Below are 57,671 nucleotides of genomic sequence, written 5' to 3'. Positions count from 1 at the left end.
CGCGGCGGGGTCGGCGGAATCGACGCGCTTCGTGGGGATGCCTTGGGCCGCGAGCTTGTCGAGCGCGGGCTGGTCGCGGTCGAACGCGGTGACTTCGTAGTCGCCGGTTTCGCGCAGCAAATGGGCAATGGTGTGTCCGATCAGACCGGCACCGACGATCGCGACTTTCATGGGCTTCTCCTTGTGTTTTGTGTCGTATGGCGAACCTGCGCGACACAGTGTAGAGACGGCCCGGTACGGATCATAGGCGCAAAATGCTGCGCTTCGACCATGGCTTTCGCCGTTTAGACGAAGTTTCTCGCCGGTCTGACGAAAACGTATAAAAACCGTGTCAACGGCGGCCTGCCGTGGCGCGCTTCAGCCCATGTTGTCAGCCGACGTTGTCAGCCTGCTGTCAGCACACCGCCAGCCCACCGTCAGCCCGTGACGGTGCCGCGATCGATCTTGCGCGCGAGCACGATGGACGTCGTGGTGCGCTCCACGCCCGCGAGCCCGCCGATCTGGTCCAGCAGGTCGTTGAGCCGTTCCGGCGAGTCGGCACGCAGCCAGGCTACGTAGTCGTATTCGCCGCTCACGGCGCACAGCAGTTGCACCTCCGGCATCCTGCCGAGGCGCTTCTGCACGTCCGGCCCGTGCTTGGGCGCGATGATGAGGCCCACCCAGGCCTGGATGCTGGCATCGAGCACGTCCTGCCCGAGCCGCGCGCTGTAACCCGCAATCACCTGCGAGCGTTCGAGCCGCGCGATGCGCGCAATGACCGTCGTGCGCGCCACGCCGAGCTGGCGCGCGAGATTCGCCACGCTTTCGCGGGCGTTCTGCTGGAGCAGCGCAACGAGGTTGCGGTCGAGTTCGTCGAGCTGGTCGAGGCGCGGAGGTCTCATCGGAGGGCGAACGGAGTCGGTTGAAAGACGCGATTATCGCCCGCGCGCGACGTGCCGGCGAACCACCTCGCGTGCGCCTCACGGACGCGCTATCTGCGCATTTTTGCCGATCGTTTCGTTTGTAAGGAGTTGTGGCGGGTCACACGGAGCGCCGTGATATCGTGATACTAATAGCGCCCAAGGCGCAGCGGCCTTTCCACGCGGGTCTTCGCAGTGGATCGCTTTCAGCAATGCGCCCTGCCTCGCTACGCAACATTCCAAGGAGCAACAATGAAAAAAACCCTCGTGGTTTTCGCCGCCGTTCTCTCGATGACGAGCGCCTTCGCGCAGAGCACCGCACCGGCCTCGGCGCCGGCCGCCGCCAGCGCGCCCATGCGTGAACAGCACGTCGAGCAGCGCATCACGTATCTGCATTCGGCGCTCAAGATCACGCCGCAGCAGGAAAGCCAATGGAACGCCTTTGCCGACGTCATGCGCAGCAACGGTCAGACCATGGCGCAGCTCTATGAGCAGCGCAAGGCGGATACGAACCGCACCGCGCTCGACGACATGAAGCAGTACGCGCAGATCACGCAGGCGCACGCGGAGGGCATGAAGAAGCTCGTCGATGCTTTCGAGCCGCTTTACAACAGCTTCTCGCCGGATCAGAAGAAGCTTGCGGACCAGACCTTCCACGAGCGGCAGGCATCGCGCCGTCACCGTTCGGGCAAGGCGCCGCAATCGCCGCAATCGCCGCAATCGCCGCAGCCGTCCAAGGCGCAGTGAGCACGATGATCGCACTCGAACATCTCGACCTTCGCGCGGACCCGGCCGCACAGCGCGTCGTCAAGGACGAAACCGTCACGGTCGAATTCGCCACGCAGGAAGGCGAGCTGATGAGCCTTGAAGGCCCGAACCGCTATGTGCGCGGCGACGCGCTCATCACGAGTTCAGGCGGCGAGCGCTGGGTAGTCTCGCGTGAACGCTTCGACGCGAAGTATCTGCCGGCCGCCCCGGCACTGCCGCATGGCGAGCCGGGGTCGTATCGCAATCGTCCGGTCGTGGTGCTCGCCAGACAGATGGACGAAGCGTTCTCGATTGCGCGTTCGGCCGCGGGCGGCGACGTGCTGCACGGCACGGCCGGCGACTGGGTCATGCAGTACGCGCCCGGCGACTATGGCGTGGTGAAGGCGGAACGTTTCGCGAAGGTCTATCGCCGCGCGGATTGAGCGCCCGGCCGCTTTTCGCAGGCGCCTCGCGTACTGCTCGCACGACTCCCTTCGGCCCTGCCCCTTTCTTTCAGCACGCTTGTGCAGACGCGCGACGGCTTCGTTCAGGCGAAGTCGTCGCCGGGTGCCACGGTTACCTCGCGCGGCACCGCCTCGCCCTTCGCATACTGTTCTTCGAGCAAACCCAGCTCGGCTTCCACATAGGCTCTCAGCACCGCGTAGCTGCGTCCGCGCAGCCGCGCCGGCAAAGCCCGGTAGCGCGCCAGTGCCGCAGGCGTGATCGCGATCGTCAGCGCGATGCGCCGGGCCGTGGCGCCGAACCGCATTGCGACCCAGTGCACCGTGAGTTGCGGCGTGCCGTCGTCGGCGGGGTGCTCGACAAAGCGCGTCTGCTCCGGAAAGAGATCGGTGATGACGCGCGCAAGCTCCTCGAACTCCGGGCTCGTGCATTCGTACTGGTAGCCTTCCATCTTCTGCCCATCAAGTTGTCGTATCGGACGGCGACAGAGATCGTGCCGTCCTTCGTAGGGCTTCATGCCCTTTCGTGCCGCTTGGTGCCACGTCCAGGCGAGCCGTCAAGCCGTCTGTCCAGGCCGCGTGACGCGCGTCTTTCGTGCATCGCTCACCCGCTTCGCCAGCACGCCTGCAACCGCCACGCCCGCCAGCGCGTAGCCGCCGTCCACCACGGCAAGCGGCAGCACGTGGGCCTGAAACAGCGCAGCGGGCACGTCGATCAATGCATGGACTGCGATGGCCAGCGGCAGGATGCCACGCCAGCCGGCCCGCACGCCTTGCCACATCAACACGGAAAGCCCGATCTGAAAAGCGAGTGCCGCCAGCCGCTCCAGCGCGAAAATGCCCGCCGTGGCCGGCGAGAGACTGGCAAGAATCAGATGGATGCGCATCATCGCCGGTTCGGACACGTTGGGCAGATAGCCGTCGAGCTGGCCGCGATTCTCGAGCACCGCGAACACGATCCATTGCACCTGCACGAGCACGCCGATCATCCACGCTTCGGCGCCCCCGTGGCCGATGCCGTAAGCGAAGCCCATGCCGTCGCCCTCCCCAGCGGGCCGGCCGCGGCCGAAGCGGTTCAGCAGCATGCGCATCGCGATGAACCGGCCCACCTCCTCGCAGATGCCGGCTGCGAGCGCGCCGTACACGACGAACGCCGCAGGCTGCATGAGCCAGGCCGACGTGATCGGGTTCTGCCTCAGCAGGTAGTCGTTGAGCGCGCGCTCGATCACCATGGCAAAGAGCGCGAAGACGGCAATGCCGGCGATGGCGGGCCGCCGGTCGAAACCGAGCGGCGAGCGCAGGCGCCGGTACAGCAGAACGGGAACAGCGGCGACGGCAAGCGTCGCGAGCGAGAGACAGGTAAGCGTGAAAGGCGATACGGTCATGAGGGTCCTTGAGACTGCCGGCACGCCATGCAGAAAGTGTCCCGCCTGCGCGCCGCAGACCGAATGATCGCAGATTATCGATTCAGGCCAGGCGGCTGCCCGCGACGATACGCGGCCTCGTGGATGTCACCACGCCGCGTCGGCTCAACCGCCGGTCGAGGCGCGCACGATCAGTTCGCCCGGCAACACGCATTCGCGCGCGACGTCGGCGAGGCCCTCGATGCGCTGATGCAGGAATTCCACGGCGCGATAGCCGATGGCGCGCGTGGGTTGGCGGATCGTCGTGATGCCGGCCAGTTCGGCCCAATCGGGATCGTCGAATGCGATCAGCCCGACGCGCCGCTGCCATTGCGGACCGTAGCGCGCATTCAGATGCAGCGCGATGCGCAGCGCCACCGGGGCATTGCCCGCGAAGAGCGCAATGCGTGGCCGTGCATCGTGCTGCCGTTCGTCCGCGCCTTTACCGATGCGCTCGTCCAGCGCCGCGAGCGCAGCGCTCGCCGCTTCGTCGTTCTGCAGATCGAGCACCACCGTGTCGGCACGAACCTGCGGCGTCGCCCGCATGGCGTCCTCAAACGCCGTCACGCGACGCCGCCGCGAACTCACGTGCTCGTACGGCTGCACGACGAACACGATCTCCTCGTAGCCGCGCTCCAGCAGATGCGCCGTGCCAAGTCGCACGGCGGCTTCGTTGTCGAGCCCGACCATGTCGGCGTCGAGCCCTTCCACGGTACGGTCCACCAGCACCGACGGAATCCCGCCGCTGCCCACGGGCTTCAACATCGCCTCGCGCACGCCGAGTGCATTGACGATCACGCCTTCCACGCGATACGTCGTGAGCAGTTGCAGGTAGCGGCCCTCCATCTCCACCTCGTTGGCCGCGTGGCAGATGAGCGGCATGTAGCCGAGCGCCTGGCACGCCGCCTCCACGCCTTGCAGCACTTCGACGGAGTACGGATTCGAGAGGTCCGCGAGCAGCATGCCGATCAGCCGGTTGCGGCCGCGCTTCAAGCCGCGCGCCATCTGGTTCGGCCGGTAGTCCAGACGTTCGATGGCCGCCTCGATGCGCGCGCGCAGCTCCGCCGAGAGCACGTTGAACTCACCGTTCAGGTAGCGCGAAATGCTGGTCTTGCCGGTGCCGGCTTCGCGCGCGACGTCGCTGATCGTCGCGCGGCGGGGCGACATCGGCGTTGCCGACGCCGCCGAGGGTTGGGCAGGCGTGCGGCTCATCGTGCCAGCACTTCGCGGTTGACGACGTTGACGGCCAGCGTGCCGGCCAGCGCCGCGACGAGATTTTCCGCCGCACAGCGCGCCATCGCGTGACGCGTCTCGTGCGTGGCCGACCCGATGTGCGGCAGCGCGACCACGTTGGGCAGGGCGAGCAGCGGCGACGTGGCCGGCAGCGGCTCTTCTTCGAACACGTCGAGCCCCGCGCCGTGAATCGTGCCAGCGCGCAGGGCGTCGATCAGCGCCGCTTCGTCGACCGTCGCGCCGCGCGATGCGTTGATGAAGATGGCACTGCGCTTCATCTGCCGGAATTCGGCCGCGCCGATCAGATGCCGGGTCTCGGGCGTGAGCGGCACCTGCAGGCAGACGAAGTCCGACGCGGCAAGCAGTTCCGCCAGTTCCACGCGCCGCGCGCCGTAATCGCGCTCCGCCTGCCCGTTCGCGCTGCGGTTCGTGTAGAGCACGCGCATGTTGAAGCCGAGCGCCGCGCGGCGCGCCACGGCGCCGCCAATGCGCCCCAGCCCGACGATGCCGAGCGTCTTGCCCTGCACGTCCGTGCCGTAGTGGGTGGGCCCGATGCTGCCCGTCCAGTGCCCCGCCTTGACCCACTGCGCCAGCTCCACGACGCGCCGCGCGGTGGCGAGAATCAGCGAGAACACGGTGTCCGCCGTCGATTCGGTCAGCACGTCAGGCGTATGCGCGAGCACGATGCCGCGCCGCGTGAGGTCCGGCACGTCGAAGTTGTCGTAGCCGACGGAGATCGTCGAAAGCGCCTTGAGCCGCTGTGCGCCGTCCAGCATGGCGGGCGTGATCTTCACGCTCGCGCCGATGGCACCATCCGCCTCCCGCAGCGCGGCGACGAGCGCATCGTGCCGGGCGGCGTCCACTTCGATCACGTCGGCGTGCTCGCGTAAAAAGGCGAGCACGTCAGCGGGCAACGGCTTGTAGGCGACGATCCTGTTCTTCATCCGGTCATTTTCCTTGCATGGGCGTGGCAAGCCTGCGCCCGTCGATTTCCTCGTGCGACTGTGGCTGCGGCGGCTGCGGCTTCACCGCGAGCGTGAACAGCACCGCGGCCACCAGCGCCGCACTCATGAACGCATAGGATGCCGCAGGCGAGCCCGTCGCGCCATTCAGATAGCCCACGACATACGAGCCCACGAACGAGCCGAGCGCACCCATGCTGTTGATAAGCGCCATCGCGCCGCCGGCCACGTTCTTCGGCAGCAGTTCGGGGACGATCGCGAAGAACGGCCCGTAAGGCGCGTACATGGCGGCGCCCGCGATCACGAGCAGCGCATACGAGAACCAGAAGTGCGTGCCCGTGCCGGTGCCGATCACGTACGAAGCCGCAAACGCGGCAGCCCCGATCAGCAGGAACGGCCAGACGAACACCTTGCGGCGATTGAGCCGGTCCGAGGCCCACGACGCCGCGAGCATCGCGATCGTCGCGGCAAGGTACGGCAGCGCGGAGAGCCAGCCCGTCTCCACCATGCCGAGCGTCGAGCCGCCTTTCAGGATGGACGGCAGCCACAGCACGAAGCCATAGACGCCGATGCTCCAGCAGAAATACTGCGCGCAGAGCTTGATCACCGCGGGCGAGCGGAACGCCTCGCCGTAGTTGCGCACCGGGCGGATGGCGGCCTGTTCGGCACGCAGCGCGGCGTCGAGCGCCTGCTTGTCTTCGGTGGAGAGCCACGCCACCTGCTCGGGCCGGTCGCGCACCATGAACCACCAGGCCACGGCCCACACGACGGCGGGCAGCCCCTCGGCGATGAACATGTGGCGCCAGCCGAACGAGTGCACGAGGTAGCCCGAGACGATCGACATCCACAGCACCGTGACCGGGTTGCCGAGAATCAGAAACGTGTTGGCACGCGAGCGCTCGCGCTTCGTGAACCAGTTGCTGATGAAGATGAGCATGGCCGGCATCACGGCCGCCTCCACCACGCCGAGCGCGAAGCGGATCGCAATGAGCGCCGGGATGTTGCGCACGATGCCCGTGAGCGCCGCGCACCCGCCCCACAGCACGAGGCTCACGAACACGAGCTTGCGCACGCTGCGGTGCTCGGCGTAGATGGCCCCCGGAATCTGGAAGAAGAAGTAGCCGAGAAAGAACAGCGCGCCGATCAGCGACGAGAGGCCCTTGCTCACGCCGAGATCCTGATTGATGCCCGCCGCGGCAGCGAAGCCGTAATTCGCGCGGTCGAAATAGGCAAGGCTGTACGTGATGAACACGATCGGCATGATCGCCCACCAGCGGCGTGGCGCGAGAGTGGCGAGTGTGGACGAACCCATGAGTGTCTCCTTCATGCAGTGAATGAAAGCATCGTTCAACGGATGCGGACGCGCGGGCACGCGACGTGCCCCCGAAGTGCGCCCTGCGTCAGTGCGCCGTTGCCGACATCTTGTTGTGGTTGTCCAATGAAGCGGTGGCGTCGGTCTGGTTGGCGCCGGCCCCTTCAGCGCCTTCAGCCGCTTCGAGCGCATCGAGTTGCGCGCGCGTGGGCAGCCCTTCCGAGTCGCCGATCACCTGGATCGCGAGCGCGCCGATGCGGTTGCCGCGTGCCACCGCCTGCGGCAGCGGGCGGCCTTCCAGCAGCGCGCTCACCACGCCCACGGCAAAGCCGTCGCCGGCGCCCACGGTGTCCACGACGTTGTCGACGCGTTGCGCCGCGATCGTGCCCTCGCTGTCTGCCGTGCGGTAGTAGGCGCCCTGCGGACCGAGTTTCACGATCACGGCGCGCGCACCGGCGTCCAGATAGAAGCGCGCGATGTCTTCGGGCCGGTCGTAGCCGGTCAGCACCTTTCCCTCGCCGATGCCGGGCAGCACCCAGTCGGCGTACGCGGCAAGCGCGTTCAACGTCTCGATCATCGCCTCGCGCGACGGCCACAGCGTGGGGCGCAGGTTCGGGTCGAACGAGAGGGTCCTGCCCGCGGCGCGCATTTCGCGTACCAGGCGGAACGCGAGGTCGCGCGAGCTTGCCGAGAGTGCGGGCGCGACGCCCGTCAGGTGCAGATGACGCGCGCCGAGCACGTAGTCGGCGTCGTAGTCGTCGGGCGAAAGATGGCTCGCGGCCGAACCCTTGCGGAAGTATTCGACCACCGGGTCGGTGCCGTCGTCGGTCTTCGATTTCAACTGGAAGCCGGTTGGGTAGCGTTCGTCCGTGAGCACGCGGCGCTGGTCGATGCGCTCCTTTTCCAGCGTGTCGCGCACGTAGTCGCCGAAGGAGTCGCGCCCCACGCGGCTCATCCAGCCCACCTTGAAGCCGAGCCGCGAAAGACCGATCGCGACGTTCAGGTCCGCGCCCGCCACGCGTTTCGTGAAATGGCCGACGCGCGCGAGCGCACCGGCCTCGGCGGCAACGAACATGGCCATCGCTTCGCCATAGGTAACGACATCGAGTGGGGTGTCTGTCATGGGTTTGCTGTCCTGCTTCACGTCCTGCTTCATGCCGTGCTTCGCGTCGCGCTGCACGCCCTGCTCAAGCGGCGGCGAGCCATTCGACGTAGCGCACGGCGTCTTCGGCCACGCGCCCGGCGTGGAACGGAAACTCGATGCCGCGAGGCGCGTGCCTCGGCAGCAACGGCAGGACAGCCGCGAGCACGGGGTCGTCCGCGGCGGGCGCCACGGCGAAACGCCGCGCGCCCTCGCCCGCTACCGCCTTGCAATGGATGTACTCCACATGGGGCGCGAGTTTCTGCGCCGCGGCCGCGGGCGCCACGCCCGTCCACTGCCAGTTGCCGATATCGAAGGTCATGCCGGCGAGGCGCCCGTGCCCTTGCGCTTCGAGCGCCTCGAAGAACGCGACGAACTGGGCCGCCATGCCGCCTTCCTTCAACTGCCCGTTTTCGACGACCAGCCGCGTATCCCGACCACGCAGACACGCTGCGATGCTTGCCGCGTGCGTCTCGCCGGCGAAGGCGCCGAGTTGGAGCTTCACGAAACGCGCACCGAGCGCCGCGGCTTCGTCGAGCGCGCGGCTCAGTGCGGTGGCGTCGAGCGTGCCGGCGGGTGCGCTGTCGGTCGTGCTGTCTGTCGCGCCGTTGGCCACGTCGTGAGCCGCGCCGTTGGCCCTGTAAAGCGCAGCAGGCGTCGACCAGACCGGCCACATGCCCGCTTCCCGAATAGCCGCGCCGAGTTCACGCAGCGCGGCGGGCTGCACGCCGGCCTCGCCCACAATCAGTTCGCGGCGCACCTCGAAGCCCGACGCCCCGGCCGCAGCGGCCGTCGCAATCCACGCCCCGTGGCCGTCGCGCCGTACGGCGTCGGCGCCGAACGCGCTTGCCACGATTACCACTTCGGTCATGGGACAGCCCTCCTTTCTTTCGCTATTTCCGGCTTCCCGCAGCGTCCCAGCATGACAGCGGCAGGATCGTTTGATGAATCTTGGAACCGGTTCCAAACTGGTTCCGATAGTGCGCCGGGCATAGTGACAAGGCCATAGTGGAAATCCCTGGCGCGTTAGTCCAGCGTCTGCGCTCAGCCCAATCCGCGGCAAGCCGTGATCAGCCGGCCACCTCGCCGGCAAGACACAGTTCCAGAAATCGCCGCGCGACCCGCGAAGCCGCCGCGGCGTGCGGCACGAGAATCGAAAAGCGCCGCGTGAGCGGATCCGGCGCGAGCGACAACTGGGCGAGCGCACCGTCCTCGTGCCGCATCGACATCGCCGAGACGAAACCGACGCCCATGCCGGCGCGCACGGCCTCCTTCACGCCCTCCACGCCGGCCACTTCCAGCGCCACGCGCATAGGCACGCCGGCTCGCGCGAACGCGCGCTCCACCGTCTGCCGCACGCCGGAGCCCGCCTCGCGCAGCACCAGCGGACATGCCCCCAGCGCAGCGAGCGTGATTCGGGCATCGCCCGCGGCAGTGGACGACTGCCCGTCGCCCGAGACCAGTGCGTGCCCGCGCGGCGCGATGGCCACCACCTCGTCCTGGTTCCACTCGTGGGCGGTGGTGTCCACGGGCAAATCCATGCCGACCGGTCCTTCGATCAGCGCGATATCCAGCGTGCCGAGCAGCGCGACTACATCGCCGGTATTACCGCTCATGGTTTCGAGCGAGACCTCCGGATAGCGCCGGTGGAAATCCGCGAGCAGGTACGGCAGCAGATAACTCGCGGGCGTCGTGCTCGCGCCAATGCGCAGCGTGCCGCGTTCGAGTCCGCGCAGCGCGTCGCGGAAGGCCTGCGCCTCGCGCCAGGTGTCGCGCAGACGCACCGCATGGGCCGCCAGTTGCTGCCCTGCCGGCGTGAGGCGCACGCCGCGGCCGTCGCGCTGGTACAGCGGCTCGCCGATCTCCTCCTGCAAGAGCTTCAACTGGCCCGAAACGGCCGGCTGCGAGAGGTGCAGGGCGTCGGCGGCCCGGCTCACGTTGAGGTGCTCGGCTACGGTGGCGAAGGTTATAAGCTGATCTGGCGTCATCGTCATTCGACTATCGGATTTCCCGATATCGTACGTCACAAATGACGATTTCTCATATCGATATATCCAATTTAGGATTAGGCCGTTCGCTGCCCTGCGCCCCTTTTTCACCGGGGACCCGTCAGCTTTGCGTCATCCACCAAGGCCGATCATCATGTCCACCGCCTCTACCCCTGCGCTCGCGTCCGGCTCGTCGACGCGCGGTCAACTCAACGGCATCCTGTTCGTCGCGCTCTTCGCGGCGGCCGTGACGAGCCTCGCTTCGCTGCCGGCTATTGCAGGGCTCGGCATGAGCCCGCTCATCGTCGGGATCGTCGCGGGCGCCGTGTACGGCAATGCGCTGCGCGACGGCATGCCCGAAAGCTGGAACGCCGGCATCAACTTCTCCGCGCGCAAGCTGCTGCGCATTGCCGTCGCGTTCTTCGGGCTGCGCGTGAGCCTGCAGGAAATCGCCCAGGTGGGACTGCCGGGGCTCACGGTCTCGGTACTCGTCGTGGTCAGCACGCTCGCCATCGGCACCTGGGTCGGCATGAAGCTGATGAAGCTGGACCGCGACACGGCGATCCTCACGGCGGCCGGCAGCGCCATCTGCGGCGCGGCTGCGGTGCTCGCGTTCGAATCGACGCTGCAATCGAGGCCGCACAAGAGCGCGATGGCCGTGGGCAGCGTGGTGCTGTTCGGCACGCTTTCGATGTTCCTCTACCCCGTGCTCTACCACGCCGGCTGGCTGCCGCTCGACACCGAAGGCGTGGGGCTCTTCTTCGGCGGTACGATTCACGAGGTGGCCCAGGTGGTGGGCGCCGCGAGCAACGTGAGCCCGGAAGCCACGCATATCGCCACCATCGTCAAGATGACGCGCGTGATGCTGCTCGTACCGGTGCTCCTGTTGCTCGGCGTGTGGCTCAACCGCGCGGCACGCGGCACGGTGAGCGGCGCGGCACACGAAGCCGCCGACGCCGCTCGTTCGCATCAGCACGGGCATGAGCACACGCATGGACACACATCGGGCCATGCCGCCCACCCCAAGGCGCGCAAGATCGCCGTGCCGTGGTTCGCGCTCGGTTTCCTCGCATTCGTCGTGGTGAACTCGATGCACGTGCTGCCGGCCGCGGCCACGCAGACGCTCGATACGCTCGACACCTTCGCCCTCACCATGGCCATGACGGCGCTCGGCATCGAAACCCGCGTGTCGCAGATCCGCGAGGCCGGTCCGCGTGCGCTGACGGCGGGGCTCATTGTCTACGCCTGGCTCATATTCGGCGGCTTCGCGATTACGTGGGGCGTGCTGCGCATCTTCCACTGACGCCCTCGTTGAATGGAACGACCGCCCCCGCGCTCCTCGTCGGTCTTGCCTCTGAGCGCCCCGCCGTGTGCGGGGCGTTCGTCGTCAGGGGGTTCGTCGTCAGAGGGTTCGTCGTTTTTCGCGCGCGGCACGCCGCATCTGGAGATGTTCGCCGACACGTTCGGCGCATCCGGCACCTTCAGCACGCCGGGCGACGCCGCGCGATACTGTCGGCTCGCATCCCTTCCTGTGCGGCAACACCGGAGAACGATCGATGGCCTACGAACTGTATTACTGGGACGGCCTGCAAGGCCGTGGCGAATTCGTGCGGCTTGCGCTCGAAGAAGCGCGCGCCGACTATGTGGAGATTGCGCGGGGCCCCGAGGACGAAGGGCTCGGCACGAGCGCCATGATGGCGGTGCTCGGCAGCCGCTCGGAGCCGCATCCGCCTTTCGCGCCGCCCTTTCTGAAAGACGGCGACCTGATCGTTCCGCAAACCGCGAATATCCTGCTGTACCTCGGCCCGAAGCTCGGCCTCCTGCCGCGCGACGAGGGGCTGCGCTACGTGGCGAACGGCCTGCAGCTCACCATCGCCGACATGGTGACGGAGGCCCACGACACGCATCACCCGCTCGCGAGCAGCCTCTATTACGAAGACCAGAAGGAAGCCGCGAAGACGCGCGCCTCGGACTTCATCGACCATCGCATCCCGAAGTTCATGCGCTACTTCGAACGCGTGCTGCGGCAGAACCCCGAGGGCGACCAGCACCTCGTGGGCAGCGCGCTCACTTACGTGGACCTCTCGATGTTTCAGTTGATCGACGGCCTGCGCTACGCGTTCCCGAAGGCAACGAAGCGCTTCGACGAGCAGTACCCTCGGCTTGCCGCGCTCTATCAGGCCGTCATGACGCGCCCGAACATCGCGGCCTACCTCGCCTCGGATCGCCGTCTGCCGCACAACGAGCAGTGCATCTTCCGGCACTACCCGGAGCTCGACAAAGCTTCGCGCTGAAGGGCGCGCTGCGGATTGCACCGAGCCGCGCAAGGCATCGCATTGCGCGACGGCGATGCTATTCTTGCGCTCGGCTCGTTGCGCCGGGTTCGTTGTGCCCGGTTCGTTGCGCCGGATTCATCGCGCCCGGCTCATTGCGCGAGACTCGTCGCCCAGAACTCATTGCGCCAGATTCCATGGCCCCTGAAACGCCCGCCCGCGCGGCCCTCCTCCAACCTTTCCCAACCGACCGCCGCCCGTGCTGTCCTTCCTGCTGAAACTGCGCACCCGCGCTCAAACCCTGTTCCGCCTCTCGGACGCGCACACCATGCTCGTCTGGTCCGTGATCGTCGGCATGGCGGGCGCGTTCGCGACCATCGCCTTTCGCGAGGCGATCGCGCTGCTGCAATGGGTGTTCTCGGGTACCGAAGGCAGCTTCGTCGCGATCGCGCGCGGATTGCCGCCCGCCATGCGCATCGTGCTGCCGGCCCTGGGCGGTCTTGTGGCGGGCCTGTTGCTCCTCGTGGCGCGCCGCGGTTCGGAGCGCGGCAACCATATCGACTACATGGAAGCGGTGGCCATCGGCGATGGCGTCGTGCCGGTCTGGAAAAGCCTGTGGCGCAGCGCGTCGTCGCTCTTCACGATTGCGAGCGGCGGCTCGATCGGCCGCGAGGGCCCCATGGTGCAGCTCGCCGCGCTCGCCGGATCGCTGATCGGACGCTGGGTCCACTTCGACCCGCCGCGTTTGCGCCTGCTCGTTGCGTGCGGCGCGGCGGCCGGTATCACGTCGGCGTACAGCGCGCCAATTGCGGGCGCGTTCTTCGTCACCGAAATCGTGCTCGGCTCCATCGCGATGGAAAGCTTCGGGCCGGTGGTGGTGTCGTCGGTGGTGGCGAACATCACGATGCGCGAGTTCACACGCTATAGCCCGCCCTATCAGATGCCGGTGTTCCCGCCTATCGCGGGCCTCGAAGTGCTGCTGTTCGTTGCGCTCGGCGTTCTGTGCGGCGCGATGGCGCCGCAGTTCCTGCGGCTGCTCGACGGCGCCAAGGCAGGCTTCGCGCGGCTCGCGCTGCCGCTGCCCGTGAAGCTCGCGCTCGGCGGGCTCGTGGTCGGGGTGCTCTCGGTCTGGGCGCCCGAGGTGTGGGGCAACGGCTATAGCGTCGTGAACTCCATCCTCCATTCGCCCTGGACATGGACAGCGCTCGCCACCGTGGTGATTTTCAAGCTGGTTGCCACGGCGGCGACGGTGGGCTCGGGCGCCGTGGGCGGCGTGTTCACGCCGACGCTTTTCGTGGGCGCCGTGCTCGGCTCGCTGTTCGGCGAGGGCATGCATGCGCTCTGGCCGCATGCGACCTCGGCGCCGTTCGCCTACGCGATGGTCGGCATGGGCGCCTTCCTCGCGGGCGCGACGCAAGCGCCATTGATGGCGATCCTCATGATTTTCGAGATGACGCTCAGCTACCAGGTGGTGCTGCCGCTCATGCTCTCGTGCGTGGTCGCGTACTTCGTGGCGCGCGCGATCGGCAAGACCTCGATGTACGACATCACGCTGCATCGCAATCGCGAGCAGCAGGAGCGCATGCGACTGCGCGCAACGCAGATGCGCGAACTGATCCGCCCGGCGGCCACCGTCGTGCCGCCCAGCGCGACCGTGCAGGACATGACGCGCGTGTTCCTCGAATATCCCGTGAAGTACCTCTACGTGACCGATCGCGAGAACCGGTTTCTGGGCGTCGTCGCGCTCAAGGACATCACCTCCGACCTGCTCGAAAAGCGCGAGACGTCCACCAAAACCGCCGCGGACTACCTTCAGTCGCAATTCGACGTGCTCACGCCCGACATGCCGATCGGCGTCGCGCTCCAGCACTTCATGGCGTTCCAGGGCGAGCGGCTGCCCGTGGTGGAAAGCCTGCAGTGTCCGACGCTGGCGGGCGTGGTCTACAAGACGTCGCTGCTCGATGCGTACTGCCGCATGAACCCGGTGCGCTGAGCGCCGGCGACGCTTTTCGCTGGCGACCTGTTTCGCACACACACACACCGCGGCCTTGCCCGCAACCCACTCGGCATTTTCCCTGGCGCCATCCGGCATGTGCGCGCAGAAGCCCGTGCGGCGCGGCAAGCGCCCGATGGCGCGCGGCCGCGAGGGCTGGCATCGGCGGACAGATTCTCTACAATGAACGAACCAAGCGAACCAGAAGCCGCATGCCGCGCGGATTGCCGGGCGCGCCGTGCAGGCCGGAGACAGCGCAGTCCCGGAGCGAAGATGAGCGAACCGTCCATCGATGCCGTACGCCGCGATCACGCCGGCTGGATCTTCCTGCATATCGAAGGCGAGCCGTACGACCGCGGCGAGCAGCATGGCCAGTTGCTCGCGGCCGAAATCCAGAACGCCATCCGCACCGCGCGCTATCTCGCGAAATGGGACACGGGCGAAGACTTCGACACCTTCGTCAACGCGGCCGTCTCGCAGTTCGCGCCGAGACTCGACACCGAATACGCCGACGAAATCCAGGGCATTGCCGACGGCGCGAAGCTGCCGTTCTCCGAAGTGCTCGCGTGGAACGGCTACATGGATCTGCTGCAAAGCTGGTGGCCCACGCATGTGGCGGCACAGCAGCCGCATCTGGCCGCAAAGCCCTGGCGCGGCCGGCGCGGCCATCATTGCAGCGCGTTCATCGCCACAGGCAGCGCCACGCGCGACGGCCGCATCGTCATGGCGCACAACTCGTGGGACCGCTACGCGGCGGGCGACGCGTTCAACGTCGTGTTCGATATCGTGCCGGACAGCGGCCATCGCATCCTCATGCAGGGGCTGCCCGGCTGCATTTCCAGCCTCACCGATTTCTGGGTTACCTCGGCGGGCCTCATGGTGACCGAGACCACCATCTCCAACTTCGTGGGCTACAACCCGGCCGGCGCACCCGAGTTCTATCGATCGCGGCGCGCCACGCAATACGCGAACAGCATCGGCGAATGGTGCGAGATGTTCGCAGTGGCGAACAACGGCGGCTACGCCAACAGTTGGCTTTTGGGCGACACGAAGACGGGCGAGATTGCGCGCTACGAACTGGGGCTGCACTACTCGGGCTTCGAGAGCACGAAAGACGGCTTCTACAGCGGCTACAACACGGCCACCGACCTCAAGATCCGCAACCAGGAATGCACCGGCGAGGGCGAGGACTACACCGACGTGCGCAAGAACGGCGCGCGCCGAACGCGTTTCATGCAGCTGGAGGAACTGCATCGCGGCAAGATCGACATCGAAGTCGCCAAGCAGATGATCGCGGATCATCACGACGTCTATCTCGACCGCAGCGACAACCCGTGCTCGCGCACCATCTGCGGCCACCTGGAACTCGACGACGCGCGCTTCGGCGGTACCGATCACGGCCCGTTCAACCCATGGGGCGCCAACGACGGCAAGGTGGTAGACAGCGAGATGGCCCGCGACCTCGCCTTCTGGGCGCGCTGGGGACATCCGTGCGGACGGCCGTTCGACGCCCAGTCGTTCATGAAGCGGCATCCGCAGTGGAACTGGCTGAACGGCTACATGCGCGACCGGCCATCGTGGCCGTGGACGCGCTTCGACGTGCTGCGCTGAAGCGGCGGTTCACGGCGCGCGCGGCGAAGCCCGCAGGAACCGGGGGAAGCCCTGTCGCTGGCCACCAAAGAGCCCGCAAAACTACAACGAAACGATGACTAACCGGCGCTGAACCTGCATCGAACGAGCGGCTTCATGCCGCTGGCCGGAATATCGAACGTCCGTTCGCGACGGGTTTTTGCCATCCTGCCATGATGAGGTATCCCGTACGTTTTCCCGGCTGTTGCGGCGCGCTTCGTGCCGCGCGAAAGGCTTGGGCCAGGCGTGCGTGCGCCGGCCGCCCTGTATGGGGTGCCGGCACGGCGCCGCTGCCGTGCAACGGCGCGAAGCGCGGCGAGCGCGGATGAAATGGCACGGCACTTGCTGCAGCTCCCACGGAGCTGCATGAGAAAGGAGGTCGAGCGATGAAAACCTCGACGCTGATGACCGCCGTGTTGCTGTCGGCTTCGTGTTTCGCCGCGCCGGTTCACACCGCGCGCGAAAGTCTCGCCGATCTTGCCCGGCCCCCTGCCTTCGCCGCCGACGCCGCGGCGCTCGCGAATGCGGCTCCCGTCGCCCCGCCCGCGCCCGACGTTCCCGTCGACGCCAACGTGGGCCCGCAACGCTGGCAGCACATTACGTTACCGCCGTCGCGGCATCTCGGGCACTTCGCGGCGCCCCACGAGCATCTGCAGACGTGAACGGCGTGCGAGGCCTGTCCGGCCGCAGCCAAGACACCAAGCCGCATCGCCCCGCTGCCGACGCAGCCTTACTATGCCGTTCAGGATCGCCAACAAGGAACGCGAGCATGCCCTCTTCGAACATTCCCGACGAATCCATCGACCTGCAAATCGCCGATGTGCTGCGCGCAGTGGCGTGGCCGGCGAACAAGGACGCGCTCGTGGACACGGCCCGCGCCGCGGGCGCGAGCAATGAAGTGCTGACGATGCTGGACGGGCTGCCGGAGCAGGATTACGCGGATATTGCTGCCGTCACGCGGCTGATCGGCAGCAATTACGGGCCGGGGTTGTCGGTCTGACCGCGGGCAGCGCAGGCAAGCGCAATCGCGAGTGTCACGCCTGGGGTTCCCCGCCGGCAGACGGGATGCGCCCGAACACCACGCGACTGAAGAAGCCGGCCAGCACGTTCTCCACGAACGGCTCCGAGACGTTCTGCGGGTCTGCCGTGGCGAGAAACTGCACGCCGTCGCACAACCCGATCAGTCCCAGCGCCAGCACGTCCGCCGGCAACGGCAGTGGTGTGCCCACGCGGCGCGCGAACTCGTTGATATAGGCCGCCAGGTGCTCGCGCTTTTCCTTCATGAATTCGTTGAAGCGCACGCGAAACCGCGCTTCGCGCGCCGCGAGCAGCTTCGCTTCTACCCATAGCAGGAAGCACTTGTTGTCCTGCGGCAGACGGCTGTAGTAGGTCTGCACCTTCGCTTCCATCTGCTCGCGCGTGAGCGCCGGGTCGAAGATCGCGTTGAGCCCGGCTTCCATCTCCTCGTGGTCGCGCCGCAGCAGCTCGATCAGAAGCTCCGGCTTGCTGCGGAAATTCGAGTAGAACGCCCCGCGCGTGTAGCCGGCGGCAAGCGCGATGTCTTCCACGCTTGCGCCAACGAATCCCTTTTTCATGAACATCGCCTGCGCAGCGTCGAGCAGACGTTGGCGCGTCTGGTCACGGCTTTGCTCGCGAGTGAGTCGTTTGCGTTTCATGTGCGCAGTCTAGCACCGGGACAAAAAATCGGATGCACTCTCACACTCAGATACAACACTGTATTAGAATCCAGCGCTGTAGTCGGAATGCGCGCAGCGTTGCCGTCGCTCCGCTCCTTTGTTCGAGATCGGATCGCGATCGACGTGGCCTGCCGCTATGCCCTGCTTTCTGCTCTGCCTTTGCCTCGTCTTTTGCCGCGTCCGGCCCCGCGCCGCTCGCGTCGGCGCGGGGCCGTTTCTCCAGTCGAGGTCGATGTGAATCATCCCGGTTGTGACGTATGGCCCTTCGCAACAAGACACTCCCGCCGCGCCGGGGCTGCGGTACCCACGCGTGACACCGCGCGGCTGCTGCGCCGCGGCACCCGGACGCTTTTCCTCGCCCTCGTCGCCCCTCTCACCCTCCTCTCCGCCTGCCACAAGCCGGCCGACATCGCGCCCGCGGCGCGGCCCGTCGTCGCCGTCGCGGTGCAAGCGGATGGCGCGCCGGTCATGGCGTCGCTGCCCGGCGAGGTGCAGTCGCGCTATTCGACGCCGCTGTCGTTTCGCATCGGCGGCAAGATCGTCGAGCGGCGCGTACGCCTCGGCGATACCGTGAAGGCCGGGCAGACCGTCGCGCAGCTCGACCCCGCCGACGTGCAGAAGAACGCCGCGAGCGCCGCGGCGCAGCTGGAGGCGGCACAGCACCGGCTCGTGTATGCGAAGCAGCAGCTCGATCGCGACCGCGCCCAGGCGCGCGAGCAACTGATCGCGCCCGCTCAGCTCGAACAGACCGAAGACGCTTACACATCCGCCGCCGCCCAGCGCGACCAGGCCGCGCAGCAAGCCGCACTCGCTCGCGACCAGCTTCGCTACGCCACCTTGCACGCCGACCATGACGGCGTGATCACCGCCGAGCAGGCGGATACGGGGCAGAACGTCGCGGCGGGCCAGGCGGTCTACACGCTGGCCTGGACCGGCGACATCGACGTGGTCTGCGATGTGCCCGAAAACGCCGTGGGCGGCCTTGCGGCCGGACGCGCGGCGCAGGTGACGCTGCCGGCTCTGCCGGGCCGAGTTTTCGCTGCGCGCGTGCGCGAAGTCTCGCCCGCGGCCGATCCGCAGAGCCGCACGTATCGCGTGAAGCTCACACTCGATCATGCGGGCGCCGACGTTCGGCTCGGCATGACGGCGAACGTCGTTTTCGCGAGTGCGAATGGCATGACGGGCGCTGAAGCTTCCCAGTCGCCCCAAGCCAGCCAGGCCGGCCAATCCACCCCATTCGTGCAGTCGAGCGGCCCGACCTTCACGCTGCCCGCCACGGCCCTCTTTCACGACGGCAACGCGCCGGCCGTGTGGGTTGTGCGGATGAACAGCCCTGCCGGCCAGGCGGCCAGCGCGGCAAACACGGCGAACGCGGCCAATGCAGGCGCCGCAGCCGACACCGGCACACTCGAACTGCGCCGCGTCACCGTGGCGCGCTACGGCGAGCGCACCATCGCCGTCACGCAGGGGCTCGCGAGCGGCGAGCGTGTCGTGCTGCAAGGTGTGCATACGGTAGCGGCCGGCGAGCAGGTCCGGCCCGTGGCGCCGCTGCATCCTGAGGACTTCGCGTCATGACGGCCGCACGGGAAGAAGGTACCCATTCAGGCGTGGGTGCAGCCGCCGAAACCAGCGCCACCCAACGCTTCAACCTCTCGGCATGGGCGCTGCGCCACCAGGCGCTCGTCGTGTTCGTGATCGTGCTTGCCACGTTGTTCGGCGTGCTGGCCTACACGCGGCTCGCGCAGTCCGAAGACCCGCCCTTCACGTTCCGCGTGATGGTGATCCAGACCTTCTGGCCCGGCGCCACCGCGCGTCAGGTCCAGGAACAGGTCACCGACCGCATCGGCCGCAAGCTCCAGGAAACGCCTTATATCGACTTCCTGCGCAGCTACTCGCGCCCCGGCGAATCGCTGATCTTCTTCACGATGAAAGACTCCGCGCCCGTGAAGGAGGTGCCGCAGACCTGGTACCAGGTGCGCAAGAAGGTGGGCGACATGGCGGCGACGCTGCCGCCCGGCGTGCAAGGCCCGTTCTTCAACGACGAGTTCGGCGACGTCTACACCAACATCTACACGCTCGAAGGCGACGGCTTTTCACCGGCGCAGCTGCACGACTACGCGGACCAACTGCGCACCGTGCTGCTGCGCGTGCCCGGCGTCGCGAAAGTGGACTACTTTGGCGACCCGAACCAGCACATCTACATCGAGATATCGAACACGCAGTTGACGCGCCTCGGCATCACGCCGCAGCAGCTCGCGCAGGCCATCAATTCGCAGAACGCCGTCGCGGCTGCGGGCACGCTAACCACCGCCGACGACCGCGTGTTCGTGCGCCCGAGCGGCCAGTTCAAGGACGTCAAAGCGCTCGCCGATCTGCTCGTGCGCATCAACAACCGCTCGTTTCGCCTTGGCGACATCGCCGTGATCCGGCGCGGCTACGACGACCCGCCCGTCACGCAGATGCGCTCCGGGGGCAAAGCCGTACTCGGCATCGGCATCACGATGCAGCCGGGCGGCGACGTGATCCGCCTTGGCAAGGCGCTCGACGCGCAGACCTCGGAATTGCAGGCGCGGCTGCCGGCGGGCCTCAAGCTCGTGCAGGTGTCGAGCATGCCGCATGCGGTGTCGCGCTCGGTCGACGACTTTCTCGAAGCCGTGGCCGAAGCCGTTGCCATCGTGCTGATCGTGAGCCTTGTCTCACTCGGCGTGCGCACGGGCATGGTGGTGGTGATCTCGATTCCGGTCGTGCTCGCCGTCACGGCGCTCTGCATGTACCTCTTCGACATCGGCTTGCACAAGGTGTCGCTCGGCACGCTCGTGCTGGCGCTCGGCCTGCTCGTGGACGACGCGATCATCGCCGTCGAAATGATGGCCGTGAAGCTCGAACAGGGGTGGAACCGCACGCGTGCGGCGGCCTACGCCTACACGAGCACCGCCTTTCCGATGCTCACGGGCACGCTCGTCACCGTGTCGGGCTTTTTGCCCATCGCGCTCGCGAAGTCGAGCACCGGCGAATACACGCGCTCCATCTTCGAGGTCTCCGCCATCGCACTGATCGCGTCGTGGCTCGCGGCCGTCGTGCTGATTCCGCTGCTGGGCTATCACCTGCTCTCCGAACGCAAACGGCCGGCGCACGCGGCCAACGATCCCACCAGACACGACGACGACCACGAGCACACCGACATCTACGACACACGCTTCTACGACCGCCTGCGCGGCTGGGTCAGTTGGTGCATCGAGCGGCGCTTCGTGGTGCTGGCCATCACCGTCGCGCTCTTTATCGTGTCGCTCGCGGGCTTCACGCAGGTCGCGCAGCAGTTCTTCCCAAGCTCCGACCGTCCCGAATTGCTCGTCGATCTGCGGCTACCCGAAGGTGCGTCGTTCGAGGCGACGCTGCGCGAGGCCAGGCGTTTCGAACAAGCAATTGCAGGTCGGCCCGAGATCGATCACAGCATCGACTTCGTCGGCACCGGCGCGCCGCGTTTTTATCTGCCGCTCGACCAGCAGTTGCAGTTGCCCAACTTCGCGCAGTTCGTGATTACGGCGAAGTCGGTGGAAGAGCGCGAGAAGCTTGCGCGCTGGCTCGAACCCATGCTGCGCGACAGGTTCCCTGCGTTGCGCACGCGGCTCTCGCGGCTCGAGAACGGACCGCCTGTCGGTTATCCCGTGCAGTTCCGCGTAAGCGGCGACGACATCGCGACGGTGCGTTCCATCGCCGAACGTGTGGCCGCAAAGATGCGCGACGACGCGCGCACGGTCAACGTGCAGTTCGACTGGGACGAGCCGGCCGAACGTTCGATGCGCTTCGAGATCGACCAGAAGAAAGCACGCGAACTGGGCGTGAGTTCGGAAGATATCGCCAGCTTTCTCGCCATGACGCTCTCGGGCTACACCGTGACGCAGTATCGCGAGGCGGACAAGCTGATCAGCGTCGATCTGCGCGCCCCGCAGCGCGAACGCGTGGACCCCGAGCGCCTGACGACGCTCGCCATGCCCACGCCGAACGGTCCGGTGCCGCTCGGCGCGCTCGGCAGCATGAAGCCCGACCTCGAATACGGCGTGATCTGGGAACGCGACCGGCAGCCCACACTCACCGTGCAGTCGGACGTGACGGGCAACGCCCAGGGCATCGACGTGACGAAAAGCATCGACCAGTCGCTCGCACCCATTCGCGCCACGCTGCCGGTGGGCTATCGCATCGAGGTGGGCGGGTCGGTAGAGGAAAGCGCGAAGGGCCAGGCGTCGATCAACGCGCAGATGCCGATCATGATCATCGCCGTGCTCACGCTGCTCATGATCCAGCTGCAGAGCTTCGCGCGCGTGCTGATGGTCGTGCTGACGGCCCCGCTCGGCCTGATCGGCGTGGTGGCCACGCTGCTGCTCTTCGGCAAGCCCTTCGGCTTCGTCGCGATGCTCGGCGTGATCGCCATGTTCGGCATCATCATGCGCAACTCGGTGATCCTCGTCGATCAGATCGAACAGGACATCGCGGCGGGCCACCGGCGCTTCGATGCGATCGTGGGCGCCACCGTACGGCGCTTCCGGCCCATCACGCTGACCGCGGCGGCTGCCGTGCTCGCGCTCATACCGCTGTTGCGCTCGAACTTCTTCGGGCCGATGGCGACGGCGTTGATGGGCGGCATCACGAGCGCCACGGTGCTCACGCTCTTCTATTTGCCCGCGCTCTATGCGGCGTCGTTCCGCGTGCGCAATGACGAAACTGAGGGCGAGCGTGAGAACGAACGCGAGCGCCGCCCGCGTGCGTCCGACGAACATACGGGGAACTGATCATGAAGACACGTGTGGTCGTACTCGCCGTGGCGACAGCGGCAGGTCTCGGTGCCTGTTCCTTTGGTCCGAACGGCAATCCGCCGGCCATGCCGCAGCCCGAACATTACGGCGCAGCCGCACAGCCTGCGCAGACCGTGTCCGCGCAAGGCGTCGCGCAGACCTTCGTGGTGGGCGCGAGGCCCGTGCCCGAATGGTGGAAGCTGTACCGCTCCAATGCACTCGATGCGCTCGTCGACGAGGGCTTGCGCAACAGCCCCACGCTCGCCGCCGCGGACCGCAACCTCGCGGCGGCCCGCGAGCAACTGCGCGCGCAGATCGGCAAGTCGCTGCTGCCTTCCATCGACGCGGGCGGCCAGGCCACGCGCGAGCGCGCGCTCGGCATTCCGGAAGCAGGACCGAACACGGTGCTCTACAACGTGTTCGTCGGCCAGTTGCAGGCGAGCTACACGTTCGACCTGTTCGGCGCGGCACGGCTCGAAAACGCGGCGCTCGCGGCACGCGTCGGCATGCAGGCGTTCCAGTTCGATGCGGCGCGACGTGCGCTGGCGGCCAACATCGTGTCCGCGACGATCTCGGCGGCGGCGCTGCACGCGCAGATCGATGCCACCGAGCGGCTCGTCGCGCTCGCCAACGACGAAGCACGCGACCGCGAGAAGCGCTACGCGCTTGGCGCCCTCGCGCATGCGGACGTGCTCGCCGCCCAGCAGAACGCCGCGTCGCTCGCGGCCGGCCTGCCCGGCCTTCGCCAGCAGTGGCTCACCACGCGCCACGCGCTCGCCGTGCTGCTGGGCCGCACGCCCGACGCCGCTCCGCCCGACCTCGACCTCGCGAGCCTCGACGTGCCGCGCGACGTGCCTGTCGTCGTGCCCTCGGACCTGCTGCAGTCGCGTCCCGACATCCTCGCCGCGAGTGCCGCGCTGAAGGCCGCGGCAGCCGACGTCGGCGTAGCCACGGCGCAGATGTTCCCGAGCCTTTCGCTCACGGCGTCGATGGGCAAAGGCGGCTTTAGCTGGCCCGCGATGCTCTCCGGCGCGGGCGCGCTGTGGAGCGTGGGCGCGTCGCTCTCGCAGCCGGTGTTTCACGGTGGAGCGCTCCTCGCGCAACGGCGCGCCGCGGTCGCATCGTACGATGCGGCCGTCGCGCAATACCGGCAAACCGTGCTTGCCGCATTCGAGAACGTGGCCAATACGCTCGCCGCGCTCGAACACGACGCCGAGGCGCTCGCGGCGGCGGGCACCGCGGCACGCGCGGCGCAAGGCGCATTCCGCGAGACGGCAGCGCGCCAGCGTCTTGGCGCGCTGCCGCCGTCGGCTGCGCGCTCCGCGGAGCAGCAGTGGCACAACGCGCAGCTCGATGAGATCCGCTATACGGGCGCGCGTCTCTCGGACACGGCGGCACTGTTCCAGGCCATGGGTGATCCGCCCGCGCCTCGCGCAGAGGCGGCACCCGCCGCGTCTGCGCAGCGAGCGAGCGGCGATACAGGCAATAGCGAGAGCACGGCAGCGCGCTGACCGTCGGCTCGGGTGCCCCGACAGCGCTATGCTTGCGGCGTAGCGAACCCGGAGACGTCGCCATGTCCGAACGACCCGCCTCAACGCCCACCGCGCCCACCGCACCCACCGCGCCGCGCGAAATCGAGTTCTGGTTCGACTTCGCCAGCAACTACAGCTATCTGAGCGTCATGCGGATCGAGCACGCGGCTGCCGAAGCCGGCGTCCCGGTGCGATGGCAACCGTTCCTGCTCGGGCCCGTGTTCGAGCGGCTTGGCTGGTCGGGACCGCCGTTCGTCGTGCAGAAGGAAAAAGGCGCCTACGTGAAACGCGACATGGAGCGCCTGTGCGCCAGATACGGCCTGCCGTGGACGTGGCCGTCCACCTTTCCGCGCCGCGCGCTCTTGCCCATGCGGGTGGCCGCCTTCGCCGCGGGAGAGCCGTGGATCGGCGCCTGGTGCCGCGAGATCATGCAGATGAACTTCGCCGAGGATCGCGAGATCGACACGCCCGAAGCGGTACACGAAGCGCTCAACCGCCTGGGCTTGCCTGCCGACAAGATCGTTGCCGCGGCGCTGAGCGACGAGCACCGCGCGAAACTGCGCACGCAAACGGCGACCGCAATCGAACGCGGCATTTTTGGCGCGCCGACGTTCTTCGTGGGCGACGAGATGTTCTGGGGAAACGACCGGCTCGAAGACGTGATCGCGTGGGCGGCGGGCCGGACCAGCGCGTGAGCGCCTGGAGCGTCTAAGCGGAGAGACAAGTGCGGGCCACCTGCATCAGGCGTCCGCGCGGATGGTGACGCACTGCCGGCCAGTTATCCCCAGATTGTGTTGAAGAGCCTGTTGAAAACTCGCCGACAAATGCCCTAACCCGTTGAGCCGCCGACGCTTTCGGCATGCGATGCGAAATGCGCCGGGGCAGGTTCAACGAGTGTTGCTACAGCGTTTAAGGCTTGTTGGATTCGAACAGATCGATGATCTGCTTCTTCTCGGTGGAGCTGACGGCGGGCGGCGACATTCCGGCCGGCCCCACGTTGCCTGTCGCGTCGCTCGCGCCGGCCAGTGCCGCGCCCGAGTCCATGCCGATGCTCGCGACAAACCCGCTGCCCGGCGTCATGTCGGCGAAGTAGAGTTCGCCGTTCACGACCGTCACGCCATCGGGTTGCGGCGGCTCTTCCTGCGGCACGCCGCGCAGCGCGCGCTGCATGTACTCCACCCAGATCGGCAACGCGAGCTGTGCACCGAACTCTCGGCTGCCAAGGCTCTTCGGCTGGTCGTAGCCCATCCAGGCCACCGCGACGAGCGTCTTCTGGTAGCCCGCGAACCAGCCGTCCTTGGCGTCGTTGGTGGTACCCGTCTTGCCCTGCAGATCGGAACGATGCAGCACGTTGGTGCCCGCGCCCGTGCCCGAGGTCGCTACCGTGTGCAGCAGGCTGTTCATGACGAACGCGTTGCGCGGCGAGAGCGTCTGCGGCGCGTTCTGTCCGGCCACGAGCGGCTGCGCCTTCGAAAGCGGCTGGCCGTGCGCGTCGTCCACCTCGCTGATCAGATACGGGTTGATCCGGTAGCCGCCGTTCGCAAAGACCGAATACGCGCCCGCCGACTGCAACGGCGTGACGAGCCCCGCGCCGAGCGCCATCGGCAAATACGGCGGCGTCTTGTCCGCGTCGAAACCGAAGCGCTGCGTCACGTAGTCCTGCGCGTACTTCGTGCCGATGTACGAGAGGATGCGGATCGAGACGAGGTTCTTCGACTTCGCGAGCGCAAGACGCATCGGCATCGGACCGTCGGGCTGGTCGTCGTCCTTCGGCTCCCAGGCATCGCCGCCCGGTGTGGTGGGCGGGAAGTACAGCGGCGCGTCGTTGATGATGGTGGCTGGCCCCAGGCCCTTTTCGAGCGAGGCCGAATAGATGAACGGCTTGAAGCTGGAACCCGGCTGACGCCACGCCTGGGTCACGTGGTTGAACTTGTTCTTGTTGAAGTCGAAGCCGCCCACGAGCGCGCGGATCGCACCGTCCTGCGGCGTGAGCGAGACGAGCGCGCCCTCCACCTGCGGCAGCTGCGTGATCTGCCAGTTGCCGTTCGCGTCGGCCACGAGCCGGATGATGGAGCCGGGCCGAATGCGCAGCGCCTGGCCCGCACGCGGCGACAACGCCGCGCCGACGAATCGCAGCCCCTCGCCCGTCACCGTGACGCCCGTGCCGTCGAGCATCTGCGCCTTCACGGTCTTCGGGTTCGCTTCGGTCACCACAGCGGCGACGATCTCGCCGTTATCGGGGTGATCCGTGAGCGCATCTTCGATCGCCTGCTCGCGATCGTCGCCCGCCGCCGGCAATTCGACGAAGCCCTCCGGTCCGCGATAGCCGTGGCGCCGCTCGTAGTCCATCACGCCCTTGCGCACGGCGCGATAGGCGGCTTCCTGGTCTGCGGAATCGATGGTCGTGGTCACCGTGAGCCCACGCGTGTAGGTCTCGTCCCGGTATTGCGAGTACATCATTTGCCGGACCATTTCGGCGACGTACTCGGCATGCACGCTGTACTCGTTGCCCGCGGCCTTCGTGTGGATCTCTTCCTTCACGGCGGCTTCGTATTGCGGCTGCGTGATGTAGCCGAGGTCGAGCATGCGTTTAAGGATGTATTCCTGACGCACCTTCGCGCGGTGCGGGTTCACCACCGGGTTGTAGGCCGAAGGCGCCTTCGGCAGGCCCGCGAGCATGGCGGCCTCTGCGAGCGTGATGTCCTTGAGATCCTTGCCGAAGTACACGCGCGCAGCGGCCGAAAAGCCGTAGGCGCGCTGGCCCAGATAAATCTGGTTCATGTACAGCTCGAGAATCTGGTCCTTCGTGAGTGCGCGCTCGATCTTGTAGGCGAGCAGCATTTCGTAAATCTTGCGCGTGTAGGTCTTCTCGCTCGACAGGAAGAAGTTGCGCGCCACCTGCATCGTGATCGTGCTCGCGCCCTGCGAGGCGCCGCCGTGCAGCAGGTCCGTGAAACCCGCACGCAGAATGCCCACGAAGTCGACGCCGCCGTGCTCGTAGAAGCGGTAGTCCTCGATGGCGAGCACCGCCTTCTTCATGACGTCCGGAATGTCCTGGAAGCGCACGAGTTGCCGGCGCTCTTCGCCGAACTCGCCGATCAGCACGTGGTCCGCGGTGTAGACGCGCAGCGGCACCTTCGGCCGGTAGTCGGTGAGCGCATCGAGCGAGGGCAGTTGCGGGGCCATCACCACGAGCCCGTAGCCCACGATCAACGCGCCGACGACGGCGAGCGTGGCGATCAGCCCGACGAACCACAACGCGATCGAGCGGCCGATGGAGCGCCCACGGTCGACACCATCGCGCGACGTGGTGTGTCGCTGCGGTTCGCGGCCCTGCGGCTGGCGGCTGGAGTGGAAGGAAGGTTCCCGATCGTCGGACGGGTAGCGCGGGGAAGACGGTCGTTTGATGATAGGCATGACTGGAATGGTTCGGAGGTGTCTCTTGCACCCCTGCTGCGTGCGGCCGCACGCGCGTGGATCGTGGTCATGGCGTGTGACGCGGACTGCGCCTCACCTTGCCTGGCACGTCTCGTACGCGGTACGGCGCGCGAAGAGGCGAAAGCGCAACGAACACGAAACTAAGGCGCATGGCCGGCTACGCCCCCGTCCGGCCACGCCGCGCTGGAATGCGGTATCCCGGCGCAGTGCAACAGCGCATTTTAAAGAATTCGCGCGGGCTGCTACGCGCTTTTTTTGTAAGAATTTCCTTGCGGAAGTTCCCGGGCTTACCTTCGCGCTGTAGTAGCCCGCCGCCGCTTTGCCACTTCGCCTCGGCACAAGCCCGGCCGACACGGCTTTGCCAAAGTGTCGGGTTATCAACAGAAATTGTTGAAAAGCCTGGGGACAATGCCTCTGCAAACCTGGCAAGCCTTTGATGGCACGATATTTTCTTGGCATGCCCGTTTCGGGCCGTCTTCAAGGGGCCTTCGAGCCCTATGCCAGTCGGGCCCCCTCTACGACAGCGCACGAGAGCCCGCGTCGCCGTATGATGGACGCGCAATGTCTGGCGCGTCCGCCGTTTTTCCATCGAGGCCTTATTCCCGCGAGCCGATCGCAAACGAGCCGACCATGAACAAGCCCAGCGAACGTATCGTCGTCTTCGTCACGCCTGCGCAGAAGCGCGCCATAGCCGCCAGCGCAGAACAGCTCGGCATCAGCGTGAGCGAGCTGATGCGGCGGGCGGTGCTCGCCTATGGCGGCACGGCCGACCAGGTGAAGGCGGCAAGCATCGTGGATCGACTTCATGCGCCACGTGAGCCGGATGCGCTTGCCGAAGCGCTGCGCAAGGTCACGGCACACACGCGGACTGCGCAAGGCGGCGCTGGCGCACTCAACGGCGCACTTAACGGCTCACTCAACGGCGCACGAGGGGCGGCCAAAGATTCGGCAAAAGCCGGGGCGCGCGCAACAACGCACTCAGCGGAAAGAAGTCCGGGCGATGCTGCGGCGAGTTCCGTGCCGCCCGCTGCTTCACCCGTCGCTGCCGTCTTGCCGCCCTTGCCCGAACCGCCTGCGCTTCCGCCGCTGCCGGACCTGTCGGTTCCGCCCGATCCGGACGAAGCATTGCTGCGTGACGTCGAAAACGCGGTGGCGCGCGTGGCCGCGGCAGAAGCCGCATCGAGCGGGTCGCATGCTGTTGCTCCGCAGGTGGCGGATGCGCTCGCGGGCGAAGCGCCAGGGCGCGGGGCGCCAGCGGCAGCCGCGGCAAAGCGGGCCGCAACGGCCACGCGCAGGGAAGCCGACAGCGACGATCTGCCCTTCTCCGGCACAGCGCCCGAAGGCGGACATTTCGCGTGAGACGCCTGCGCGGCCTCGTGCAATTGGGCTTGCCGCGCGCTTGCGCGCCGCTGCCCGTGTGGCACGCCAGACCGCTTCCCGATCGCCCCCTTTAAGGCCGGTTTATCGTTCCCCTTTAAGACCGGTTTAAGCGACCCGGTGGTGTAATATCCGCGAGCAGTTCGGGCCTTGCCGACAGCGCAACTCGCCACGCGTTTCGTGTCCGCGCGTCGCGCTGTACCGCAAGCTGCGATGGCACTCATCGCTATTGCAATCTCGCAAGGCGCCCCGATCTGCGCGCTGCATGCGCGGTCCGTTCCAGACAGCGTAAGCTGAAGGGCCCCGCATGCACGGCGCGCCGCCTCACCGCGATGCGCGCCGCTTTCAATCCACGGAGGAATTCATGTCGCTTTTTGATTCTGTCTCGCGCACGCTGAAGGGTCTGCTCAACGATGCTGCCGAATCGGTCCAGGATCCGTCGCGCGACGCGCGCCAGATCGTGCGCGAGCTCGACGACAGCATTGGGAAAGCGGAAAACTCGCTGATCGAGATCCAGGCCCAGGTCGCCACGCAACAAAGCAAGCGCGACGTGGCCGCCGACAAGGCGAAGAAGTACGAAGACGGCGCGAAGCGCGCGCTGCAATCCGGCGACGAAGCGCTCGCGCGCGAGGCGCTTGCCGCGCAGTCCAATGCCGAGGCAGAGCGCGACGCGCTCACGGCCGAACTCGCGAAGCTCGAACCCTCGGTCGATCATCTGAAGCAGCAGATCGACGAGATGCGTCAGCGCCGTAACGACCTCAACGCGCGCTCCAACATCCTGCAGGCGAAGCAGCAGATCGCCGAAGCGAAAGACGTGGCGGCCACGGCGCTGGGCGGCATCGGCGGCAAGAACCTCTCGCAGGACTTCCAGAAGCTCGAAGACAAGGTCGCGCTCTCGAACGCACGCTCGGACGCGCGTCTGAACTCCGCCGACGAGACAAGCGGCAAGGCGCTCGACGACAAGCTCGCGGCGCTTTCCAAGGGGCCGTCCGTCGACGACCGGCTCGAGGCGCTGAAGAAGCAGTTGAATACGCCGGCGCAATAAGCCCCAGTAAGCGGCCGTGCGAGTGGAAGGCGCCGCGCTCATGCATCACACGGCACGCTTGCGGGTCCGCACCTTGCGCGCCGCCTTCCTGTCCCGACTGTCATGGAGACGGGCGTCAAACCGCCCGGCCCACATCATGAAAAAGTTTCTAGTCGCTGCATTCGCATCGCTCGCGATGATCTGCGGCGGCGCGTTCGCGGTGCCGAGCGTCCAGCAGATCGAATCTGCCATGTCGCAAGGCAACTGGCAGCAAGCCGACGCGGGCCTCACGCAAGTGCTCGAAGCGCATCCGAACAACGCCCACGCGCACTACCTCTATGGCCAGGTGCTCGAACGCGAAGGCCGCTACGGCGACGCGCTCGCGCAGGTCGAACAGGCGAAGTCGCTCGATCCGCAAATCCGCTTTACGACGCCATCGCGCTTCGCGCAGGTCGAAGCGCGCATTCGCGCAAGCGCGCAGCGGGCCGGCAGCGTGACCACGCGCCGCGCCGACAACCCGTTCGTCCAGCAGGCCGCGCCCGCGCAGACGCCGCCCGGCACGTTCTCCGCAGCGCCGGTGAAGCACGGTCCTTCGATGGGCATGTGGATCGGCATTGCCGTGCTGCTGGTCGCCATTGCGCTCGTGCTGCGCTGGACCGTGCGCCGCGCGAAGTCGAGCGAAGACACGCGCGCCAACGACGATCGCCGCGTGCAGCTCAAGCGCGCCACCGACCTGCTCAACGAAGTGCGTTCGCTGAAGCTCGACGTGCGCCTTTCCACGGCGCCGGGTCATGAGGCGCTCGAAAAGGACGTTGAAGCCACCGAAGCGCAGTTGCGCGAGCGGGTGGAGGCGCTCTCGAATGCGAGCAACCCCGTGCCGCCCTACGAGATCGAAGCGCTCGAGCGCCAGGTGGCAAGCCTCAAGGCACGCGCCGAGGGCCGGCCCGATCCGAACGCGCAAACCGCGCAGACCGCAGCGGCAGGCGAGCGTACCGGCGAATCCGTGTTCGCGCACGAAGCGGACGAACGCTTCGGCCGCGGCCAACAGCCCGGCTATGGTCAGCAAGGCCCGTGGCCCGCGCCCCCGCCCCAACAACAGCCGCCTGTGATCATCCAGCAAGGCGGTGGCGGTTTCGGCGGCGGCATGGGCGGGCTGCTCACCGGCGTGCTGCTCGGCGAGGCGCTCAACAGCGGGCGCGACCGCGTGGTGGAACGCGACGTGATCGTCGACGACGAACGGCGCCGCCGCGAAGCCGACAACGGCGGAGGCGTCGATTTCGGTCAGGGCTCGAACGACTGGAACGACGACAACTCGGGCGGCAACGTCGATCTCGGCAACGACGACTCGGGCGGTTGGAACGACACCTGAGCAGTTCGTCCGCCACCGACAGCGCCACTCAGACACAGGCTCCGCGGCCCACGCCACGGAGCCTGTTTCTTTTTGCACGCCGGACGCGACTCGGCGCGGCAGCGCTCAGCCCATATCGTGCTGCGCGAGCATCGCCGCCCCCGCGAAGAGCCGCATGATGAAGCGCTCGGCGTACCCCACGAGCGCCTCACGCTGCGTCACGTGATGGATGTATTCGTGCGAGAGATGGAAGAGTTGCAGCACGATCTGCGCGCAGATTTCATCGACGGCCGTGCGTGGCAGACCGGGCACGAGGTTCAGTTGCACGACGTCGTCGGCCATCTCCTGCGAGACCTCGTTGAGATTGCCGCGCACCGCGTCACGCAACGCGGCCGACGTACCGTGGTACTCGGCGAGCGCGCAGAGAAACGCGTCGCGATGGTCGAGCACGAAACCGAAGAATGCTGCACACGCGCGACGCGGCACGCTGAACGGTTCGTCGTGCGCGGCGAGCCAGCGCTCGCGGCGCAGCATCGGACGCAGCCGCGCGCTGATCCACTCGAGCGCCTCGCGCGCGAGATCGTCGAGCGTATCGAAGTGGCGGTAGAACGTGTTGGGGTTGAGACCCGCCTCGCGCGCGAGTTCGCGGATACCGAGCGTCGCGAGACTGCGCCCGCTCGCGGCCAGACGCAGCGCGGCTTCGATGAGGCGCCGCTTGCCGGGCGCGAGTTCGGGTTCCTCTGGAGCAGTTTGCATGCGGTTTGAAGGACGGGCTCGGAAACGCGGCGCGGGACCGGTATGCCACGCGCACGTGCCGTTTCGTCAGTTGAACGCTGTTTGAATGTGGCCGTTATGGGGTTCCAACGCGCGGCCTGCACCCCGAGCCGCCTTGACGCGAAGTGTACACTTGTCTACCCTGCGCCGTGAACGCCGGCCTTCGTGCAATTGCATGTGATGGCACCTGAAATCAAGCCTCGCATTGCGCCTGAAACCTGAAGCTCGAAGACACCGGCGCATCCGTCCCTTCGTCCGCTGGAGCCCATCGCATGCCGCTCACCTCGCCTGGCTCGCCAGGTTCGTCTGCCATGCCGCGCATCGCCATCGTGGGCAGCGGCTTTGCCGGCATCGGCATGGCGATCCGTCTGCTGCGCATGGGCATTACGCCGCTCGCGCTCTACGAAGCCGCGGACGACATCGGCGGCACCTGGCGCGACAACACTTACCCCGGCGCCGCGTGCGACGTCCCCTCTCATCTGTATTCGTTTTCTTTCGAGCCGAATCCCGCGTGGACGCGCGCCTATGGACAGCAGGCCGAGATTCTCGAGTATCTGCGGCATTGCGCGCGCAAGTACGGCGTCGAACCGCTTGTCCGGCTGCGCACGCGCGTCGCCGCGGCGCGCTATGACGAAACGCGCGGCGTCTGGAATCTGCAGCTTCAGACGCATGACCCACAGCACGGTACGCATTCGCAGGAGACAACGGAAACAACGGAAACAGTCGAGGCCGACGTCGTGATCTGCGCCGCCGGGCCGCTCTCGCGCCCGGCGCTTCCGCAGATAGCAGGACTGGATCGCTTCGAGGGCAAACTCTTTCACTCCGCGCGCTGGGACCACGCGTGGCCGCTCGACGGCAAGCGCGTGGCCGTGATCGGCACAGGCGCGAGCGCCATCCAGTTCGTCCCGCAGATCCAGCCGCGCGTGAGTCATCTCGCCCTCTTCCAGCGCACGCCGCCCTGGATCCTGCCGAAGCCCGACCATCCCGTGAGCCGTCGCGCGCAATGGCTGTTCCAGCATCTGCCGTTCACGCAGCGCCTCGTGCGCAGCACGATCTACTGGCGGCTCGAATCGCGGGCGATCGCCTTCGTCGTGAGCCCCGGGCTCATGAAGTATCCGCGCCAGTTCGGGCTCAGCTACCTCGCGCGCAAGGTGAAAGACCCGCAGTTGCGCGCGAAGCTCACGCCCGACTATCTGCCCGGCTGCAAGCGGATTCTGCTGTCGAGCGACTTCTACCCTGCCGTCACGCAACCGAACGTCGACGTGATCACCACCGGCATTCGCGAGCTGGTGGCCGACGGCGTGGTGACCGTGGACGGCACGCACCACCGCGCGGACGCGATCATCTGCGGCACCGGCTTTCACGTCAACGACGTGGGCGCCCCGTTCGAGGTAACCGGTGTGGGCGGTGCCGATCTCAGCGGCGCGTGGCTGCGCGATGGCCCGCAGGCGTATCTGGGCACGAGCATCGCGGGGTTCCCGAATTTCTTCATGATGGTGGGTCCGAACACGGGGCTCGGCCATAACTCGATGATCTACATGATCGAGTCGCAGGTCCGCTATATCGCCGACTGCATTCGCGCGCTCGAACGCCGCGGTGCCCGCACGATGGACGTGCTCCCCGACGTGCAGCACGACTTCAACGCGCGGCTCCAGGCCACGCTCGCGCGCACCGTCTGGCAGACCGGCTGTCACAGCTGGTATCAGACGCGCAGCGGCAAGAACACGTCGATCTGGCCGGGCTTCACGTTCAGCTTCCGGCGCCGCACGCGGCGCGTGCGCGAAAGCGAATACCGCTTTACGGCGTAGCGTTCGCGTAGGACGGGCTGCTGCTCGCTGCGCGTGCATGTCGTTATGCACGTGCACAAGCTGTACTGAGCGTGTGCCTGTCCAGCCGCATCAGAAACACCGCAGCCTCCACCAACAAGAACAGGGAGACATGAATGGCAAGCCTCGATTCCACGCATCCCGATGCATCGGCCGGCGCACACGCGCTGCCGCCCCGCTCGTTCGCGCAGCGCCTTGGCCTTGTGAGCGTGCCCCGCGACGTGCTCGCGCAGCGCTACACGCAAACCGGCTCGAAATTTATCGACGTCATGGGCGCGAAAGTGCATTACGTTGATGAAGGAAGCAGTGAAGGCAGCGCAGGCGACGGTGAGCCTATCGTGATGATTCACGGCTTCGCGTCGTCGCTGCATACCTGGGACGTCGTGGCGGCGGGGCTCGCGCGCGAGCATCGCGTGATCCGGCTCGACCTGCCGCCGTTCGGCGTGACGGGGCCGCTGCGCTCGGCGCGCGGCGCGATCGAAACGATGAACCTGCCGATGTACCGGCGCTTCATCGATACCTTCATGAGCGCGCTCGGCATCGGGCAAGCCACGCTCGTGGGCAACTCGTTAGGTGGACTGATCTCGTGGGATTACGCCGTGCGGCATCGCGGCGCCGTGAAGCGGCTCGTGCTCGTGGACGCCGCCGGTTTTCCGATGAAGCTGCCCGTCTATATCGCGCTCTTCAACCATGCGCTCGTGCGTCTCAGCGCGCCATGGATGCTGCCCGAAGCCATCGTGAAAAGCGCCGTGCGCAACGTCTACGGCGACCCGCGCAAGATCGATGCCGTCACGCTGCGCCGCTACGTCGACTTCTTCCACGGCGAAGGCACGCGCGAGGCCATCGGCAAGATGGTGCCCACGCTCGACTTCGCGGACCTCGACACAGACGTGCTGAAGACACTCGACGTGCCCACGCTCGTGCTGTGGGGCGAAAAGGACCGCTGGATTCCGCACGCCCACGCAGCCGACTTCGCGGCACGCATTCCGGGCGCAAAACGCGTGATGTACCCCGGGCTCGGCCACATTCCGATGGAAGAAGCGCCCCACCAGGTGCTTGCCGATCTGCGGGCATTTTTCGCCGGCGGCACGAAGGCATAGGGCCGGCCAGCAGCGCGACAGACCGGCCGCCCTCGCCCCTCAGCGCGCCGGGGTGGCTGCCACGCGGCCCGCGTACACGCGCGTGTCGTAGGCGAATTCCACGGTGCCGTCCTGCGCGGTCGCGTCGAACAGTTCGCGCAGGGCCGCGAGCATCGGCTCATGGTTCGGATGCCCGGGTTTGGGCGCGTACGACGACGACATCAGCCGGCCCTTCAGTGCGTCGAAATCGAGTCGCTGCGCGTTGGGGAACACCGCCTTGTGCTCGAAGCCGTCGCCGAACCAGCGCGCCATCGCAGCGTCGTCGCCGTAGCGCTCGGCCACCTCCTGGTAGTCGACACCATAACGCTGCAGCAGCGCCTCGTAGCCTTCGAGGAACGGCGTGCCCGCAACGAGCCGGCTGTTCCAGAACAACATGACGACGCCGCGCGGCTTGAGAATGCGCGCGAACTCGCGTTTCGCGCCTTCCTCGTCGAACCAGTGAAACGCCTGGGCCGCGATGACGAGATCCACGCTGGCGTCGCCGAGCGTGGTGGCCTCCGCGGTGCCCGCGGCGCTGCGATAACCCGGATAACCGCCGAGCCACTGGTCCGCCGCGTGGCGCATGGCCGTGTTCGGCTCCACCGCCACCACGGGGTGTCCCGCCTCGAGAAAGAGCCGCGCCGAAATGCCCGTCCCCGCGCCGATGTCCGCCACGCGCGCATGAGGCGCCACACCACAGTCGATATGCGCGAACGCGACGACCTCGCGCGGGTACGACGGCCGGTATTTCACGTAGTCGGCTACGCGGTCGGTGAAACGCTGGGTGGAATCGTGCAGCATCGGGCATCCTCGGTCGCGTCAAAGACGCACCACGTTACCCGAGATCGGTACGCCTCGCATGACGCCCGGCTTTCAGCCGCCGCCCAGAAACCGCAGCAGGCCCCACAGGAAGCGCACGACGAGCACGATGAGTTCCCAGAGCCGCACGAGCTGGTCCCAGCCGGCGGCAAAGCCGGGCGCCGTCTGGCCGGCAAACCGGTCCGCCAGCGCGGCTACTGTGTCGATCATCGCGATTGTCCTTATGCGCATCGGAGCGCGGGCGCTGCGCGCCCGCTCGCCCTCATTTTCGCCCGTGTGCGGCAAGCCGAGGGCGGTTACGCGAGCCATGGCGCACGTGCTGGAGGGCGCTACCCAGATGCCCCGGGCAACGCTCGCATGGCGGACAACAAGCGCAGAGGTTGGCCTCAAGCGACGCGGGTCGCATGCGGCACCGTGACGTCGCCCCTCGGACCGCCACCCGATCCCGGACCGCCCTGGCCTCCCGGGCCACCGCCGGGCCCACCGCCCGGGCCGCCGGGTCCGCCACAGAACGGCCAACCCCAGCAGCAGCCGTTGAGCGTCGACGTCAACGCGACCAGCACAGCGACGGCAAAGACCCTTTTCAGTTTCGTCATGACGTACTCCCCGGTTTCAACGGTGCGGGGCCAGCAGGATCGTCGCGATCACACCGGTCGTGATTGCGACCAGCACGAACTCGCCATTGACCTGCAGCCATTGATAGCCGGCGGGCGGCGGCGCCAGATCGCGCGCGTGCCAGTCGTTCACGACATAGCGCGGATCGCGATAGTCGGGCGGCACAGGGTCGCCACGGTGCCAGTCGCTGTGGGGCACGGGACGCCGCGCATCATGCCCCATCGGGCCGTCGCCGTGTGGGCCGGGCCGCTCCTGTGGCGCAGGGCCCTCGGGAGGCGGGTCGCCGGGGACCGGTTGCGCAAAGACCGACAGCGTCGTGCCGAGCATGCAGGCCGCCACGGCAAGCGAAAGAGGGCGTTTTTTCATGTGTGGGTTCTCCCTGGGTAAAACCTCGAAAACGGGACCTCGAAAACGGGACCTGGAAAATGAAGCGTCGAAAGCGGTGACGATGCTCCCAAAAGTCCTGCCCGCGAGGGTTACGCCCCCTTACCGAACCTCACCCGCTGCGACAGACTGCCTCAGTCCGCGCCAACTCAAGTCACCCGCCAGCCCGCCGTAAACACGTGAAGAAGACGCGGCCTGCGCACGCTGACGACCGCGCCGTTTTGCGCCGTTTTGCGCTGTTTCGCACCATTGCGCACCATGAAGGAGACTCCCCGATGACGCGTTTTCGCTTTCGTCGCACCACGCGCGCGCGGTCGATCGTCGACGATATTGCGGCCCAGGCGGGCAGGCTCGGCATCGAGATCTGCGACGTCTCTGGCCACGTCGACGAGGTCGCGGCGCGCGTGGAGCGGCAGGCCGAAGTCTGTCACGCGCTGCGCGAGTCGGCGGCGCAGACCCTGAGCGGCAACCATCGCATTGCCGAAGCCGCGCGGGCCATGCGTACCGTCACGGCCGGCACCGCGGAGAACGTGCAGCAGTCGCAGCAAACCATCGAATCGTCGCTCGCCGACATCCACGGCCTCGTGGAAGGCGTCACCGTGATCGAGACCCAGATCGCGGCACTGCGCACGGCGCTGGAACACGTGAGCCGCGTGTCCGAGGAAATCTCGCTGATCGCCCGCCAGACCAATCTGCTCGCGCTCAACGCGGCGATCGAAGCGGCGCGCGCCGGCGAGTCCGGCAAGAGCTTCGCCGTGGTGGCCGCCGAGGTGAAGAATCTAGCGGCGAAAACGGCACAGGCCACGAGTCAGATCGAAACCACCCTCACCCAGCTCACACGCCAGACCGACGAATTGATGACCGAAGGCGCCGCGAACACGGCACGCGCCCACCGCGTGCGCACCGGCACGGCCATGATCGGCGAGGTCGTGCACTCGACGGGCCACGCCATCGCGCAACTCAACGACGAGGCCGCGCAGATCGCCGAACTCACGGGCCAGATCGAGGTGCAATGCGACGGCCTCGAAGCGCAGGTGCTGGAGATGGCGAGCGACGTGGAAGATTCGGGCCGCAACTTCGTCCACGCGAAAGACCAGTTGGGCAAGCTGCTGGGCGTGTCGGAGTCGCTGATCGAGCTGACTGCGGCGACCGGCGTGGAAACGGCCGACACGCCGTTCATCGAGGCGGTGCAGCAAGCCGCGGCGAAGATCGGCAAGCTGTTCGAGGCGGCGGTGGCGCGCGGGGATATCACGACGGACGATCTCTTCGACGGCCATTACGTGCCCATCGCCGGCACGGACCCGCAGCAGTTCATGACGCGCTTCACCACGTTCACGGACCGCGTGCTGCCCGCGGTCCAGGAGCCGCTTCTCAAGCTCGACGAGCGCGTGGCGTTCTGCGCCGCCGTGGACACGCGCGGCTACCTGCCCACGCACAACCTCAAGTTCTCGCAGCCGCAACGCGAAGACCCTGTCTGGAACTCGGCCAATTGCCGCAACCGGCGCCTCTTCAACGACCGCACGGGTCTCGCGGCGGGCTCGCACACCAAGCCTTTCCTGCTGCAGACGTATCGCCGCGACATGGGCGGCGGCGCGTTCGTGCTGATGAAAGATGCGTCGGCGCCCATCTTCGTCAATGGGCGCCACTGGGGCGGGTTCCGGATGGGGTATCGGGTTTAAGCGGCGGCTCGGGGCAGCGCGGAGCGGCTCGCTTGCCAAGCGGGCCGCCTGCCAGGCGAATGGGTGAAGCGGGGTCGGTGAAGCAGGTCAGAGAAGCGGCGGCGGCCAGGCGAAGTCCGCGAAGCACCGCCAGCGAGCCGTTCTGAACCTAAACCGCCTCCGCAAGGCGCCGGCGCTCGGCGCGCTGCATGAAGTGATTCGCCACGATCACGCCGACCGTCACGACGGCGATGAAGAGCGTGGCGAGCGCGTTCATCTCCGGGTTCAGGCCGAGACGCACGCGCGAGAACACCACGAGCGGCAGCGTCGTGGAGCCCGGACCCGAGAGGAACGCCGAGAGCACGAGGTCGTCGATGGAGAGCGTGAACGAGAGCAGCCAGCCCGCCACCAGCGCCTGAGAAATGAGCGGCAGCGTGATCGCGAAGAACACCTTGACGGGCGTGGCGCCCAGATCGAGCGCCGCTTCTTCCAGCGACGGATTCAGTTCGCGCACACGCGACTGCACGATGATCGCCACGTACGAAATGCACAGCATCACGTGACCGATCCAGATCGTGAAGACGCCGCGCCCCGCGGGCCAGCCGATCAGCTTGCCCATTTCCACGAAGAGCAGCAGCAGCGAAATGCCCTGGATCACCTCGGGAATTACGAGCGGCGCGTTGATCATGCCCGTGTAGAGCGTGAAGCCGCGAAAGCGGCCCATACGCGCGAGCACGAAGCCCGCCCACGTGCCGATCACGACCGAAGCGAACGCCGTCATCAGCGCGATGCGCAACGAAAGCCAGGCAGCGGCGATCAGTTCGTCGTCGCGCACGAGCGCCGCGTACCACTTCGTCGAAAAATGCGTCCATACCGTCACGAGCTGCGAGTCGTTGAACGAATAGACGACGAGGCTCACGATCGGGATGTAGAGAAACGCGAAGCCTATGCCGAGCGCGACGATCTGCAGGATGCGATTCGGCTTCATCGGCTGCGCCCCTCCAGGTCTTTCGCCTGGTAATGCTGGAACAGCGCCATCGGTACGAGCAGCAGCAGCACCATCGCGCAGGTCACCGCGGAGGCCATCGGCCAGTCGGCGTTGTCGAAGAACTCGTTCCACATGACGCGGCCGATCATGAGCGTGTTGGCGCCGCCCAGCAGTTCCGGAATCACGTACTCGCCTACCGCGGGAATGAACACCAGCAGGCAGCCCGCGATGATGCCGTTGCGCGAGAGCGGCAGCGTGATCTGCAGGAAGGCCTTCCACGGCTTCGCGCCCAGGTCGTAAGCCGCTTCGAGCAGCGTGAGGTCCATCTTCACGAGGTGCGCGTAGAGCGGCATCACGAGGAACGGCAGGTACGAATAGACCATGCCGATATAGACGGCCGTGTTCGTGTGATAAAGCTCGAGCGGCGCGTGAATGATGCCGATCGACATCAGGAAGTTATTGAGCAGCCCGTTGTTCTTGAGAATGCCGATCCACGCGTAGACGCGAATCAGGAAAGACGTCCAGAACGGCAGCATCACACCCATCATCAGGATGTTGCGCGTGGCCGGGTTCGAGCGCGCGATGTAGTACGCCATCGGGTAGCCGAGCAGCAGGCACAGCAGCGTGGAAATCGCCGCGACCATCACGGAATTCACGTAGGTCGCGAAATACAGGCTGTCCTGCAGCAGGAACGCGTAGTGCGAAAGATCGAGCGCGACGTGGACGATGCCGTCCGCGTACGAGGTGAGTTCCGTGTAAGGGGGAATGCCGAGCTGCTGGTCCGCGAAGCTGATCTTCACGACCAGGATGAACGGCACGAGGAAAAACAGCAGCAGCCAGACGAACGGTCCCGCCACCACGGCCGTGCGACCGGTCAGGTTGAATCGCCGCACCGGCCACTGGGCCAGCGCCTTCAGCTTGCTCTTCATGACGTCAGCACCACCCCGGCGGAGGCGCTCCAGCGCACGTAGACCTCGTCGTCCCAGGTCGGCGAATCGATCTCGGAAAGCGCGAGGCTCGACACGTTCGCGATCACGGTTTTGCCCGAGTCGAGCTTCACGTGATAGAGCGAGTAGCCGCCCATGTACGCGATGTTCTTCACGACGCCGTGGCCCCAGTTGAACGCGCCCTCGGGCGGCTTGCGCGTGAGCGCGATGCGCTCGGGCCGCACCGAGATCGTCACGGGCATGCCGAGCGGACCCGTAATGCCGTGGTTCACGTAGAGACGCACCGGCAGTTCGGCGCATTCCACGAACACGTGGTCCGGCTCGTCTTCCACCACGTTGCCGTCGAAGAGATTGGTGGAGCCGATGAATTCGGCCGAAAAACGCGTGTTCGGGTATTCGTAGACTTCGCTCGGCGTGCCGAGCTGGACGATCTCGCCTTCGCTCATCACCGCGAGGCGGTTCGCCATCGTCATGGCCTCCTCCTGGTCGTGCGTGACCATGATGCAGGTGACGCCCACCTTGTCGAGGATGTTGACGAGCTCGATCTGCGTGCGCTGGCGGATCTGCTTGTCGAGCGCGGACATCGGCTCGTCGAGCAGCAGGAGCTTCGGCCGTTTCACGAGCGAGCGCGCAAGCGCCACGCGTTGCTGCTGGCCGCCCGACAGCTGGTGCGGCTTGCGCTTCGCGAAGCGGCTCATCTGCACGAGGTCGAGCACGGCCTGCACGCGCTCCTTGATCTCGGCCTTCGGCACGCCTTCCTGCTTGAGGCCGAAGGCGACGTTGGCCTCCACCGTCATGTGCGGAAAGAGCGCGTACGACTGGAACATCATGTTCACGGGCCGCCGGTATGGCGGCAACTGCGCGAGGTCTTCGCCGTCGATCAGGATCTTGCCCGACGTGACGGGCTCGAAGCCCGCCAGCATGCGCAGCAGCGTGGACTTGCCGCAACCCGAGCTGCCGAGCAGCGCGAACAGTTCGCCCTTTCTCACCGACAGGCTCACGTTCCTCACCGCCACCGTCTCGCCGAACTTCTTGACGACGTCGATGACCTGGACGAAATCTTCCGTTGCACGGTCTGCAACGGGCGCATTGCCTCGGGGCGCTGCACCGGCCGCTGCCGGCGCGCTCGACTGCTCACTCATGATCTGCTGCCCTGCTCCAGCACGGTTGACACACGGGGTTTGACGAACAAAGCCCCCGGCGGACACCGGGGGCCTCGTGGTTGCATGGCGGCTAGCGCCTCTCGCGCGGCCGCTGCCATGACCGCCACATCAGCGGCCGGACTTGAATTCCGTCCACAGGCGCGTTTGCAGCCGCTGGATTTCAGGCGGCAGCGGCTTCAACAGGAACAGCGTCTTCACGACGTCCGCGGGCGGGTAGATGGCCGGGTCGTTCGCGATGTCCTTGTCCACGTACTTGCGCGCCTCGGCATTGGCGCTCGGATAGTAGACGGCATTTGTGATGGCGGCGTGGACCTGCGGCGTTTCGATGTAGTTGATCCACTCGAGCGCAGCTTCCTTGTGGGCCGCGTCCTTCGGAATGGTCATCACGTCAAACCAGATCGGCGCGCCGCCCTTCGGAATGAAGTACTCGATCTTGTAGGGTTTCTTCGCGTCGATCGCGCGGTGCTTGGCGATCACCACGTCGCCCGACCAGCCGTAGGTGAAGCAGACGTCGCCGCCCACCATGTCGTTGATGTAGCCCGACGAGTTGAACTGCGTGATGTACGGCCGGATCTTCTTGAGCATCGCGAGCGCGGCGCGATAGTCGTCCGGGTTGTGGCTCATCGGGTCTTTGCCGATGTAATGGAGCGCCGCGGCGAACATCTGGTCGGGGGCATCGAGCACCGACACGCCGCAGGCCTTCAGCTTCGAAATGTTCTCGGGCTTGAAAAGGATGTCCCAGTTATCGAGCGGAACGTTCTTGCCGAGAATCTGCTGCACCTTCGTCACGTTGTAGCCGAGGCCCGTCGTGCCCCATGCCCAGGGCACGGCGTACTTGTTGCCCGGGTCCGCGCCCGCCACGAGATTCATCAGTTGGGGATCGAGGTACTTGAGGTTCGGCAGCTTCGACTTGTCGAGCGGCGCGAAGATGCCGGCGGCGATCTGCTTGCCCGCGTAGTTGCTGGTCGGCACGACGATGTCGTAGCCGGAATTGCCGGTGAGGAGCTTGGCCTGCAGCGTGTCGTCGCTGTCGTAGTTGTCGTAGCGGACCTTCACGCCGGTCTGTTTCTCGAAGTTCGGGATCGTGTCCTTGGCGATGTAATCGGACCAGTTGTACACGTTGAGTTGCGTATCCTTCGCCATCGCCGTCGCAAAGGGCACCGCGCACAGCACGAGCGCCGCCAGCTGGCCCACCACCTGTTTCTTCATCCCGTTCTCCATGTGACCGGCATCGTGCCGGTGCTTGATCCCGCTCGATGCCGCTTGATCCTGTTTGACCCCGCCTGACGCCGCGCCGTGACCGGTGCGGCTCCTCCGAAAAACCCGAAACGTACCACTAATCGTTGTCCGCGACAAAAAAAATGCCCGGGTGTCGCGGATACGGCACAGCCTTTGCCCAAGCCGCTCCTCGGGCTGCCCTGCCCCCGAGGGTGAGGTGACGGGCGCCTGCTTGCCGGCCGGCGGCGTCTCGTCCGGCGACCGGGGAAGCAAGCCGGAGAGACGCGCAAATCGGGCGCAATTTTATCGGGTTATGCGACGGTGTCTACTGCGAAAAAAGCCTGGCGGGTGGTGGCAAATGCGGTGGCAAATGCAGTGGCAAAAGCGGTGGCAAATGCGAGGCCGGCAATGAGGCCGGCTGCGAGGCCTGACTGCCGGCCGAACGGGGGCACAGAGCGGGCACAGACGCGAAAGCGGATTGCACCACCGCGGTGCGGCAACCGTGGCGCGCGTCGGTCGCCGCGTCGCCCTATCTGATGGCCCACGCAGCGCGGCCCGATATCCCTACCGCGCGAGAGGCGTTTGGGCCATCGGTTACCATAGCGGCACTTGCCGATGTTCGCTGGATATCCCCTGAATTCTTCCCGATGACCTCCAATCTGCACGACCTTCCCGACAGCCCCTGCATCGGCGTCTGCTCGACGCTTTTCGACGAGATCTGCAAGGGCTGCGGACGCACGGCCGCCGAGGTCTCGAACTGGGTCTTCATGAGCGACGACGAAAAGCACGCCGTCTGGGAACGCATCCAGCGCGAAGGCACGGCAATGCGCTTCAAGTACGACAAGCTATAGGCGCCTGTAGCCTCAGCAGAAATTAAAAAAACGCCGGGTTTCCCCGGCGTTTTTGTTCCCCCCTGAACGCGCTCTGTGGCGCGTTTGCGTTGCGCCTGTCGGTCAAAACTTCATACCGACGCCCACGCCCACCACGAGCGGGTCGATGTGGAGCGTGCCGAGCGACGCGCCGTTGAGCGACGCATCCGTCTTCATCCAGATCTTCTTGATGTCCACGTTGGCGAAGATCTTCTTCGTCACCTGGATGTCGATACCGGCCTGCAGCGCCGGACCGAAGCTGTGGTTGCCAACGGAGATCTGCGAGCCGCCCGCATGCAAGCCGTTGTTGTAGAAGAGCGTGTAGTTCACGCCGGCGCCCACGTACGGGCGAACCTTGCCCGCATGGTTGAAGTGGTATTGCAGCAGCAGCGTGGGCGGCAGCACGCCGACACCGCCCAGGTTGCCGAGGCTCGAGGTGACCTGATGGCGCGACGTGCCGAGAATCAGCTCGACGCCCAGGTAGTCGCGGATCATGTAGGTGAAGTCGAGTTCCGGCACGATCGCGTTGTTCACATCGACGTTCAGCGCGGAGAGCGTATCGCTCGTGCGTGCATTCGGTTCGATGCTGATGGCGCGCAGACGTACCAGCCAGTCGCCGGCATGAATGCCGCCGCTGGTGGCGTCGGACACCGCGTCCGGCGTGGTGGTGGCGGCGTCTGCCGCGTTGGCCGCCGGGGCGGCGAATGCCGCGCCAAGCACACAGGCTGAAGCGGCAAGGGTCTTGATGAGCTTTTGCATGTCTTTCCCCGTGGTCAAAATGCCCTTGCATTCTGTAGGGCTTATTGCCACGGAGATTTGACGTTTATCAAGCCAGCGCAAACGCCCCCGATCGTGCGACAGCCGGTCGCGCCACGCCCGTCAGCAAGAGTTCAATGAGCTCGCGCACGCTGCGAATGGCGTTGCCGAACGGCAGCGACTCGCGGCCGCGGAAGAAGAGCCCATTGGCGACGTCGCCGCGCAGCGCGGCGGCAAGACGCGTGTCGATACAGAAGTGGCCGAACTTTTCCACGCCGTCGCGCAGGCCACACACCGAGAGGCATTCGAGCGCCGTGGGGCACGCATTCTTGATGCTGCCGATCTTGGCGCGAATGCGCGACTCGTTGCGCAGGTAGCGCGCGAGCCATGGCGTCTTCACCGCGCGCGCAGGCAGCCCCGTCACGCTCACGAACTCGACGATGTCTTCGGGACGCGCATCGGCCAGCACCCGCTTGAAGTTCGGATGCGCGTCGCCCTCCTCCGTCACCGCAAAAGGCGTGCCGACCTGCACGCCGTTCGCGCCGGCCGCCAGCCACTTGCGCACGGCCTCGTGGCTATTGATGCCGCCCGCCACGATCAACGGCACGTCTTCGCGACGCAGACCGAGCGAGGTGAAAACGGGATCGAGCTCGGCGAAAATCCGCTCGAACGAGAAACGCTCGTCGTTCATTTCGGAAAGATTGGTCACGCCGAGGTGGCCGCCCGCGTGGGCGGGATGCTCGATAACGACCGCGTCCGGCAAGCGGCCCTTCTTCATCCACTTCTTGAGCACGAGCGCGATGCCGCGAGCATCCGAGAGAATGGGGATCAGCGCGATGTCGTGACCCTGCGTGAGGTCGGGCAGATCGAGCGGCAGACCGGCGCCCATCACGATGGCGTGGGCGCCGTTCTCGCAAGCCGCGCGCACGTAGTCGGCGTGCGCGCTCACCGCTTTCATCACGTTGACCGCGATCATGCCGTGGCCTTCCGAGAGCCGCTTCGCGCCTTCGATCTCGCGGGCGAGCGCGATCAGGTTTGCGCGCTCCAGCGTCTCGCGCCGCGGGTCCGCACGGCACATGTCGAGCAGATCGGGGTGATGGTGGCGCAGGTCGATGCTCGCAATCGTGCCGACCGCGCCTTCGCGCGCCACGCTGCCGGCGAGCCGATGAGCCGAAATGCCGACGCCCATGCCGCCCTGCACGATGGGCAACAGCGCGCGGCCGCGAATTCTGAGCGGCGCGAACGGGTGAGATGGAAACATGAGGGGTGCCCGCTTCTTTGGTGACGAAGCCGCCATGATCGCGTGACGCGACAGACGCGCTTTGCGCAAAATCAACGACTCCTGCGGACGGGCGGAAAAATCGCCGGTTGTTGATCGGCGTCATGTCGGCAACGGCGGCGAAACGGCGCGCTTGCCAAGTTTTTGGTGTAGTGGAAAGCCGGGGGGGGGGGTGCCCTGTGAGCGCGGCCGGTTCAGGTCGCCGGCCGCATCGTCGGAGACCGCTCCGCAGTCACCGTCGGCGCCGTGAGCGACGCGGGCGGCCGGATCGCCGCCACAGGCGCCAATACACGACGTTCACCTTCGCCCGGCCTCGATTTCCAGCGTGCGGTCCGCAGCCACCAGCCTCACCGGATCCGTCTTCTTCCACTGCGATTTCGGCACGAGCACGGACCATTCGGCACTGGCCGTATCGCGGAAGAAGGCCGCCACCCCCACATAATTCGCGGCATCGCCGATCGGCTCGGACACTCTGACTGTCTGCCCCGGCCCCAGTGTCACGTCGCGGCTCCAGAGTGTTGCGGCCTTCAACGCCTCGCTGCCTTCGAGCATCTGCGCCGGGGTCGCCGTGGCGAATGCCTTCCCGTCCTTCAACTGGACGATGCGCAGCACGACCGGCAGCGGCACGCCGTGCGCGTCCGGGTTCAGCGCAGCGAGCGCCGTGATCTCCAGGTTCATCTGCTCGACCTTCGTCTCGAACACCGCGCGTGTGACGCTCACGGCGCCGTCCTTCACCGACTGCCACGTCCCGCATGCGGAAACCGTCAGCGCGAGAATCACGCCGGCTGCGTATCGCTCGATCCACGTTGTCATCAGAATGCGGCTCCCTTCCAGTCGGTGCCCGGCCAGAGCGTTTCCTCGCCATCGACCGTCAGCGCCAGTTGCACGGAATACTGCAGGCTCGCGTAACGCCCGAGGAAATGGCCCAGCACGTCACCGAACAGCACGACGTCGCCCGGTCCGTCGAAACCACCCGCATCGAGTTCGACATGGACGCGCACGACCGGCAACACGTCCCTGCGCCGGGTGGTCTGCTCCTGCGAGAAACGCACCGACCGGATCGCATCGATACGCCGCGAGATCGTGTCGTCGGGCGCCCAGTCGTAGAGTTCGAGCACCTCGCGCAGCACCGGAGCGCCCTCCACGAGCATCCGGTTGAATTCGTTCGCGCCGTTCGCGGTGTAGTGGCCCAGCACGCGCCAGTCATAGCCCGGGTAGTCGCGCGGCGGGTACTGCGGCAGGCTGGGCGCGGTCAGGTTGCGTACCGATGCGATGCCGGTAAAGCCGGTGACGGTCTCCGTGATCGTCGCCTGCGCGAGCGCGAGGCGCGGCAGGCGTCCGTTGTTCGCGAGCGCGCGCACCATCACGTGGTGGTCCGGTTGGGGACGGTCCTCATCGCCGTGTGCGTCGCCATACGTCCCCGCCCACAGCTGACCGGCCAGCGTCACCCACAGCTCGCGTCCCACCGCGCCGTGGCGCGTCGCGGTATGGAAGTACCGCTCGGGGTTGTCGTAGCGCAGCATCCAGCCGCGATGCCGGAAGCTCGTGAATGGCGTGTAGGCATGCCGGGCGCTGCCCTCCGGGTCGGCGGCCGTCACCGTGAGCAGGTCGTAGGGCTCGACGTGATCCTCCAGCGCCGGGTGCACGCGCACGCGGTGTTCGGTGTCGTGCCAGCCGGCCGGATGCAGCGGCAGCGCGTCCACCTCGAACAGGTTGATGACCGGCGTGCAGAAGAGCCGGAAGCTGTCGCGGCCCACCGGCTGGTCGCCGGGCATGCGACCGTCCAGTTCGAACTCGAAGGTCAGGCGCGTTTCGTTCGCCGGCACCATCGCACTGTCGAAGCCGCACAGGTCGACGAAGTGGAATTTCTGCGGGAACACGAAATACTCGAGCAGTGTCTGTTCGCGATCGAGTGCCTCGTTGCGCGCGGCGTCCATGACTGGCCACAGCCGCGTGGGCGGACCGAAGCCTGACGGCTCGAAACGCACACCGTCGAGTGGCTGAAGCTCGCCGTCACGCACGGACGGCAAGCGCAGGCCGACCGACGCAACCTGGCGAGTAAGCGCCACATACAGTGCCGCGGCGGCCGCACGCTGGCCATGCAGGTACAAGCGGATGCGCGACAGGTCCACATGCTCGCGCTGGTCCCCGAACCAGAGGCCCAGCGTGAGGCGGATGACCGTCCGCCCGTCCGCACGGACCGCCACGGTTGCGTCGTCGACTGAGAGCGGCAGCAGGTCGACCGCCTGCGTCGTGCGGAACGGGCAGCGCACCGCATCGGGGCCGACGGGCGCCGAGCGCACCACGGCTCCGGCAGGAATGCTCGCCGTCATCGAACCGCCGCGCTGCAGGGGCAAACATTCGATGATGGACAGCGACGGAACCGGGCGCGCCATGTGCCCGTAGAGGTTGTCGAGCAGCCCTTCGGTGACTTCCGGCATCCCGTCGTCGAGCTTCATGCGCAGCCGTGCCACGAGCAGCGCGAAGCCTTCACTGACCGCCCGGACCGGTCCGTCCTCCTCGCCACGCGCCGGGCCTGGCTGCATGCCCAGGCGCCGCGCGGCGTCGGGCTGGGCGCGTGCGAACTCGCGGCCGGCCTCGCGCAGATAGCGCATCTCGGCATCGAAATAGCGCAGCAGCGGACTCGCTTCTTCCTGCTGGAACAGTTTCCACGGTGCGCTCACGGCTGCAGCTCCGGCGGCAATGGCGGCAGCGATGGGAGGCCAGCGATCACGCCCGCTCGGCCGGTCACGAAGATGCGCTCCGGCATCCGGAAGCCGCGCAGCTTGAGCAGTTCCAGCGGCCCTGCGCCCGCCTGCACGCGCAGCAGGTAGCGCAGCGGTGGCGGTGCATCGGGGTTCGTGACAGCACTGGCGGTACGGGCGTCACTCGCAGCCGAAGCGGTTTTTGCATCATCGCCGCCTGCCGCGCTGTTCCAGGCCAGTTCGTAGCGCGTATCGTCGAGTGCCCTCACCTGGGCTTTCTCCAGCATGCGCAGGAAGGCCCAATCGCCGGTGCTGTCGAAGGCGATACGCACCCCTGCGTTCAGCGTCTGCCACGTCAGCGACGCCTGGCCGTGCAGGCCGTCGCCCGGCCAGGCAAACGGCGTCCATGCTTCCTGCTGGTTGAAGTAGGCGACGCGGTGGCCGTCGACGGAAAGCTCCGTGCGCGTCACGCCCGGCGTGGACTGCGGCATGAGCGCGAAGCGGTAGCTGGCCTCGCCCTGCGCATAGAGACGTGCACCCATCGGACCGATCAGGCGCAGCATGGCGAGAAACTTCGGATCGAACTGCAGCGACTGCGGCGCGAGTTCGTTCGGCACCCACTGGTCGCCCTGCCGCTTCAGCACACCCGACAGCTCGACCTGGATGAAGCGGTTGACGAGCCCCGTATCGGGCCGTACGTAACGGCCAAATTCCGCAAACGATGCATCCGCCGCCGTCGGCGAGAACGGATAGCGCGAGGCGAACGTCGAGGCGAACGGGGCCGCGACACCCGCGCGCCATGCCTCGTTCAGGCTCGCGGCCGCGGGCTGCAAAACGGCCTCCCATGCCGCGTCGAGCGGCTGCACGAACATCGTCTGCCCGAACCCCGCCCACTGCGCGCCGAGACTCGCAGCGGTCAGCGCCGCGTCGTCGCGAGCCTGCGTGAGATCGGAGAGCTTGCCCTGGAACACGGCCTGCGCAAGCGCACGCGCCATCGCCTGCGCGTCCGGGCTCGACTGGATCTGCTGCAGCTTCAGGCGCACGGTCGTGTCGGCGGTCAGCACGCGCGGGAGGCTCACGCCGCTGAACGCGGCGGCATTCGTGCCATTGGCCGCCTGGCTGTTCCCCGCGGCTGGCGGCGCCGCGTTTGCCGCGCCCATCAGCGCGAGCAGCGGACCGAACGTGCGGTCCAGCGGATTCACCACGGACGCCTGCGTCGCGTTGCTGTCGCCGCCGTCGAACAGACCCTGCGCCCTGCGCACGAGCGTATCGGTGAGGGCCTGCGAGGGACGGCCCGCCTCGCCCTGATACTGCACCGACTTCATGACCGCGAGCAGCGGCGAGGTCTGTGCGTCGGTCAGGCGCGTGAGCTGGTCGATCACCGCAGAGAAGCTGTTGGCGGGCAGCCACTGGAAGCTGTTGAGCATGCCTGCCCAGGCGGTCGTGTAGTCGGTGAAATAGCGCTCGCGCAGCCGCTTTTTCAGGGCGACCGCGCCCTGTCTTGCTTCCGCTTCGGCCTGCGCCGACCCGACCGCGCCTTCCACGGTGGTGGCATTGACGCGCGCCGTAGGCTGCTCGCCGGTCAGTACCCAGTCGCCCTCGACATGCTGTCCTTTCACGGCGTCGTCGATGGCCTTTTCGACCACGCCTTCCCAGGCCGCCCGTGTGAAGACGCCCGGCACCGTCTGCGTGGTCGTGAAGAGACCGTGCGCATCGGCGCCGGCCAGCAGCGTGGCGAGCGACACATCGGCGTACCGGCCGCGCGCCTCGCCGAGCACGCGCTGGTAGAGCACGTCGTCGCTGGCCGCGAGGCCGATCTGGTTCACGAGCGTCGAGCGCATCTGCGTGACGAGCGGCGCCGACGCGTTCAACCGCCACTCCGGATGCGCCCTGAGGTGAGCGGACCAGAAGCCCGCGAGTTGCTGCGAGACATCGAGCCATTCGCCCGCGCGCATGCCGGCGAGCGCGGGCCAGACCTCGAGCATCTGCGCCTTGAGGAACGGTGCGTCGGTACGGGCCGGCGTGGCGAGCATGAGATAGGCCTTGAGGCGGTTGTAGGCGCGCTGTTGCGCGTCGTGGCTCTGCTGCTCGTCGGCACGGACCTGCGAGAGCTGGGCGAGCTGCCCTTCGAACGCCTGCGCGACCGGCTGGCGCAGGTTGCGGATGGCGACGGTCTGGTAGGGCTGCCACAGTGCTGCCAGAAGGTCGTCGTTGTGCGAAAGGCCCGCACGCAGGTACCACGGCGCGCCGTGCTGCTGGCGGTATTCGAGGGTCGCGATGCAGTTCTGGAGGGCGAGCTGTGCACGCAGCGCATCGGGTGTGCCGGGGGTGGCCGCAAGTGCGGCCTCCGCAGCCGTCTGGGCGTCATGCACCAGGGCACGGTTGCCGAGACCGGACACCATGAGCAGCACCGTCCACACGACGGCGGCGGCCAGCACGCATGTCGCGAGCAGGTTGGGCCAGTACAGCCCGGTGCGGCGGCCGTGGTAGGCCGGCATCGAGGCGGCAATCTGTTTCCACACCGGGACCAGCGCCCGGGGCTGGAGCGGCGTGACGAGGCTCACGGGCGCGGGCTGGGCTGCCGGGGGCGTCCCGGTTCCCTGTCCGGTCGGATTCTCGCGATCAACGACCGGTACCGGCACGGGCGACGTGCCTTCAAAGACAGGCGCGAACACGACACCTGCCAGCGGTGCGCGCAGCCAGTTCGATGAGGCCAGTGCCCCGAGGCTCGCGGCGATGTGCTCTGCGTGGTCGCCGACATACTTCGAGACCTCCAGCATCCACCTCATCCAGAGCGGCGCGCCTGCCTGCGACACGCCGATGTCGGCCGTCCTGCGTTGCGCCTGGCCCAGCAACGCAGGCGCGCGGCCAGCCGCCGCCTGTGCCTGCCTACGTGAACCGCCGGGCAGAAACGTACCCACTGGCTCGAACTGTTCAGGCGGGTGACCCTGCGCCTCGACCGGATGCAGGAACGTGACGGGCGCGGCCCAGCGCAGCGCCGTGGCGATGGCCGACAGCCTGCGCGGCAGTTCGGTGTCCGGATCATTAGCGCGCGCGACATGCACGATGCCATCGACCGGCCGGTGCCAGCGCAGCCGCCGGATCTGGTCCAGCCACTTCGCCGGGTCGATGCCGTCCGGTGAGGCGTGCACGAGAACCGTTTCGCCTACCTGCATGACGGCCGCCTGCTTCAGGCCTGGCGCGACCTGTTCGACACGTTCGTCTGTACCGTTCACCAGCAGCCAGCGCAGGCGGCCGCGCCAGAACCAGCCGTGCGAGACGCGCAGTTCCTCGTACAGGCGTTGCAGACGTGCGTCGCGCCTGAGTGGCTTCGCGGCCTTCGTGTAATCGCCGGTTTCAACGCGGAACAGTCTTGCGGTTGCCCCATATGCGCCCGTCGACACGGCGAACAGATGGGCGGTCACGATGACGACCAGCACGATCGGGATGGCGATCAACAGCCGCGTACGAGGTGCGCCGTCCGCGATGCCAATACGGTCACTGCCGAACCAGACCAGCAGGAGCGCGGCAACGGCAAGCACGAGCGCGGCGAGAGGCATGCCCCAGATCGCCACGCCCCTGGGAGCCGGTTTGCCGGCAGCGGCGTCAGGCTCCATGTTCTTCATGTTGTTTTTGGGAGTCGTCATCCGTGGGAGCGTTGGTTTGTTGTTCAGGTAACACGTGGAGGATGGCGGACTGCAGGCCGTCCACAATCATCTGGGGGCCGTCCGCAGCGTTGACCTCGATGGCAGCAGCAATGGCGAGAAGACCATTTGCCGCGCCCAGGTTGCCGACAAGGCGATCGAGCCGGTACTGTGCGGCGTCCTTCGATGCGGCCTCAAAGCCCGCGGCAGCCAGGGCACGGTCGCAGTGCTGCACCGGACCGGTGATCCACGCGCGTGCCACCGCCGCAGCCCTGACGGCACCCCAGAGCGCGGCATTCGCGAAGCCGTGTTCAGTCTCGCCTTCGGTTGCCTGGACGGGCCGGTGCAGCGCAGCCTTGCGGCTGACTTCCGGCGGGAGCCTGAAGTAGCCGGGATCGAGCAGTACGGCGGCACAACCTTCAGCACAGCCCTCATCAATGGCATCGTCGTACCAGGCGGCCGCGACCGCCAGAAGCGGACGGCGCTCGCGCGCATCGAGCCAGCCATCCGCTACCAGCAGACCATCCGTTGCGGCGACGGACTGGATCTCCAGTGGCGGTAGCGCGGCCAGCCGCAACGCTTCACGAACCTGGGCCACGCGCAGGCACGCAGTCTCCGGCTCCGCCAGCACGCGTACCTGCGGCCAGTACCGCTTCTCGTATCGGGTCAACGCCTGGATACTCCCGGCCAGCGGTTCAATCGCCACACGAATCATCCGGACGGCGGGAGCGACTTCCGTCAGCGCTCCTGCGTCGTCGCCCTCGCTGTCCTCTTCAGCCACCACGGGCAGGCTGGCCAGCAACGGGTCATCGTCCTCAAAGCGGTTGCACAGGACTTTGCCCGGGCCATGGCGGGTGCTCTGTATCTTCAGGAGTGACTGCTTGCCACTGAGAACGTCGGTAAGCGATTTGCCGGCGAGCGGCAGGCAGTAGCCTGCGTCAAGTACGTGCAGCGGGCGCTGCGCGAGCCGGACCTGCTCCGCGAGCCACCGCTCACGATGATGGTTGCGCCAGTGCGCGCGATACCACAGGACCTCGTAGCCCGCGCGTGCAAAGCCGAACAGAACCAGGAACAGTCCGTTCGGCGCACCGACCATCAAGCTCCAGAACCCCAGGCCACTTGCGCGCTCGCCCTTCGGCCACGCAAGCAGCACGATCGCGGGACCGCACACGTTACACACGAACCACGTAGCGCCCCATGGCCAGAACCGCATTCTGGGCGGATAGGCGCTGGCGCGGCCGGCGGGAGAAAGATCGACCGGCATTATTCGATGTTGAAATTCATGAGCGACGAGAGCAAACGGCAGCCGCACGCGCAGCGGTAATGATGGAAGGCGACCTCCTTGCCGTCGCGATCAGGAAATTTGGCGTAGCCCTCATCAATCGTGGTTGGCCCGTGCTGCTCGCAGATCGCCTCGTCGCCCTTGCGGGCGAGCGGGCGGCCCATCACCTCGAACCACGGTGAGCCGCCTGTGACTTCGCCACCGTGTTCGAGTTCGTCACCTTTTCGGATAGGGGACTGCATAGATTTTTTAACCGTGGTTTATGATTTTTTACTTCAATGGCGCAACGTCAGACTTAAATTCAATACTTCTCAAAATATTGAGGAGAGAGCTATTTTCCGGGCCATCCTCCCTCAGGAGATCCGCTCTACCTCCAGACACTCCAATCAGGACATTACCGCCACTGAGAAAACAAAATCGAGCTCCCTTATCGCCCTTCTTAAGGATATTCGACGCATTGACAACAAAACCTTGCCCCCCCGCAACGTTTAGCGAAGTAAACTGATTGAGTGATTTCGAGGCGGACACCCATTTCCCCTTGACAAAATCTGCTGGGCAATTTATGGCGTTTTCATCCATGATATCCTGCAATGCCGGTGTGGAATCCGCGGCGATATAATCAGGATACCACTTGAAATTTTCAGCGCTTTCGCACATGAAGCCGATCCACGGCACATTTCTGCTTCCACGTTTCTCAAACCACCAGTCATATCCAGAATACGTCTGAGCTTGCCGAACAAACGGAAGATCTCGATCAGGCACACGACCATTCGCACGATACAAAATAACTTCCGGGTTGTTATATTTAATGTGCTCCCCCTCTTTAATGGAAATCGAAAACTGACATTCACCCACTCTCACTTGCACAGAGGTCGGCCCATCGGCCGCGAGCACGCTGGCGCCATCCCCCAACGTCACCGTTCCGTTATCTGCTAGAGCGATACTGGAAAACGAGAAAATCAATGTCAACCCGGCAATAAAAATAGATGCGTAGCGATTCACGGCTCCTCCACACGCCCAAAGCCGACGGGATAAAGAGATTTACTACCGTCAGGTTGCAAAAAACTTGCTACATCAAATAAAATTACTTGTGCGTTTGCGAATGCTAAAAATCGCGATTCCTTGTCCCATACCGCGCTATAATTGGTATTGGGTTTACCGGTATTTATCGTGGCAGCGACCTTGCCAAATGATGAATTTATATAGAAATATTTCGTTCCGTGATCAGTGACAAGTGGATTTAATGTACTAGATTGATTACTCCAGTACTCGTCTGCACAGCTAGCCGCACCTGACCAAATCCAATAACAGCCTGCGCTATCCGCTGCCTCAAACGCGTTGGTTGTCGCCTCTCTTTTTTCTATAAAATTAGCCGAAATATGCGTACTTGCATCCCTAAGCGAATGCGTCGGATCATTCATCCCTTTGCGACCATTTTGTAATAAGGCTCTATTGTTATCGGCAAGCTCTGCGTAGCATTTTAAATTATCCTCCACCTCCTGACTGACAACAATACCTCTAAATCTCCAATATCTTATGTAGTTTGTCGCATGCGTAAGTTGAAGCATCCCGCGCCCGTCCCATGGAGCGTACCAAAACGACGAACCCTCGTGGTATTTTTGAAACCATTGCGTTTCTTCAGCTGCATTCGCGATAAATGATGCCATGCGCACGGGTGACTGGATCCCGTATTTTCTGATTGCATTGTTAAGCGCCAAACGCCGTTGAATTGCATTTTGACTATCCACGGATAGCATGGACGCAGCACTCGAAATATGAACCTTCTGCCATTTAAACGGCGTCGCCTTTTGTACAACGTTTCTTGGCAGGAGATGGGTAAGCTCCTTTTGACTCAACCAACCACACCTCCTGAAATGCCGGATAAATGCCAATGGGTGGAAAAAACACAGCTTTTGCCCGGCGAGCGGCGTGCTGTCGAGAAATTGGAGCTTGCTGAGGAAATCAATAAACGTGGTATAGCCATCCGGGTTGATGTCCTTCTGTTTTCCGAAGAAGCCATCTGGGTCATTCAAACCCTTATAGCGATTGTTGTTATCCAACGGATCCCACTCGCTGCGCGCCTTGCACACCAGTCCCCTCAGCTTTTCGCGCACGCCCTCCGCGTTCTGCACGTAGCCTGCGAGTTGCAGGTTGGTACCGTCATCGTTGTTCTTGTCGAATTCGAGCGGCTGGATCATGCCGGACGTTACCTGCGGATCAGCGACGCCGGTCAGACGGCAAAGCTCGTCGTAGCCGCACAGCCCATCGTGATTGAACGGCGTATTGTCCTCGTCGACCATTAGCCAGTCCTTAAAGAACGGGAAGTCCGCATCAGAAAGCTTAATGATCGAGTCCGGTGCGATGTTCAGATAGCCCTGCGTTCCGTTCTCGTCGAATGGCACCGCAACCCACGTGTTAAGAGCCGTGCCCGACAGTATCTGTTGTTCCGAAAGGACGCGTCCAAACCGCAGCATTTCATAGCCATCGCTCGGGCACGCCGGATAAAGTGCCTTCGCTCGGTCATACAGGTCGTACTCGTACCGCTTTGGCTTGTTGTTGCTGTTCGTACCATTGTCGTATGGGTCAGCGACGGGGGCTGGCGTTAACGAAGTCACATTGCCGCTGTTGCCGCGCTCGATCCACGCGCGCGTATAACGTCGGCCCCTGTTGAACCAGGCTTCGACGTAAAGTGATTCGTTTTCACCAATTGAGCCACCTGGCAGTGGAGGAAACCAAGTTTCAGGCAGTCCTGCCGGCTGTGCCACAAAGTCCTGCGGACCGTGAATGACGAAATAGGAATGCCCCCAACAATCGCTCGATGTAGGCTGAACGGGGTGCTTTTCGCCTAGCTGAACCTTATGGCCGTCTTGATCGAACCAGGCGATGAAGTCGGCGTCTGCCATGAAGATTTCGAAGTGCAGATGCCGCACGCCCTGATGCTGGCCGACATAGCCGAGGACGTCCTTGCGATACACCTTCTTCGTCCCTCCCGCCTGAACGACCCCATCCTTTCCCGCTGCTGTGTCGAGCAGCCATTTGGGGAGGGCGTTGGCCGATCCGGTCTCCGGCGGAGTGTTTGGTTGTGGCGCGATTTCCTGCTGACTGGTCATGTCCAGCAGATGCATGTAGAGCGAGTAAAACGTAATCGTGCGCCCGTCACCCGTGTCGGTCTTGTGCTTGAGCAGGACGAATCCGGCATTCGAGTTCAGCAATTGTTGCCCGCTCGTCGGATCTTTCGCGCCATCAGACAGGGCTCTCATGCAGACCCGGTAAGCGACCACCTCGCCATCGGCGATCGCTCGCACCGGTTCGTGCTGCTCGCCCGGATCCAGATGGAGGCCACAATGAAAACGCCGGTCGAAGGCAACCGGATAGACTCCGTGATGGCCGATCTCGAACGTGTCGACGGTATCCATCATGGGGTCCGGCTTAGACGCGTCGTCAGATGTAAGGCCCGCAGCGGGCAGGAAAGGAGGGCTGATGATCATGGCTTCAGTGAGACGACGAGTACTGGTCGGAAATCTTCAGGCTGCTCTTCGGCAGCGATGGCAACGGCGTAGGAGCGCTGTCCGGCCCCTGGAACGTGAACGCCGCCGCCTTGACCGTGAACGCGCCGGGGCAGTGGAACGTCATGTTGCCGCCCTCGATGACGAGCGAAGCGCCGCCGCTGTTGAGCGTGATCTTCGATTTCGCCGCCACCTGCACGTCCGCGTTCTCGCTGGCAATGCGTAGCTGCTTCTGCGCGAAGAGATCCATGCCGTCGGTAAGCGCGGCTGCCGTGAACCTGCCTTTCGCTGCGGTCAGATTGATACCCAGCTTGTGCGCGCACAGCGAGATCAGGTCGCCCGCTGCCATGCGCAGACGCCTGACGACACTCATGTCCATGTCCCTGCCCGCCGTGACGATCACGCTTTCGCCCGCCGAGTGCTGCACCGATTTCGGCGTCACGAACGCCATGCCGCCCGGCGCGCTCGCGAGCAGCCCCGCGTCGCGAAGCTGGTTCAGTCCGTCAAGCAACGCCGTCTGCGTGGCACGGTCGGCCGCATCGGCGCCGGCCTGCGTGGTCGCCATCGCCAGATCCGTCACGCGCTGCAGCGCTGCCTTGAGCTGGGCGATGGCAGCCGGCATCTCCAGGTGCGGCGTATCCGCCCCGGCGGCCGCGTCCGCCGTGAGGAACAGCCCCTTCGCCGCGCGCACCGTGCCCCAGCCTTTGGTCGTGATCTCGAAGCCTTCGCCACGCGGAAGCTTTTTACTGTTGAGCAGATACCCCTGGTTGAACGCCGCCTGGCTGTACACCGTTGCAATGCGCGCGCTCTCCTTGCCGCGCAGGTCGTTGAACACGATCTCCGCGCCGAGCAGCGGCGAGCGCCAGATGGCAT

The 57,671-nt window shown here is 66.0% G+C and carries 49 protein-coding genes (1 of these 49 running past the window's edge); 19 read left to right on the top strand and 30 right to left on the bottom strand.

The features are described from left to right. On the bottom strand, positions 1-171 hold the 5' portion of the coding sequence (locus PKKP23_RS28930; RefSeq protein ID WP_126879387.1) for a saccharopine dehydrogenase family protein. The gene continues 927 nt to the left of window position 1, outside the view; only the first 171 of its 1,098 coding nucleotides appear in the window; it begins with the start codon at positions 169-171; the stop codon falls past the left edge of the window. A 245-nt stretch (positions 172-416) separates the two neighbouring features. Then, positions 417-881 carry an Lrp/AsnC family transcriptional regulator gene (locus PKKP23_RS28925; protein ID WP_042298754.1) on the bottom strand — a complete coding sequence of 155 codons (465 nt, stop codon included), beginning with the start codon at positions 879-881 and terminating at the stop codon, positions 417-419. A 270-nt stretch (positions 882-1,151) separates the two neighbouring features. On the opposite strand from PKKP23_RS28925, the gene PKKP23_RS28920 reads away from it, so the two are divergent. After that, positions 1,152-1,646 (top strand): Spy/CpxP family protein refolding chaperone, encoded by a 495-nt coding sequence (locus PKKP23_RS28920; RefSeq protein ID WP_126879386.1) that lies wholly within the window; start codon positions 1,152-1,154, stop codon positions 1,644-1,646. A 5-nt stretch (positions 1,647-1,651) separates the two neighbouring features. Continuing rightward, complete coding sequence (locus PKKP23_RS28915; RefSeq protein ID WP_017775921.1) at positions 1,652-2,089, top strand: PGDYG domain-containing protein; 438 nt, start codon at positions 1,652-1,654, stop codon at positions 2,087-2,089. Between the two features lie 104 nt (positions 2,090-2,193). Here PKKP23_RS28915 and PKKP23_RS28910 read toward each other — a convergent pair whose 3' ends face one another. The 8 genes from PKKP23_RS28910 to PKKP23_RS28875 all read right to left on the bottom strand — a co-directional run bounded on the left by PKKP23_RS28910 (position 2,194) and on the right by PKKP23_RS28875 (position 10,146). Beyond that, positions 2,194-2,559 carry a DUF3022 domain-containing protein gene (locus tag PKKP23_RS28910; RefSeq protein ID WP_126879409.1) on the bottom strand — a complete coding sequence of 122 codons (366 nt, stop codon included), beginning with the start codon at positions 2,557-2,559 and terminating at the stop codon, positions 2,194-2,196. A 105-nt stretch (positions 2,560-2,664) separates the two neighbouring features. Beyond that, complete coding sequence (locus PKKP23_RS28905; RefSeq protein ID WP_126879385.1) at positions 2,665-3,492, bottom strand: YhfC family intramembrane metalloprotease; 828 nt, start codon at positions 3,490-3,492, stop codon at positions 2,665-2,667. Between the two features lie 144 nt (positions 3,493-3,636). Continuing rightward, entirely contained in the window at positions 3,637-4,722 is a 1,086-nt protein-coding gene (locus tag PKKP23_RS28900; protein ID WP_126879384.1) for a LacI family DNA-binding transcriptional regulator, read from the bottom strand. Continuing rightward, positions 4,719-5,687 (bottom strand): 2-hydroxyacid dehydrogenase, encoded by a 969-nt coding sequence (locus PKKP23_RS28895; protein WP_126879383.1) that lies wholly within the window; start codon positions 5,685-5,687, stop codon positions 4,719-4,721. The genes PKKP23_RS28900 and PKKP23_RS28895 overlap by 4 nt, the downstream gene beginning before the upstream one ends. A gap of 4 nt (positions 5,688-5,691) precedes the next feature. Next, a complete protein-coding gene (locus tag PKKP23_RS28890; RefSeq protein ID WP_126879382.1) occupies positions 5,692-7,017 on the bottom strand; it encodes an MFS transporter in 1,326 nt (441 codons plus the stop codon). Between the two features lie 88 nt (positions 7,018-7,105). After that, positions 7,106-8,140: a sugar kinase gene (locus tag PKKP23_RS28885; RefSeq protein WP_126879381.1), complete on the bottom strand. Its 1,035-nt coding sequence runs from the start codon at positions 8,138-8,140 to the stop codon at positions 7,106-7,108. A gap of 64 nt (positions 8,141-8,204) precedes the next feature. Next, positions 8,205-9,029 carry a TIM barrel protein gene (locus tag PKKP23_RS28880; protein WP_126879380.1) on the bottom strand — a complete coding sequence of 275 codons (825 nt, stop codon included), beginning with the start codon at positions 9,027-9,029 and terminating at the stop codon, positions 8,205-8,207. Between the two features lie 199 nt (positions 9,030-9,228). Beyond that, positions 9,229-10,146, bottom strand: a complete 918-nt coding sequence (locus tag PKKP23_RS28875) for a LysR substrate-binding domain-containing protein (RefSeq protein ID WP_126879379.1) — start codon at positions 10,144-10,146, stop codon at positions 9,229-9,231. A gap of 154 nt (positions 10,147-10,300) precedes the next feature. Here PKKP23_RS28875 and PKKP23_RS28870 point away from each other — a divergent pair, with 154 nt between their 5' ends. The 6 genes from PKKP23_RS28870 (at position 10,301) to PKKP23_RS28845 (ending at position 17,041) form a co-directional block, all read left to right on the top strand. Further along, positions 10,301-11,449 (top strand): YeiH family protein, encoded by a 1,149-nt coding sequence (locus PKKP23_RS28870; RefSeq protein ID WP_126879378.1) that lies wholly within the window; start codon positions 10,301-10,303, stop codon positions 11,447-11,449. 253 nt (positions 11,450-11,702) lie between these two features. After that, positions 11,703-12,440: a glutathione S-transferase gene (locus PKKP23_RS28865; RefSeq protein ID WP_017775931.1), complete on the top strand. Its 738-nt coding sequence runs from the start codon at positions 11,703-11,705 to the stop codon at positions 12,438-12,440. A gap of 238 nt (positions 12,441-12,678) precedes the next feature. After that, positions 12,679-14,412 carry a ClcB-like voltage-gated chloride channel protein gene (locus PKKP23_RS28860; protein WP_126879377.1) on the top strand — a complete coding sequence of 578 codons (1,734 nt, stop codon included), beginning with the start codon at positions 12,679-12,681 and terminating at the stop codon, positions 14,410-14,412. Positions 14,413-14,685: 273 nt separating this feature from the next. Next, the gene (locus PKKP23_RS28855; protein WP_126879376.1) at positions 14,686-16,023 is read left to right on the top strand and encodes a C45 family autoproteolytic acyltransferase/hydrolase; all 1,338 of its coding nucleotides are present in this window, start codon (positions 14,686-14,688) and stop codon (positions 16,021-16,023) included. A gap of 404 nt (positions 16,024-16,427) precedes the next feature. Continuing rightward, positions 16,428-16,703 (top strand): hypothetical protein, encoded by a 276-nt coding sequence (locus tag PKKP23_RS28850; protein ID WP_126879375.1) that lies wholly within the window; start codon positions 16,428-16,430, stop codon positions 16,701-16,703. A 107-nt stretch (positions 16,704-16,810) separates the two neighbouring features. Then, positions 16,811-17,041, top strand: a complete 231-nt coding sequence (locus PKKP23_RS28845; RefSeq protein WP_042298739.1) for a DUF2795 domain-containing protein — start codon at positions 16,811-16,813, stop codon at positions 17,039-17,041. Between the two features lie 34 nt (positions 17,042-17,075). Here PKKP23_RS28845 and PKKP23_RS28840 read toward each other — a convergent pair whose 3' ends face one another. After that, complete coding sequence (locus tag PKKP23_RS28840; RefSeq protein WP_017775936.1) at positions 17,076-17,717, bottom strand: TetR/AcrR family transcriptional regulator; 642 nt, start codon at positions 17,715-17,717, stop codon at positions 17,076-17,078. Positions 17,718-18,065: 348 nt separating this feature from the next. Here PKKP23_RS28840 and PKKP23_RS28835 point away from each other — a divergent pair, with 348 nt between their 5' ends. From PKKP23_RS28835 to PKKP23_RS28820, 4 genes are all read left to right on the top strand, one after another. Continuing rightward, on the top strand, positions 18,066-19,313 hold the full coding sequence (locus PKKP23_RS28835; RefSeq protein ID WP_126879408.1) for an efflux RND transporter periplasmic adaptor subunit: 1,248 nt from the start codon (positions 18,066-18,068) through the stop codon (positions 19,311-19,313). After that, positions 19,310-22,525, top strand: coding sequence for an efflux RND transporter permease subunit (locus tag PKKP23_RS28830; RefSeq protein ID WP_240659173.1), 3,216 nt, complete (start codon positions 19,310-19,312; stop codon positions 22,523-22,525). The genes PKKP23_RS28835 and PKKP23_RS28830 overlap by 4 nt, the downstream gene beginning before the upstream one ends. Positions 22,526-22,527: 2 nt before the next feature. Continuing rightward, positions 22,528-24,039, top strand: a complete 1,512-nt coding sequence (locus tag PKKP23_RS28825) for an efflux transporter outer membrane subunit (protein ID WP_240659172.1) — start codon at positions 22,528-22,530, stop codon at positions 24,037-24,039. 62 nt (positions 24,040-24,101) lie between these two features. Further along, complete coding sequence (locus PKKP23_RS28820; RefSeq protein ID WP_126879374.1) at positions 24,102-24,755, top strand: 2-hydroxychromene-2-carboxylate isomerase; 654 nt, start codon at positions 24,102-24,104, stop codon at positions 24,753-24,755. Positions 24,756-24,969: 214 nt separating this feature from the next. On the opposite strand, the gene PKKP23_RS28815 is transcribed toward PKKP23_RS28820, so the two are convergent. Beyond that, positions 24,970-27,477, bottom strand: a complete 2,508-nt coding sequence (locus tag PKKP23_RS28815; RefSeq protein WP_126879373.1) for a penicillin-binding protein 1A — start codon at positions 27,475-27,477, stop codon at positions 24,970-24,972. A gap of 651 nt (positions 27,478-28,128) precedes the next feature. Here PKKP23_RS28815 and PKKP23_RS34340 point away from each other — a divergent pair. The 3 genes from PKKP23_RS34340 to PKKP23_RS28800 all read left to right on the top strand — a co-directional run bounded on the left by PKKP23_RS34340 (position 28,129) and on the right by PKKP23_RS28800 (position 31,268). Next, positions 28,129-28,857, top strand: a complete 729-nt coding sequence (locus PKKP23_RS34340; RefSeq protein ID WP_176048948.1) for a plasmid mobilization protein — start codon at positions 28,129-28,131, stop codon at positions 28,855-28,857. 382 nt (positions 28,858-29,239) lie between these two features. Then, positions 29,240-29,920: a PspA/IM30 family protein gene (locus PKKP23_RS28805; RefSeq protein WP_026121688.1), complete on the top strand. Its 681-nt coding sequence runs from the start codon at positions 29,240-29,242 to the stop codon at positions 29,918-29,920. Positions 29,921-30,056: 136 nt separating this feature from the next. Continuing rightward, on the top strand, positions 30,057-31,268 hold the full coding sequence (locus PKKP23_RS28800) for a tetratricopeptide repeat protein (RefSeq protein WP_126879372.1): 1,212 nt from the start codon (positions 30,057-30,059) through the stop codon (positions 31,266-31,268). A 105-nt stretch (positions 31,269-31,373) separates the two neighbouring features. Here PKKP23_RS28800 and PKKP23_RS28795 read toward each other — a convergent pair whose 3' ends face one another. Next, positions 31,374-32,003 carry a TetR family transcriptional regulator gene (locus tag PKKP23_RS28795; protein WP_126879371.1) on the bottom strand — a complete coding sequence of 210 codons (630 nt, stop codon included), beginning with the start codon at positions 32,001-32,003 and terminating at the stop codon, positions 31,374-31,376. 290 nt (positions 32,004-32,293) lie between these two features. Between PKKP23_RS28795 and PKKP23_RS28790 the strand changes: the two genes are divergently transcribed. Further along, positions 32,294-33,829, top strand: a complete 1,536-nt coding sequence (locus PKKP23_RS28790; RefSeq protein ID WP_126879370.1) for a flavin-containing monooxygenase — start codon at positions 32,294-32,296, stop codon at positions 33,827-33,829. Positions 33,830-33,963: 134 nt separating this feature from the next. Beyond that, positions 33,964-34,947 (top strand): alpha/beta fold hydrolase, encoded by a 984-nt coding sequence (locus PKKP23_RS28785; protein WP_126879369.1) that lies wholly within the window; start codon positions 33,964-33,966, stop codon positions 34,945-34,947. A 39-nt stretch (positions 34,948-34,986) separates the two neighbouring features. Here PKKP23_RS28785 and PKKP23_RS28780 read toward each other — a convergent pair whose 3' ends face one another. The 3 genes from PKKP23_RS28780 to PKKP23_RS28770 form a co-directional block, all read right to left on the bottom strand. Continuing rightward, a complete protein-coding gene (locus PKKP23_RS28780; protein WP_126879368.1) occupies positions 34,987-35,766 on the bottom strand; it encodes a class I SAM-dependent methyltransferase in 780 nt (259 codons plus the stop codon). 72 nt (positions 35,767-35,838) lie between these two features. Beyond that, on the bottom strand, positions 35,839-35,994 hold the full coding sequence (locus tag PKKP23_RS34220) for a hypothetical protein (protein WP_017775951.1): 156 nt from the start codon (positions 35,992-35,994) through the stop codon (positions 35,839-35,841). 402 nt (positions 35,995-36,396) lie between these two features. Next, positions 36,397-36,765, bottom strand: a complete 369-nt coding sequence (locus PKKP23_RS28770; RefSeq protein WP_126879367.1) for an RcnB family protein — start codon at positions 36,763-36,765, stop codon at positions 36,397-36,399. 293 nt (positions 36,766-37,058) lie between these two features. On the opposite strand from PKKP23_RS28770, the gene PKKP23_RS28765 reads away from it, so the two are divergent. Then, complete coding sequence (locus PKKP23_RS28765; protein ID WP_017775953.1) at positions 37,059-38,462, top strand: methyl-accepting chemotaxis protein; 1,404 nt, start codon at positions 37,059-37,061, stop codon at positions 38,460-38,462. A gap of 148 nt (positions 38,463-38,610) precedes the next feature. Here the strand turns inward: PKKP23_RS28765 and PKKP23_RS28760 are convergent, their stop codons facing one another. The 4 genes from PKKP23_RS28760 to PKKP23_RS28745 form a co-directional block, all read right to left on the bottom strand. Continuing rightward, positions 38,611-39,429, bottom strand: coding sequence for an ABC transporter permease subunit (locus PKKP23_RS28760; protein ID WP_017775954.1), 819 nt, complete (start codon positions 39,427-39,429; stop codon positions 38,611-38,613). Then, positions 39,426-40,358, bottom strand: coding sequence for an ABC transporter permease subunit (locus PKKP23_RS28755; RefSeq protein ID WP_126879366.1), 933 nt, complete (start codon positions 40,356-40,358; stop codon positions 39,426-39,428). The genes PKKP23_RS28760 and PKKP23_RS28755 overlap by 4 nt, the downstream gene beginning before the upstream one ends. Beyond that, positions 40,355-41,518: an ABC transporter ATP-binding protein gene (locus PKKP23_RS28750; protein WP_126879365.1), complete on the bottom strand. Its 1,164-nt coding sequence runs from the start codon at positions 41,516-41,518 to the stop codon at positions 40,355-40,357. The genes PKKP23_RS28755 and PKKP23_RS28750 overlap by 4 nt, the downstream gene beginning before the upstream one ends. A gap of 129 nt (positions 41,519-41,647) precedes the next feature. Beyond that, a complete protein-coding gene (locus PKKP23_RS28745; protein WP_017775957.1) occupies positions 41,648-42,748 on the bottom strand; it encodes a polyamine ABC transporter substrate-binding protein in 1,101 nt (366 codons plus the stop codon). A gap of 656 nt (positions 42,749-43,404) precedes the next feature. Between PKKP23_RS28745 and PKKP23_RS28740 the strand changes: the two genes are divergently transcribed. Next, positions 43,405-43,608, top strand: a complete 204-nt coding sequence (locus tag PKKP23_RS28740) for a DUF1289 domain-containing protein (protein ID WP_126879364.1) — start codon at positions 43,405-43,407, stop codon at positions 43,606-43,608. A 102-nt stretch (positions 43,609-43,710) separates the two neighbouring features. Here PKKP23_RS28740 and PKKP23_RS28735 read toward each other — a convergent pair whose 3' ends face one another. The 10 genes from PKKP23_RS28735 to PKKP23_RS28690 form a co-directional block, all read right to left on the bottom strand. Further along, entirely contained in the window at positions 43,711-44,385 is a 675-nt protein-coding gene (locus PKKP23_RS28735) for an OmpW/AlkL family protein (protein ID WP_126879363.1), read from the bottom strand. Between the two features lie 67 nt (positions 44,386-44,452). Further along, positions 44,453-45,643, bottom strand: coding sequence for an NAD(P)H-dependent flavin oxidoreductase (locus tag PKKP23_RS28730; RefSeq protein WP_017775960.1), 1,191 nt, complete (start codon positions 45,641-45,643; stop codon positions 44,453-44,455). 315 nt (positions 45,644-45,958) lie between these two features. Next, positions 45,959-46,474: a type VI secretion system lipoprotein TssJ gene (gene tssJ, locus PKKP23_RS28725; protein WP_126879362.1), complete on the bottom strand. Its 516-nt coding sequence runs from the start codon at positions 46,472-46,474 to the stop codon at positions 45,959-45,961. Continuing rightward, the gene (gene tssF / locus PKKP23_RS28720; protein WP_126879361.1) at positions 46,474-48,345 is read right to left on the bottom strand and encodes a type VI secretion system baseplate subunit TssF; all 1,872 of its coding nucleotides are present in this window, start codon (positions 48,343-48,345) and stop codon (positions 46,474-46,476) included. Before tssF ends, tssJ begins: the two co-directional genes overlap by 1 nt. Further along, positions 48,342-52,013, bottom strand: a complete 3,672-nt coding sequence (locus tag PKKP23_RS28715; RefSeq protein ID WP_240659171.1) for an ImcF-related family protein — start codon at positions 52,011-52,013, stop codon at positions 48,342-48,344. The genes tssF and PKKP23_RS28715 overlap by 4 nt, the downstream gene beginning before the upstream one ends. After that, positions 51,973-53,274 (bottom strand): hypothetical protein, encoded by a 1,302-nt coding sequence (locus PKKP23_RS28710; protein ID WP_126879360.1) that lies wholly within the window; start codon positions 53,272-53,274, stop codon positions 51,973-51,975. Before PKKP23_RS28710 ends, PKKP23_RS28715 begins: the two co-directional genes overlap by 41 nt. After that, positions 53,274-53,534, bottom strand: coding sequence for a PAAR domain-containing protein (locus tag PKKP23_RS28705; protein ID WP_126879359.1), 261 nt, complete (start codon positions 53,532-53,534; stop codon positions 53,274-53,276). The genes PKKP23_RS28710 and PKKP23_RS28705 overlap by 1 nt, the downstream gene beginning before the upstream one ends. 28 nt (positions 53,535-53,562) lie before the next feature. Further along, positions 53,563-54,294: a hypothetical protein gene (locus tag PKKP23_RS28700; RefSeq protein ID WP_126879358.1), complete on the bottom strand. Its 732-nt coding sequence runs from the start codon at positions 54,292-54,294 to the stop codon at positions 53,563-53,565. Continuing rightward, the gene (locus PKKP23_RS28695; RefSeq protein ID WP_240659170.1) at positions 54,291-56,711 is read right to left on the bottom strand and encodes a hypothetical protein; all 2,421 of its coding nucleotides are present in this window, start codon (positions 56,709-56,711) and stop codon (positions 54,291-54,293) included. Before PKKP23_RS28695 ends, PKKP23_RS28700 begins: the two co-directional genes overlap by 4 nt. 73 nt (positions 56,712-56,784) lie before the next feature. After that, the coding region (locus tag PKKP23_RS28690) for a DUF2345 domain-containing protein (protein ID WP_138721043.1) at positions 56,785-57,671 on the bottom strand (887 nt) is incomplete at its 5' end.

The organism is Paraburkholderia kururiensis JCM 10599 = LMG 19447 (genome assembly GCF_003986935.1).
In the GTDB taxonomy this organism is placed as follows: Bacteria; Pseudomonadota; Gammaproteobacteria; order Burkholderiales; family Burkholderiaceae; genus Paraburkholderia; species Paraburkholderia kururiensis.
Note: the sequence above shows the minus strand (reverse complement) of the source record. Positions and strands in the feature narration are given on the sequence as shown.

Coding starts and splice junctions, on each gene's coding strand:
- PKKP23_RS28925 (WP_042298754.1), bottom strand. CDS start 881: ATGAGACCTCCGCGCCTCGACCAGCTCGACGAACTCGACCGCAACCTC.
- PKKP23_RS28920 (WP_126879386.1), top strand. CDS start 1,152: ATGAAAAAAACCCTCGTGGTTTTCGCCGCCGTTCTCTCGATGACGAGC.
- PKKP23_RS28915 (WP_017775921.1), top strand. CDS start 1,652: ATGATCGCACTCGAACATCTCGACCTTCGCGCGGACCCGGCCGCACAG.
- PKKP23_RS28910 (WP_126879409.1), bottom strand. CDS start 2,559: ATGGAAGGCTACCAGTACGAATGCACGAGCCCGGAGTTCGAGGAGCTT.
- PKKP23_RS28905 (WP_126879385.1), bottom strand. CDS start 3,492: ATGACCGTATCGCCTTTCACGCTTACCTGTCTCTCGCTCGCGACGCTT.
- PKKP23_RS28900 (WP_126879384.1), bottom strand. CDS start 4,722: ATGAGCCGCACGCCTGCCCAACCCTCGGCGGCGTCGGCAACGCCGATG.
- PKKP23_RS28895 (WP_126879383.1), bottom strand. CDS start 5,687: ATGAAGAACAGGATCGTCGCCTACAAGCCGTTGCCCGCTGACGTGCTC.
- PKKP23_RS28890 (WP_126879382.1), bottom strand. CDS start 7,017: ATGGGTTCGTCCACACTCGCCACTCTCGCGCCACGCCGCTGGTGGGCG.
- PKKP23_RS28885 (WP_126879381.1), bottom strand. CDS start 8,140: ATGACAGACACCCCACTCGATGTCGTTACCTATGGCGAAGCGATGGCC.
- PKKP23_RS28880 (WP_126879380.1), bottom strand. CDS start 9,029: ATGACCGAAGTGGTAATCGTGGCAAGCGCGTTCGGCGCCGACGCCGTA.
- PKKP23_RS28875 (WP_126879379.1), bottom strand. CDS start 10,146: ATGACGCCAGATCAGCTTATAACCTTCGCCACCGTAGCCGAGCACCTC.
- PKKP23_RS28870 (WP_126879378.1), top strand. CDS start 10,301: ATGTCCACCGCCTCTACCCCTGCGCTCGCGTCCGGCTCGTCGACGCGC.
- PKKP23_RS28865 (WP_017775931.1), top strand. CDS start 11,703: ATGGCCTACGAACTGTATTACTGGGACGGCCTGCAAGGCCGTGGCGAA.
- PKKP23_RS28855 (WP_126879376.1), top strand. CDS start 14,686: ATGAGCGAACCGTCCATCGATGCCGTACGCCGCGATCACGCCGGCTGG.
- PKKP23_RS28850 (WP_126879375.1), top strand. CDS start 16,428: ATGAAAACCTCGACGCTGATGACCGCCGTGTTGCTGTCGGCTTCGTGT.
- PKKP23_RS28845 (WP_042298739.1), top strand. CDS start 16,811: ATGCCCTCTTCGAACATTCCCGACGAATCCATCGACCTGCAAATCGCC.
- PKKP23_RS28840 (WP_017775936.1), bottom strand. CDS start 17,717: ATGAAACGCAAACGACTCACTCGCGAGCAAAGCCGTGACCAGACGCGC.
- PKKP23_RS28830 (WP_240659173.1), top strand. CDS start 19,310: ATGACGGCCGCACGGGAAGAAGGTACCCATTCAGGCGTGGGTGCAGCC.
- PKKP23_RS28825 (WP_240659172.1), top strand. CDS start 22,528: ATGAAGACACGTGTGGTCGTACTCGCCGTGGCGACAGCGGCAGGTCTC.
- PKKP23_RS28820 (WP_126879374.1), top strand. CDS start 24,102: ATGTCCGAACGACCCGCCTCAACGCCCACCGCGCCCACCGCACCCACC.
- PKKP23_RS28815 (WP_126879373.1), bottom strand. CDS start 27,477: ATGCCTATCATCAAACGACCGTCTTCCCCGCGCTACCCGTCCGACGAT.
- PKKP23_RS34340 (WP_176048948.1), top strand. CDS start 28,129: ATGAACAAGCCCAGCGAACGTATCGTCGTCTTCGTCACGCCTGCGCAG.
- PKKP23_RS28805 (WP_026121688.1), top strand. CDS start 29,240: ATGTCGCTTTTTGATTCTGTCTCGCGCACGCTGAAGGGTCTGCTCAAC.
- PKKP23_RS28800 (WP_126879372.1), top strand. CDS start 30,057: ATGAAAAAGTTTCTAGTCGCTGCATTCGCATCGCTCGCGATGATCTGC.
- PKKP23_RS28795 (WP_126879371.1), bottom strand. CDS start 32,003: ATGCAAACTGCTCCAGAGGAACCCGAACTCGCGCCCGGCAAGCGGCGC.
- PKKP23_RS28790 (WP_126879370.1), top strand. CDS start 32,294: ATGCCGCTCACCTCGCCTGGCTCGCCAGGTTCGTCTGCCATGCCGCGC.
- PKKP23_RS28785 (WP_126879369.1), top strand. CDS start 33,964: ATGGCAAGCCTCGATTCCACGCATCCCGATGCATCGGCCGGCGCACAC.
- PKKP23_RS28780 (WP_126879368.1), bottom strand. CDS start 35,766: ATGCTGCACGATTCCACCCAGCGTTTCACCGACCGCGTAGCCGACTAC.
- PKKP23_RS34220 (WP_017775951.1), bottom strand. CDS start 35,994: ATGATCGACACAGTAGCCGCGCTGGCGGACCGGTTTGCCGGCCAGACG.
- PKKP23_RS28770 (WP_126879367.1), bottom strand. CDS start 36,765: ATGAAAAAACGCCCTCTTTCGCTTGCCGTGGCGGCCTGCATGCTCGGC.
- PKKP23_RS28765 (WP_017775953.1), top strand. CDS start 37,059: ATGACGCGTTTTCGCTTTCGTCGCACCACGCGCGCGCGGTCGATCGTC.
- PKKP23_RS28760 (WP_017775954.1), bottom strand. CDS start 39,429: ATGAAGCCGAATCGCATCCTGCAGATCGTCGCGCTCGGCATAGGCTTC.
- PKKP23_RS28755 (WP_126879366.1), bottom strand. CDS start 40,358: ATGAAGAGCAAGCTGAAGGCGCTGGCCCAGTGGCCGGTGCGGCGATTC.
- PKKP23_RS28750 (WP_126879365.1), bottom strand. CDS start 41,518: ATGAGTGAGCAGTCGAGCGCGCCGGCAGCGGCCGGTGCAGCGCCCCGA.
- PKKP23_RS28745 (WP_017775957.1), bottom strand. CDS start 42,748: ATGAAGAAACAGGTGGTGGGCCAGCTGGCGGCGCTCGTGCTGTGCGCG.
- PKKP23_RS28740 (WP_126879364.1), top strand. CDS start 43,405: ATGACCTCCAATCTGCACGACCTTCCCGACAGCCCCTGCATCGGCGTC.
- PKKP23_RS28735 (WP_126879363.1), bottom strand. CDS start 44,385: ATGCAAAAGCTCATCAAGACCCTTGCCGCTTCAGCCTGTGTGCTTGGC.
- PKKP23_RS28730 (WP_017775960.1), bottom strand. CDS start 45,643: ATGTTTCCATCTCACCCGTTCGCGCCGCTCAGAATTCGCGGCCGCGCG.
- tssJ (WP_126879362.1), bottom strand. CDS start 46,474: ATGACAACGTGGATCGAGCGATACGCAGCCGGCGTGATTCTCGCGCTG.
- PKKP23_RS28715 (WP_240659171.1), bottom strand. CDS start 52,013: ATGACGACTCCCAAAAACAACATGAAGAACATGGAGCCTGACGCCGCT.
- PKKP23_RS28710 (WP_126879360.1), bottom strand. CDS start 53,274: ATGCCGGTCGATCTTTCTCCCGCCGGCCGCGCCAGCGCCTATCCGCCC.
- PKKP23_RS28705 (WP_126879359.1), bottom strand. CDS start 53,534: ATGCAGTCCCCTATCCGAAAAGGTGACGAACTCGAACACGGTGGCGAA.
- PKKP23_RS28695 (WP_240659170.1), bottom strand. CDS start 56,711: ATGATGGATACCGTCGACACGTTCGAGATCGGCCATCACGGAGTCTAT.